The sequence below is a fragment of the Peribacillus frigoritolerans genome (assembly GCF_030676415.1).
GTDB lineage: Bacteria > Bacillota > Bacilli > Bacillales > DSM-1321 > Peribacillus > Peribacillus frigoritolerans_A.
Window position 1 is genome coordinate 1 of the sequence record NZ_JAUUTW010000032.1, and the last position, 57,671, is coordinate 57,671.

Annotated in this window: 54 protein-coding genes and 4 pseudogenes; 18 read left to right on the top strand and 40 right to left on the bottom strand. The window is 37.0% G+C overall.

Annotated elements, in window-relative coordinates; translation table 11 throughout:
- Nucleotides 1–272: 272 nt before the first annotated feature.
- Nucleotides 273–479: a hypothetical protein gene (locus Q8G36_RS22890; RefSeq protein WP_305162102.1), complete on the bottom strand. Its 207-nt coding sequence runs from the start codon at nucleotides 477–479 to the stop codon at nucleotides 273–275.
- 203 nt (nucleotides 480–682) lie between these two features.
- Between Q8G36_RS22890 and Q8G36_RS22895 the strand changes: the two genes are divergently transcribed.
- Nucleotides 683–1,189 (top strand): DinB family protein, encoded by a 507-nt coding sequence (locus tag Q8G36_RS22895; RefSeq protein WP_305162103.1) that lies wholly within the window; start codon nucleotides 683–685, stop codon nucleotides 1,187–1,189.
- Nucleotides 1,190–1,230: 41 nt separating this feature from the next.
- A complete protein-coding gene (locus Q8G36_RS22900; RefSeq protein ID WP_305162104.1) occupies nucleotides 1,231–1,395 on the top strand; it encodes a hypothetical protein in 165 nt (54 codons plus the stop codon).
- Nucleotides 1,396–1,540: 145 nt separating this feature from the next.
- On the opposite strand, the gene Q8G36_RS22905 is transcribed toward Q8G36_RS22900, so the two are convergent.
- The 5 genes from Q8G36_RS22905 to Q8G36_RS22925 form a co-directional block, all read right to left on the bottom strand.
- Nucleotides 1,541–2,269, bottom strand: a complete 729-nt coding sequence (locus Q8G36_RS22905; protein WP_305162105.1) for a GntR family transcriptional regulator — start codon at nucleotides 2,267–2,269, stop codon at nucleotides 1,541–1,543.
- A gap of 67 nt (nucleotides 2,270–2,336) precedes the next feature.
- The gene (gene frlD, locus Q8G36_RS22910; RefSeq protein ID WP_305162106.1) at nucleotides 2,337–3,119 is read right to left on the bottom strand and encodes a fructoselysine 6-kinase; all 783 of its coding nucleotides are present in this window, start codon (nucleotides 3,117–3,119) and stop codon (nucleotides 2,337–2,339) included.
- 297 nt (nucleotides 3,120–3,416) lie between these two features.
- Nucleotides 3,417–4,430 carry an SIS domain-containing protein gene (locus Q8G36_RS22915; protein WP_305162107.1) on the bottom strand — a complete coding sequence of 338 codons (1,014 nt, stop codon included), beginning with the start codon at nucleotides 4,428–4,430 and terminating at the stop codon, nucleotides 3,417–3,419.
- A 130-nt stretch (nucleotides 4,431–4,560) separates the two neighbouring features.
- Nucleotides 4,561–5,904 (bottom strand): amino acid permease, encoded by a 1,344-nt coding sequence (locus Q8G36_RS22920; RefSeq protein ID WP_305162108.1) that lies wholly within the window; start codon nucleotides 5,902–5,904, stop codon nucleotides 4,561–4,563.
- Nucleotides 5,905–5,928: 24 nt separating this feature from the next.
- Nucleotides 5,929–6,747, bottom strand: a complete 819-nt coding sequence (locus tag Q8G36_RS22925; protein ID WP_336622983.1) for a TIM barrel protein — start codon at nucleotides 6,745–6,747, stop codon at nucleotides 5,929–5,931.
- Between the two features lie 513 nt (nucleotides 6,748–7,260).
- Between Q8G36_RS22925 and Q8G36_RS22930 the strand changes: the two genes are divergently transcribed.
- From Q8G36_RS22930 to Q8G36_RS22945, 4 genes are all read left to right on the top strand, one after another.
- Nucleotides 7,261–8,766 carry a DHA2 family efflux MFS transporter permease subunit gene (locus tag Q8G36_RS22930; protein ID WP_305162109.1) on the top strand — a complete coding sequence of 502 codons (1,506 nt, stop codon included), beginning with the start codon at nucleotides 7,261–7,263 and terminating at the stop codon, nucleotides 8,764–8,766.
- A gap of 306 nt (nucleotides 8,767–9,072) precedes the next feature.
- Complete coding sequence (locus Q8G36_RS22935; RefSeq protein ID WP_305162110.1) at nucleotides 9,073–9,648, top strand: YitT family protein; 576 nt, start codon at nucleotides 9,073–9,075, stop codon at nucleotides 9,646–9,648.
- A gap of 133 nt (nucleotides 9,649–9,781) precedes the next feature.
- Complete coding sequence (locus tag Q8G36_RS22940) at nucleotides 9,782–9,934, top strand: hypothetical protein (RefSeq protein WP_305162111.1); 153 nt, start codon at nucleotides 9,782–9,784, stop codon at nucleotides 9,932–9,934.
- A gap of 183 nt (nucleotides 9,935–10,117) precedes the next feature.
- Nucleotides 10,118–10,525: a DoxX family protein gene (locus Q8G36_RS22945; RefSeq protein WP_305162112.1), complete on the top strand. Its 408-nt coding sequence runs from the start codon at nucleotides 10,118–10,120 to the stop codon at nucleotides 10,523–10,525.
- Between the two features lie 278 nt (nucleotides 10,526–10,803).
- Here the strand turns inward: Q8G36_RS22945 and Q8G36_RS22950 are convergent, their stop codons facing one another.
- The 4 genes from Q8G36_RS22950 to Q8G36_RS22965 all read right to left on the bottom strand — a co-directional run bounded on the left by Q8G36_RS22950 (nucleotide 10,804) and on the right by Q8G36_RS22965 (nucleotide 15,801).
- On the bottom strand, nucleotides 10,804–11,439 hold the full coding sequence (locus Q8G36_RS22950; RefSeq protein ID WP_305162113.1) for a class D sortase: 636 nt from the start codon (nucleotides 11,437–11,439) through the stop codon (nucleotides 10,804–10,806).
- Between the two features lies 1 nt (nucleotide 11,440).
- On the bottom strand, nucleotides 11,441–12,850 hold the full coding sequence (locus Q8G36_RS22955; protein WP_305162114.1) for a processed acidic surface protein: 1,410 nt from the start codon (nucleotides 12,848–12,850) through the stop codon (nucleotides 11,441–11,443).
- 1,110 nt (nucleotides 12,851–13,960) lie between these two features.
- Nucleotides 13,961–14,677 carry a GNAT family N-acetyltransferase gene (locus Q8G36_RS22960; RefSeq protein WP_241637996.1) on the bottom strand — a complete coding sequence of 239 codons (717 nt, stop codon included), beginning with the start codon at nucleotides 14,675–14,677 and terminating at the stop codon, nucleotides 13,961–13,963.
- A gap of 14 nt (nucleotides 14,678–14,691) precedes the next feature.
- Nucleotides 14,692–15,801 (bottom strand): mandelate racemase/muconate lactonizing enzyme family protein, encoded by a 1,110-nt coding sequence (locus tag Q8G36_RS22965; protein WP_305162115.1) that lies wholly within the window; start codon nucleotides 15,799–15,801, stop codon nucleotides 14,692–14,694.
- A 104-nt stretch (nucleotides 15,802–15,905) separates the two neighbouring features.
- On the opposite strand from Q8G36_RS22965, the gene Q8G36_RS22970 reads away from it, so the two are divergent.
- A complete protein-coding gene (locus tag Q8G36_RS22970; RefSeq protein ID WP_305162116.1) occupies nucleotides 15,906–17,165 on the top strand; it encodes a transcriptional regulator in 1,260 nt (419 codons plus the stop codon).
- Nucleotides 17,166–17,264: 99 nt separating this feature from the next.
- On the opposite strand, the gene nhaC is transcribed toward Q8G36_RS22970, so the two are convergent.
- Together nhaC and Q8G36_RS22980 are read right to left on the bottom strand one after the other, a co-directional pair.
- A complete protein-coding gene (gene nhaC, locus Q8G36_RS22975; protein ID WP_305162117.1) occupies nucleotides 17,265–18,683 on the bottom strand; it encodes a Na+/H+ antiporter NhaC in 1,419 nt (472 codons plus the stop codon).
- 700 nt (nucleotides 18,684–19,383) lie between these two features.
- Entirely contained in the window at nucleotides 19,384–20,448 is a 1,065-nt protein-coding gene (locus Q8G36_RS22980) for a sulfite oxidase (RefSeq protein WP_305162118.1), read from the bottom strand.
- Between the two features lie 388 nt (nucleotides 20,449–20,836).
- Here Q8G36_RS22980 and Q8G36_RS22985 point away from each other — a divergent pair, with 388 nt between their 5' ends.
- A complete protein-coding gene (locus Q8G36_RS22985) occupies nucleotides 20,837–21,388 on the top strand; it encodes a hypothetical protein (RefSeq protein WP_305162119.1) in 552 nt (183 codons plus the stop codon).
- A 1,310-nt stretch (nucleotides 21,389–22,698) separates the two neighbouring features.
- On the opposite strand, the gene Q8G36_RS22995 is transcribed toward Q8G36_RS22985, so the two are convergent.
- Together Q8G36_RS22995 and Q8G36_RS23000 are read right to left on the bottom strand one after the other, a co-directional pair.
- On the bottom strand, nucleotides 22,699–23,076 hold the full coding sequence (locus Q8G36_RS22995; protein ID WP_305162121.1) for an enoyl-CoA hydratase: 378 nt from the start codon (nucleotides 23,074–23,076) through the stop codon (nucleotides 22,699–22,701).
- 232 nt (nucleotides 23,077–23,308) lie between these two features.
- A pseudogene (locus Q8G36_RS23000) lies at nucleotides 23,309–23,911 on the bottom strand (helix-turn-helix domain-containing protein); the annotation flags it as partial.
- Between the two features lie 398 nt (nucleotides 23,912–24,309).
- Here Q8G36_RS23000 and Q8G36_RS23005 point away from each other — a divergent pair.
- Nucleotides 24,310–24,762, top strand: a complete 453-nt coding sequence (locus Q8G36_RS23005; RefSeq protein ID WP_305162122.1) for a hypothetical protein — start codon at nucleotides 24,310–24,312, stop codon at nucleotides 24,760–24,762.
- Nucleotides 24,763–25,182: 420 nt separating this feature from the next.
- On the opposite strand, the gene Q8G36_RS23010 is transcribed toward Q8G36_RS23005, so the two are convergent.
- From Q8G36_RS23010 to Q8G36_RS23025, 4 genes and pseudogenes are all read right to left on the bottom strand, one after another.
- Nucleotides 25,183–25,359: a hypothetical protein gene (locus Q8G36_RS23010; RefSeq protein ID WP_305162123.1), complete on the bottom strand. Its 177-nt coding sequence runs from the start codon at nucleotides 25,357–25,359 to the stop codon at nucleotides 25,183–25,185.
- A 378-nt stretch (nucleotides 25,360–25,737) separates the two neighbouring features.
- A complete protein-coding gene (locus tag Q8G36_RS23015) occupies nucleotides 25,738–26,052 on the bottom strand; it encodes an MTH1187 family thiamine-binding protein (protein WP_305162124.1) in 315 nt (104 codons plus the stop codon).
- 423 nt (nucleotides 26,053–26,475) lie between these two features.
- Nucleotides 26,476–27,642, bottom strand: a pseudogene (locus Q8G36_RS23020) (MFS transporter).
- 361 nt (nucleotides 27,643–28,003) lie between these two features.
- Nucleotides 28,004–29,380 carry a PLP-dependent aminotransferase family protein gene (locus tag Q8G36_RS23025; protein WP_305162125.1) on the bottom strand — a complete coding sequence of 459 codons (1,377 nt, stop codon included), beginning with the start codon at nucleotides 29,378–29,380 and terminating at the stop codon, nucleotides 28,004–28,006.
- 161 nt (nucleotides 29,381–29,541) lie between these two features.
- Between Q8G36_RS23025 and Q8G36_RS23030 the strand changes: the two genes are divergently transcribed.
- Nucleotides 29,542–30,444, top strand: a complete 903-nt coding sequence (locus tag Q8G36_RS23030; protein ID WP_305162126.1) for a DMT family transporter — start codon at nucleotides 29,542–29,544, stop codon at nucleotides 30,442–30,444.
- Between the two features lie 230 nt (nucleotides 30,445–30,674).
- Nucleotides 30,675–31,213: pseudogene (locus tag Q8G36_RS23035) on the top strand (FMN-binding negative transcriptional regulator).
- A gap of 51 nt (nucleotides 31,214–31,264) precedes the next feature.
- On the opposite strand, the gene Q8G36_RS23040 reads toward Q8G36_RS23035, so the two are convergent.
- The 3 genes from Q8G36_RS23040 to Q8G36_RS23050 all read right to left on the bottom strand — a co-directional run bounded on the left by Q8G36_RS23040 (nucleotide 31,265) and on the right by Q8G36_RS23050 (nucleotide 33,207).
- The gene (locus tag Q8G36_RS23040) at nucleotides 31,265–31,591 is read right to left on the bottom strand and encodes a YetF domain-containing protein (protein ID WP_305162127.1); all 327 of its coding nucleotides are present in this window, start codon (nucleotides 31,589–31,591) and stop codon (nucleotides 31,265–31,267) included.
- A 273-nt stretch (nucleotides 31,592–31,864) separates the two neighbouring features.
- Nucleotides 31,865–32,806: a magnesium/cobalt transporter CorA gene (gene corA / locus Q8G36_RS23045; protein WP_305162128.1), complete on the bottom strand. Its 942-nt coding sequence runs from the start codon at nucleotides 32,804–32,806 to the stop codon at nucleotides 31,865–31,867.
- 23 nt (nucleotides 32,807–32,829) lie between these two features.
- Nucleotides 32,830–33,207: a YolD-like family protein gene (locus tag Q8G36_RS23050; RefSeq protein ID WP_305162129.1), complete on the bottom strand. Its 378-nt coding sequence runs from the start codon at nucleotides 33,205–33,207 to the stop codon at nucleotides 32,830–32,832.
- Nucleotides 33,208–33,941: 734 nt separating this feature from the next.
- On the opposite strand from Q8G36_RS23050, the gene Q8G36_RS23055 reads away from it, so the two are divergent.
- From Q8G36_RS23055 to Q8G36_RS23065, 3 genes and pseudogenes are all read left to right on the top strand, one after another.
- Complete coding sequence (locus Q8G36_RS23055) at nucleotides 33,942–34,328, top strand: transcriptional repressor (RefSeq protein WP_305162130.1); 387 nt, start codon at nucleotides 33,942–33,944, stop codon at nucleotides 34,326–34,328.
- Nucleotides 34,329–35,138: 810 nt separating this feature from the next.
- Nucleotides 35,139–35,705: pseudogene (locus tag Q8G36_RS23060) on the top strand (cupin domain-containing protein); the annotation flags it as partial.
- Between the two features lie 18 nt (nucleotides 35,706–35,723).
- Complete coding sequence (locus tag Q8G36_RS23065) at nucleotides 35,724–36,053, top strand: DUF5661 family protein (protein ID WP_305162150.1); 330 nt, start codon at nucleotides 35,724–35,726, stop codon at nucleotides 36,051–36,053.
- A gap of 635 nt (nucleotides 36,054–36,688) precedes the next feature.
- On the opposite strand, the gene Q8G36_RS23070 is transcribed toward Q8G36_RS23065, so the two are convergent.
- The 5 genes from Q8G36_RS23070 to Q8G36_RS23090 form a co-directional block, all read right to left on the bottom strand.
- Entirely contained in the window at nucleotides 36,689–37,531 is an 843-nt protein-coding gene (locus Q8G36_RS23070) for a carbonic anhydrase (protein ID WP_305162131.1), read from the bottom strand.
- Between the two features lie 492 nt (nucleotides 37,532–38,023).
- Nucleotides 38,024–38,491: a hypothetical protein gene (locus Q8G36_RS23075; RefSeq protein WP_305162132.1), complete on the bottom strand. Its 468-nt coding sequence runs from the start codon at nucleotides 38,489–38,491 to the stop codon at nucleotides 38,024–38,026.
- A 243-nt stretch (nucleotides 38,492–38,734) separates the two neighbouring features.
- A complete protein-coding gene (locus tag Q8G36_RS23080; RefSeq protein ID WP_305162133.1) occupies nucleotides 38,735–38,911 on the bottom strand; it encodes a hypothetical protein in 177 nt (58 codons plus the stop codon).
- 1,049 nt (nucleotides 38,912–39,960) lie between these two features.
- Nucleotides 39,961–40,110 (bottom strand): hypothetical protein, encoded by a 150-nt coding sequence (locus Q8G36_RS23085; RefSeq protein ID WP_305162134.1) that lies wholly within the window; start codon nucleotides 40,108–40,110, stop codon nucleotides 39,961–39,963.
- Nucleotides 40,111–40,199: 89 nt separating this feature from the next.
- On the bottom strand, nucleotides 40,200–40,460 hold the full coding sequence (locus Q8G36_RS23090; RefSeq protein WP_305162135.1) for a hypothetical protein: 261 nt from the start codon (nucleotides 40,458–40,460) through the stop codon (nucleotides 40,200–40,202).
- A gap of 14 nt (nucleotides 40,461–40,474) precedes the next feature.
- On the opposite strand from Q8G36_RS23090, the gene Q8G36_RS29060 reads away from it, so the two are divergent.
- From Q8G36_RS29060 to Q8G36_RS29070, 3 genes are all read left to right on the top strand, one after another.
- Nucleotides 40,475–40,588 (top strand): Arm DNA-binding domain-containing protein, encoded by a 114-nt coding sequence (locus Q8G36_RS29060; protein WP_336622986.1) that lies wholly within the window; start codon nucleotides 40,475–40,477, stop codon nucleotides 40,586–40,588.
- Complete coding sequence (locus Q8G36_RS29065) at nucleotides 40,557–41,159, top strand: tyrosine-type recombinase/integrase (RefSeq protein ID WP_336622984.1); 603 nt, start codon at nucleotides 40,557–40,559, stop codon at nucleotides 41,157–41,159. Before Q8G36_RS29060 ends, Q8G36_RS29065 begins: the two co-directional genes overlap by 32 nt.
- A gap of 254 nt (nucleotides 41,160–41,413) precedes the next feature.
- Entirely contained in the window at nucleotides 41,414–41,548 is a 135-nt protein-coding gene (locus Q8G36_RS29070; protein WP_336622985.1) for a hypothetical protein, read from the top strand.
- Between the two features lie 117 nt (nucleotides 41,549–41,665).
- Here Q8G36_RS29070 and glnA read toward each other — a convergent pair whose 3' ends face one another.
- From glnA to hflX, 4 genes are all read right to left on the bottom strand, one after another.
- On the bottom strand, nucleotides 41,666–43,000 hold the full coding sequence (glnA, locus tag Q8G36_RS23100; RefSeq protein ID WP_305162136.1) for a type I glutamate--ammonia ligase: 1,335 nt from the start codon (nucleotides 42,998–43,000) through the stop codon (nucleotides 41,666–41,668).
- Nucleotides 43,001–43,039: 39 nt separating this feature from the next.
- Nucleotides 43,040–43,444, bottom strand: coding sequence for a MerR family transcriptional regulator (locus tag Q8G36_RS23105; protein WP_305162137.1), 405 nt, complete (start codon nucleotides 43,442–43,444; stop codon nucleotides 43,040–43,042).
- A gap of 196 nt (nucleotides 43,445–43,640) precedes the next feature.
- Nucleotides 43,641–44,909, bottom strand: coding sequence for an aminotransferase class I/II-fold pyridoxal phosphate-dependent enzyme (locus tag Q8G36_RS23110; RefSeq protein WP_305162138.1), 1,269 nt, complete (start codon nucleotides 44,907–44,909; stop codon nucleotides 43,641–43,643).
- A gap of 12 nt (nucleotides 44,910–44,921) precedes the next feature.
- Nucleotides 44,922–46,175 (bottom strand): GTPase HflX, encoded by a 1,254-nt coding sequence (hflX, locus tag Q8G36_RS23115; RefSeq protein WP_305162139.1) that lies wholly within the window; start codon nucleotides 46,173–46,175, stop codon nucleotides 44,922–44,924.
- Nucleotides 46,176–46,343: 168 nt separating this feature from the next.
- Here hflX and Q8G36_RS23120 point away from each other — a divergent pair, with 168 nt between their 5' ends.
- Nucleotides 46,344–46,952, top strand: a complete 609-nt coding sequence (locus tag Q8G36_RS23120) for a trimeric intracellular cation channel family protein (RefSeq protein ID WP_305162140.1) — start codon at nucleotides 46,344–46,346, stop codon at nucleotides 46,950–46,952.
- Nucleotides 46,953–46,989: 37 nt separating this feature from the next.
- Here the strand turns inward: Q8G36_RS23120 and spoVK are convergent, their stop codons facing one another.
- From spoVK to Q8G36_RS23170, 10 genes are all read right to left on the bottom strand, one after another.
- Nucleotides 46,990–47,946: a stage V sporulation protein K gene (spoVK, locus tag Q8G36_RS23125; protein ID WP_305162141.1), complete on the bottom strand. Its 957-nt coding sequence runs from the start codon at nucleotides 47,944–47,946 to the stop codon at nucleotides 46,990–46,992.
- 392 nt (nucleotides 47,947–48,338) lie between these two features.
- On the bottom strand, nucleotides 48,339–48,572 hold the full coding sequence (gene hfq, locus Q8G36_RS23130; protein ID WP_034313436.1) for an RNA chaperone Hfq: 234 nt from the start codon (nucleotides 48,570–48,572) through the stop codon (nucleotides 48,339–48,341).
- Between the two features lie 3 nt (nucleotides 48,573–48,575).
- Nucleotides 48,576–49,496, bottom strand: coding sequence for a tRNA (adenosine(37)-N6)-dimethylallyltransferase MiaA (gene miaA / locus Q8G36_RS23135; RefSeq protein WP_370694104.1), 921 nt, complete (start codon nucleotides 49,494–49,496; stop codon nucleotides 48,576–48,578).
- Nucleotides 49,497–49,809: 313 nt separating this feature from the next.
- Nucleotides 49,810–51,132, bottom strand: a complete 1,323-nt coding sequence (locus Q8G36_RS23140; protein ID WP_305162142.1) for a sensor histidine kinase — start codon at nucleotides 51,130–51,132, stop codon at nucleotides 49,810–49,812.
- Between the two features lie 560 nt (nucleotides 51,133–51,692).
- The gene (locus Q8G36_RS23145; protein WP_305162143.1) at nucleotides 51,693–53,630 is read right to left on the bottom strand and encodes an FtsX-like permease family protein; all 1,938 of its coding nucleotides are present in this window, start codon (nucleotides 53,628–53,630) and stop codon (nucleotides 51,693–51,695) included.
- Complete coding sequence (locus Q8G36_RS23150; RefSeq protein ID WP_305162144.1) at nucleotides 53,608–54,384, bottom strand: ABC transporter ATP-binding protein; 777 nt, start codon at nucleotides 54,382–54,384, stop codon at nucleotides 53,608–53,610. Before Q8G36_RS23150 ends, Q8G36_RS23145 begins: the two co-directional genes overlap by 23 nt.
- Before the next feature lie 97 nt (nucleotides 54,385–54,481).
- On the bottom strand, nucleotides 54,482–55,543 hold the full coding sequence (locus tag Q8G36_RS23155; protein WP_305162145.1) for a sensor histidine kinase: 1,062 nt from the start codon (nucleotides 55,541–55,543) through the stop codon (nucleotides 54,482–54,484).
- Nucleotides 55,540–56,247: a response regulator transcription factor gene (locus Q8G36_RS23160; RefSeq protein WP_305162146.1), complete on the bottom strand. Its 708-nt coding sequence runs from the start codon at nucleotides 56,245–56,247 to the stop codon at nucleotides 55,540–55,542. The genes Q8G36_RS23155 and Q8G36_RS23160 overlap by 4 nt, the downstream gene beginning before the upstream one ends.
- Nucleotides 56,248–56,344: 97 nt before the next feature.
- Nucleotides 56,345–56,800: an SMI1/KNR4 family protein gene (locus Q8G36_RS23165; protein WP_305162147.1), complete on the bottom strand. Its 456-nt coding sequence runs from the start codon at nucleotides 56,798–56,800 to the stop codon at nucleotides 56,345–56,347.
- A gap of 490 nt (nucleotides 56,801–57,290) precedes the next feature.
- A complete protein-coding gene (locus tag Q8G36_RS23170) occupies nucleotides 57,291–57,497 on the bottom strand; it encodes a hypothetical protein (protein ID WP_305162148.1) in 207 nt (68 codons plus the stop codon).
- Nucleotides 57,498–57,671 lie beyond the last annotated feature (174 nt).

A 57,671-nucleotide genomic window follows, 5' to 3' on the forward strand; every position in this document is an offset into this window, starting at 1 on the left:
TATTTTAAAACAAAAAAGACTGTAGGCAAAAGGAGTTCTATCTAAATTTTTAAACATAGTTGATTGGAACGGAAGGTGCGAGACTTCTGCGGGAATAGCGAGTCCAAGGGAGACCCCACAGGCGCAAATGCGCCGAGGAGGCTCCCGGACCGCCCGCGAAAAGCGAGTGCCTGAAGTGGAAATCAACGTCCAAATTGTACAAGCCATAAAAATAGACAAACTCGATTTTCATCGAGTTTGTCTACAGTCTGAGCATCCCCGAAGGGATGCACTTACATTGTTTCATAGTTTTTTATTTCAAATTCATCTACGGGCCGATTAATCGACTTACTCAATTTTTTAATAAGCTCTTGGTAATCCTTAGTATCATTTGGATCTACACCTTCTCTGACGTTTAGTATCTCGTATCGGTCATACTGTTCTGGAATAAGTTTTCCGTCTACATGGATATAAAGCCTATATTTGATCCTCAGATTCATATTACCATCTCCTTTACTATCAGTTCGATATAAGGAGCTATTTTCCTCCTCTTTTTTATACATTATCCATTCGTAATAAGACACATACCGTTAGAATCATTAGGAGGAATTGTTATATAAATAAGAGAACAACATGAATTTTTTTGTTCTAACTGCATAAATTGTTCAATACGAAAAAACTAGTGTATTTGGAGGCTTTTTAAATGAATCATCCCGAGCCAGTTTTAGAAATGTATAACTATCATGCATGGGCAAATGGTGTCATCATCGATCGGTTAAATGAACTTCCACAGCACATTTACCATAAGGAAATTCAGACTGGTTTTTCTTCGGTATCAAAAGTGCTGTCTCACATTTATCTCACAGATTATGCGTGGTTTGAGATTATCTCAGGTAAAAGTATGAATGAAGCAATGGCATCTTCTAATCAATTAAGAGAAGGGGTGGAAAAGAAAAGTATTGAGGAAATGAAAAAAATATTTATTGACCTATACGATAGAAACAAAGCACTTCTGAGTACAGAGGATATGGAAAAGGTAATTGTCGTGGATAACCCATATGCTGGGTTGCTTAAAACTTCCATTTCCGAATCGGTATTACACGTTGTCACTCACGGATCATATCATCGTGGCAATATAGCAACCATGTTGCGGCAAATGGGGCACACTTCCGTTATGCAAGATTTTGGCCTTTACCTTTATTCAAAATAGAACACCAAACTATATACCATTTCCTTAATAGGGGTGTTGCGATGGATGAACTAGTTGGCACTTGTGTTCGCTGTGCACATGATGTATATTGCACGGCTGGTTTTCTGAACGGTATTCTGTTAGATAACAAGAAAATCTTATGTTTTAATTGTAAGGATATTTTATATGCAATGACCGAAGAAGAAAGATTGGAGGAGGAAAATTGAAGGAGTAATACACCAATCAAAATAAGTTTAGTGTCTGATTGACCTCTTCTTTAAGGGAGATGCTCCGGCAATTCTTACATGAGTTATAACAGCTGGTTTTCATTGTAAAACTTCTAAATAGGTCATGCCAATAATTTGGCAGGACCTATTTTGCCCGATGAACAGTCAGATTGACCTTGTTGGTTTCACACATGAACGTGGACAGATGCACAGGTTGGTCGTCTGCATCGAAAGCAATCTTCACTATTCTAAATAAATTTGCGCCAATATCGCACTCTAAATATTTAGCATAGATTTTTGTAGCACCAATCACGTCGATAATTTTATCGTTACTGACTATTTCTGTATGGTAATCTTCCAAAAGGATTTTATAAGTCGATTCATCCCTTGCAATCTTCTTTTCTAAATCCGGAAAACGACTTAACGAATAATGAGCGGTATCGTAGAAAAGCGGACGATCATCTACATACATGAGTCGCTCAAGTTCGAGAACGGGACTTCCTTCTTCAATGAGGAGATGACCTGCAACATCTTTTGGTGCGGGTATGACCTCACTTCTTAAAATCCGGGAATTCGGTATCTTCCCAAGCTGATGACTAAACTCTGAGAATCCGCTTATGGATAACAACTCATTATGAAACTTATTAGATGCAACAAAGGTACCCCTGCGCGGAATACGTGTCAGTGTTCCTTCCTTCACCAATTCCTCTATTGCTTTTCGTATGGTAATGCGGCTAACGTTATAAGTTTCACAAAGCTCTGCTTCGGTTGGGATCTGTTCATCTGGTTTGTATTTACCGTTCTGAATATCATTCTTCAACATTTGCCTTATTTGCATATATAATGGCTGGGGGGTTGAAGGATTTAAATTCATATTAGATTCATCCTTATCCGTCAAAATTTATTATTTACTAACTATTATACATTATTTCCAGTCCCAGTCACCACGCACCGAAATATCCAATTGTTTTCGCAGCAGACTCTGTGCCCAATTCTAAACATTTGCCGATAGATTGGCCTTTCAATATCCCATAAATAAAACCGGAAATGAAGGAATCCCCCGCACCCATCGTATCCACTACATTCGCTTCAACGACACCGCATTGATAAAATTGAATGCCATCATAGGCAAGTGAACCATTTTCACCTAAAGTAGCGACCGCAATTTTAGATCCTTGATTTTTTACATCCTTTAAAAATTGGCGGATAAAAGCATCATCCTTCGTATAAGAGAAAAAAGGATAATCAACAAACTGCGGTAAAGTCTTCACAAGATGGTGATCTAGCTGATCTGAGAAATCAAAAGACGTGAGCATTCCTTTTTCTTTAAAAAAGGAATAGTACTTATCCGCATGTCCCCAAATCCCGGAATGTATAAGCTGATGTGTTTGAATGTAATGGAGTTCTTCCGTCGTTAAACAGAAATGTTCCATGACACCTTCATCGTATTCTCCAAACCTGCGGTCATTTCCTACCATTTCAACAAAAGTAACAGCTGTTTTTCCTGCTTTCTGCGAAAGATGAGAAATATCAACACCTTTTTCCTGGATCGCTTTAACCATTTTTTCACTGTATTGATCGGAACCTACCCAGCCAATATAAGCAGATTCAGCACCTAACCCTTTTAAATAGACAGCCACATTTAAAGGATTACCCCCAGGATAAACCTCCCCGTTCTTTTGATAGACATCCATACAGTTATCTCCCACTGAAACCGTTCTCATCATTTCCCCCCGCTTTCTTTGAACTTAAGAAATGATCACTACTAAGTAGTGATCCAGTTTGACGACAAAAGGAGGTTCGGAATGCTCTCACCCGAACCATGATTTTAATAGAAAACTTGATTGTACGAATGAAACCTTGAAGTAATTTGCGACACTCCTGCTGAATAACTGGCTAGCCTCCTCGCCGCTAGATACTTCCGGTGAGGAGGCTTGGCAGACAGTCGGTTTAAGAAAAAAACTGGTTCTTCTCGAATTTGTCTACAGTTTGGAGCACTACTAAGCAGTGCTCCACATATCTTAATATTCCATTTGGCGATAGTATCTTCTAAGTGTTAATGGATGATTTCTTTCACGCTCTAGGTAAACGCTGATTCGACTTAATACAGACCAGTTAATACTAACAGAAAAGTGCTTTCTGAATTCTTCGCTGATGCCTTCCATTTCAAAGCTTTTGGTATCAATAACCGTTAAATTTTTTGAGATTTTTTCTACAAATCTCTCTACACGCTCCATCAGCGGTCTTGTTTCATCTTCCCCTTTTAGTAAAATAACACTTGTATCTTCAACAACAAGTTCAAGCGTTCCATGGAAAAATTCTGCCGCGTGGATGGATTTTGCCTGGATCCATTGCATTTCCTCAAAAATGCACATGGCATATGAATAAGTGTTTCCCCATAGGTTACCAGAACCGACCATCATGTGGTAATCCGTGTCTTTATGTGTAATGGCAAATTCCTCTGCTTTTTTGTCAAAAGATTTAACGGCATCTAGAATTGCACGCGGAAGAAGAGAAACCTCCTTCGTGAATTGTTCATATTGTGGGAATTCATTGTTGTTATACATGAAACGGAAAACGACCATGTACAAAAGCATAAAGAAAGTATCAAAAGAGTGCGTTTCAGAACCTGTCGTTATACAGTAATCCGCAATTTGTGTTAACGGAGTATTTGGCTCTGCAACTAAAGCGATTGTAGTAGCCCCTTTTTCTTTGCAATACTCAGCTGCCGCAACTGTTTCTTGAGTAGTCCCAGATACAGATGTAAAAATACAGACTGAATCTTTGCTGAAATGCTTATGATTCATCACCATGAATTCAGCAGCAATTTCTGCATGGACATCAATGGTAGAATTTGATTTTAATATGTATTCATATGGATACATCATGGCTATGGTGCCACCAGCGCCGATAAGGAAAATATTGCTGTAGCCCCTATTTGTGATTCCATCTACGATTCCTTCGATCTGTCCTCTAAAAGCAAGGCCCTCTTTTTCTACAAGATTAAGAAATAACCCTTCATCAAACTTTAGCATCAACATCTTCCTCCCTTTGTTTATTTGTTATGTCTTGTATTATAATCAAACATCATAATTTGCACAATTGTTTTTATTTGAAATTATAAGCGCGTTTGTAAAAAGAGGCCTAACTTCCCTTATCGTTCTGCTAAGCCACGATGTCGCTGTCGTTATTTTTCTTTGATCCATATTTCCTTTCCCAGTAATAGTAAACCGGCAGACCTGTTGCGATGACGATCAATGCTGCAATCACTCCTTGGATAGGCGCCCAAGTAAATGTTCCCCAAGCCAGCCATGATGCTCCAAGAATAGCTAAAACCGTCGTTAATCTCCACATTGGCATACGATAGATTGGGTTATAATCATCCCTTTTACGACATTTATAAACAGCGGCAAAGTCCATAATGTTAATCACCAATTGTATCAGTGTGAAATAGCCAAGTAACACTGTTAAATTACTAAAGCACACAAGAATACATGCATACGTAACCTGAACGATGATGGAGAAACTTGGAGTTTCATATTTAGGATGGACTTTCGCAAAGCGTTGAAAGAATAGTCCGTCCTTTGCCATTGCATACTCAAGGCGGGGCTGAAACATTATGCAAGAACTCAGCGAACCCAAGATAACAATAATCGCCGTAATGGCCACAAATGATGATGCAATATCCGATAATCCCGGAATATATTTTACAGCTTCGGAAACAGCCGCATTGGAGTTGATTAATTCTTCAAATGGCATCAAGCCGATGACACAAATGGCTAGCAGCGTATATAAAGCTAACACGATGAATACCGAACTAATAAGAGCTCGGGGAAGTATTTTCCCTGGATTTTTGAACTCCCCAGCCATGAAACAAATCGCAGCCATTCCCGTATATGCCCATGTGGTTGCAGATACACCGCCTATTAAACTTGACTTTTGGGCACCAGGTCCTGGAGTATAAGCAAAGTTTTCAGGGTTCATATACATGATTCCCAGCACAATGACGATCAGGAAAGGAATGATCTTGATAGCCGTGATAATGACTTGGAAAAGACCTCCTTCTTTCACACTTCGATAATGAATCGATGTGATGAGCAGGATGATCGCAATACCCAATAATTTCCCGGCAACTCCCGAGAAAAATGGGAAAAAGGTTGCTAAATAAGAAACAATCGCTAAAGCCATTATCGATATGGATGGAGGATCCAACGCCCAGAAAGTGGCCCATCCATATAAAAATGCCAAAGGCCTCCACCCAGCTTTATTTAAATAAACGTAACCGCTTCCATTTTGGGGGTATGCTGTCGATAACTCCGCCAGCACCATTACTTGCGGTATGGCAATCACTCCGCCTATTATCCAGGCTAGAATGGAAATAGAAGGAGTACCCGCAGCCCTTGCAACATCACCAGATGAGACAAAAATACCCGATCCTATAGTAGTTCCAACAGCAATAGCTAGAGCAGACCAAAAACCCAGTTTTCGTGTAAGTGTGCCATTACTCATAAAGAGTTCCTCCAAATTAGATGATTAAATTCCCAATTCCCTTACTTTTTCAATAGATTTCATGATTGCATCACTTGGATTTTGATAATAATTTGAACCCATTATCTCTAGAGTACAACTTCCTTTGTAACGATGGCTTTTAAGGCTTGTTAAGTATTCTCGCCAATTTAAAACACCATCATCTAGTGCCAAATGCGCATCTGATTGACCATCTCCATCCATTAGGTGAAAATGGCTTAATTCGGAAAGAAAGGAAAAGTACTCATCAGGTGTTTCATCTGCCAGCTGCATGGAAACTGTATCTATCATTCCTTTTAGTGAAGGAGATTGGATTTCCCCTAACATTTTCTTTAGCCCCTTAGAGTCAATTACCAGATTGGATTCATATTTTGTCAATGGCTCTAAAGCAAGAATCAAACCTTCCATCTCAGCTACTTTGGTTAATTGGAAGATTGAGTCACTTGCATACTTCCACGATTCCTCTTGTGAGACAGAAAAGTCCCCTATTCCAGAAGTGATAAGCATCATGTTTGTGTCCAACTCCAGCGCGGCGTAAAGATTTTCCATAAAATATTCCATGCTTTTTTTTCGCCAATGAGCATCCGAGGATGCAATGTTATAAGGATAAATACATTGTTCTGGAGTATAGCAGATGATCTTCATATTTCTAGATTTAATTTCCCTTCTCAAACTCCTTATATTTCCTAGTATGTTGCGATAAACATACAAATGCGGCTCCCCACCCCATAATTCAATACTTTTAATCTCAAGGTTGTCCATGCAATCCAAAAAATAATGAAAAGGGAAATGCCTAAAAGTGATATTCATCCCTGCAATATTCAATTCTTTCACCCCCTCATAACGACTTTTTATTTGTTATGTTTTGTATTATAATTAAACAATACATAGATTGCAATAAGTATTTTGAATATTTAAAAAAGATGATTCTCAAAATTCGGAAAGGCGTGATTTTATTGTCTATCACACCTTTTTATCAATTAGCTATTTTTTAGTGAATACGAATGATAGAATGTTAAAGTATTTATACTTAGTGGAACAATTGTAAGCATTATATTGGTGATTATTGTTTGAAAAATGATATACCTGTAGAATGGAAGTTAACCTGGGGGATTTCCAAGATAATATATCCTGAAATAAAGTCAAGTGAGTGGTTAATAAAGAATAAACACCTCAAAATTCCGTAAATTGAGGTGGATCTCCTTAAGATGGTGTATTTTATTGAAAAATATAGGCTGGTTTACCCTAATACTTCGTGAGACGAATTAGTTTCTATAACTTTAAAAATTGCAGGCAGTACAATTTGTACTACCCTAGCGGAAAGGACGTGCCATAATAATGAATCACGACAAAACAGCAACCACTAAAATTCGTACAGGCCCCATGTTTGCAGTGATGCTGGCTGGTGCTCTAGTCGCTTTCTTAAATCAGACTTTAATCAATATCGCATTGCCTCAATTAATGACTCATTTTGACATATCAGCTGCAACAGCTAATTGGCTTACTACAATCTTCTTATTGGTCAATGGGATTGTCATCCCGATTACCGCTTTCCTAATGGAACGATTCAATACAAGACAATTATATCTTGCTTCGATGGGACTCTTTGCCTTAGGAACTTTTTTATGTGGAATTGCCCCCAGCTTCTCCGTCTTATTGATCGGACGTGTGGTTCAAGCTGCAGGTGCGGGGATTTTGTTCCCGTTGATTACAAATGTAATTTTCACTATATTTCCGCCTAACAGACGCGGTTTCGCAATGGGCATATTTGGTATCGCGATGAATTTTGCCCCAGCTGTAGGACCGACATTATCAGGATGGATTATCCAAAACTATTCATGGCGGGTTCTGTTTTTTATCATTTTCCCATTCGCCCTGCTTGACTTCATCTTTGCCATTTTCATCATTAAAAAAGTAGGGAAAACCAGCCGGCCTAAACTCGATAAACTGGGTGTAATTCTATCCACTATCGGATTCGGCGGAGTTCTATATGGATTTGCTACAGGCGGCACCAAGGGCTGGGGCAGTCCTGAAGTACTGACGATGTTCCTAGTTGGAGGAATCAGTTTAGCTTTATTTGTCTGGAGGCAATTCACTGTATCTCATCCTATTTTGGAATTTAGAATTTTTCGGTATCGGATGTTCACTTTAACGACAATCATCAACGTCATCGCTACTATGGGTATGTTCTCTGGAATGATCATCATGCCAATCTATATGCAGAATATCCGTGGGTTTACGCCGATGGAATCCGGTCTGATGCTATTGCCTGGCGGGATTTTAATGGGGATCATGTCTCCTATCACAGGTAAGCTGTTTGATCGATTTGGTGCAAGATGGCTTGCGGTGAGCGGACTTGCCATCACTATCATTACAACCTATCTTTTAGCGCGGCTTGAAACAGATACGTCCTATTCTTATGTGGTGTGGGTCTATACGATTAGAATGTTCGGAATGTCGATACTGATGATGCCTATCTTCACAGCTGGATTAAATGAATTGGCACTTAGCCTAAATAAATATGGAACAGCAATGGTCAATACATTGAGAATGGTAGCAGGTGCTGTTGGCATGGCATTCTTTGTTTCCATCATGACAAACCAGGGAACGAAACATGTTCAGGAAATCTTATCCCAAAGGAACATTTCACCAGATAATACATCACAAATGGCGATGGCCATTAAACAAGGCAGCGTAATGGGTGTGGATGATGCATTCATGATCGCAACAGGTTTGACCATAGTTGCATTCATACTGGCCTTTTATATACGGCAAACATCACCGCAAGAAGATACCATTACAAATCGCCTATCAAAAAAAGGAAGCTTGAATAAGCAAAGCTAAATTCAACCTATTTTCCAAGGTAAAAAAATTCTTATAAAACTGATATGCCCCATGAAGACATATAAATGCCTGAAAAAGAGACACTTTTTATGAGTGTCTCTTTTTTTGCCCTAATTACTTCATGGCTTCCAGGAGGCCTTTATTTTAATCCTGCTGCACTCGCATGTAGCTAAAATTCAGAATATCAACTGAAGAACAAAGCCAACAATACACAAATAGCAATCCGTAATTTCCAATCAGTTAAGTATATATTTAGATTCCTCTCATATATTTTAAGATAATGATTTGGACAAGGGGAATGCTTTTATGAAAAAGTTTATTACTCTGCTTTTTTCAAGTTTTTGCATTGGAATTGGTCTTAACCTGTTTATTATTCCCATTCATCTAATAAATGGCGGGATATTTGGAATAAGTTTGTTAATCAAATATGTTTGGGGTATCCAGGTTGGACATACCATGATCATGATCAACATTCCCATATACCTTCTATCTCTTCTATACGATAAGTCTTATTTCTTTAATGCCATCCTTGGGTTAGCATTTACTTCAACCATTATTGATTGGCTATCACCACTAAACGGTTTGGTTCATCTACCGATCATAACGAGTGCCATTATCGGCGGAATGACGATTGGAATTGGTGTTGGTTTTATGCTGAGACAACATATTAGCCCCGGTGGAGTGGATTTACTAGCACTATTAATCTCAAAATCCACAGCAATTAATCCTGGAATTGTTATTTTTATGATTGATTCACTCATAGTAATTGCGGGAATTATTATATTGAAAGACTTAAAGTTAATGTATTCCATCATCACGATTTCCTGTGTCGGGATATGCGTCATATTAATCAATTCTTTTAAGTCAATAAACTTTTTATAGTCATACATACAAGTGCTGCAATAGGGTCAAATACAGCGTTCGCAATGTCACACTATTCATTGAAGGAATTTGTGACACCCTCCTACCGATAACTGGCTTGCCGAGACCCCGGAGACGCTTGCGGCGAGGAGGCTTGGCAGACAGTCGCACGTTTACTCGTGAATTTTGCTGTATTACTCGTGAGTTTGGGCTATTTACTCGTGAATTCGCGCCGTTTACTCGTGAGTTTGGGCTATTTACTCGTGAATTCAGCATATTTACTCGTGAATTCGTGCTGCACCCATGATTTCGGGAATATTTTTTAAGAAAAAACTGCAGGCAACCTCTCTTTTCTTCAGTGAGCCTACAGTCAAGCGATTCTTAAAGAAACGCGCCACGACTGTTGAAGTTCAATATTTTTTAGAATGCATTAATAAAAGGAAAGTGGAATATGATTAAAATGTCAATCTAAGGGAGGGAATGAGAATAAATGAAAAAAATAAAAATTATATATTGGATTTTCACAGGGCTTTTGGTGGCACTAATGGTTTTGGGTTCTATTCCGGATATAATGTCTGTTCCCGATGCAGTCGCCTTATTTAATCATTTAGGTTATCCTACCTACCTCCTACCCTTTATTGGAATTGCCAAATTATTAGGTGTCGTGGCAATACTTATTCCAGGTTTTCCGAGAATTAAGGAATGGGCTTATGCCGGTTTTGTATTTGATTTGACGGGTGCTATGTATTCAAGCATATCAGTGGGCGACCCTGCCAGTGGATGGCTGCTTTTCATTATCGGATATATTTTGATAGCCGGCTCTTATATTTATCATCATAAAATATTAAACTCCGCTACATCGAGCACTTCGAGCAATAAGGATAGCTTAACAATATAAATAAATTAGCAATGAAAAAACACCGATGATGAACTGCACCCCAATTGTTAGACACATCCAACAATTGGAGGTGCAGTTTCTTTATGGCCAAATTTACAGCTACAAGCCGTACAGAGATATCTTGAAGGTACAGAGGGCAGAAAAGCATAGCTAAATCTATTGGTTAAAAAGAGGAAGGAGTGATATATGCTTTCATCTTCGTTTTCCTTTCTAAATAGAAATTAAAAGAGTCCCAATAGGGTTTCCTTATTGGGACTCTTGTTTTAGAAATTAGATGATTAACTTACTGTTTTTGAAGTCAAATAAGCGACAAGTATATAGCGTTCAGGTGCTGATCCGATATAATCAAAGGGATAACAGGTACTGACGGTTAGCGTTGCCCGTGGCTTTGGTACGATGACGGTTCGATCATCCTCATCCACAATTCGAACTTTGCTGACTTTGTATGTGAACTCTCCTGCCGATGTTCTTACAATCAACAAATCTCCTTCGCCAACTTGCCCGAGTTTACGGAATACCGTATCTCTATGACCGGAAAGAACGGAATTGTCATTTTCACCTGGTAGCACACTTCCTGCAAAGTGACCAACGCCTTTTTCCAATTCATCCTCGTTTGTGCCATGGAAAATAGGGAGTTTTGTTTTTAGTTTGGGTATATACAGTTCCCCAATTTCTTCACCCGTTTTAGGGCGGACAGGATATAGCTCTTTCTTTGTTGTTTTATTACTTGTTGGTTTATTACTTGGCGGTTTCTGTACTGTTTCATTTACTTGGCTACTTGGAGCATGAGTCTTATAAAGAAAGTAGCCTTTTGCAAACTTATACATATTGGATGTTGAAAACCAAACCCCAAATAAAATGATGGCAATTGTAAAAGAAAGCAGTAGCAACCGCCTTTTCTTTACTTGTTTCATATTAAGCTTTCCTTATTTTTCGATACATCAAGCTTCCGAACAAGACAATGAATAGTCCTAAAAGGGCACTAGGCAAATAATCGGAAGCGGTATTTGGCAGTTTTGCCCCTTTTACGGTTTGATGTTCCGATTCAGGTTGAGTACTGATCTTTTGTTTTACTGGTTTAGCAACTGGTGCCTTTTCAATGGTCTTTTTAACCTCTTTAGCAGATTCCTTTATTTGTCCGCCTGCATTAGTAAGAGTGTCAGAATCGACCATATCACCTGTTATTAAAAGATCAGCCAAGAACTTCCCGTCAGTAGTATATATCGCTATTTTCAGGTTAGCCCCCTTCAATTCTTCCAATTTCATTAAATCCAAAAGGGATACAGGTGATTCCGAGCCACTTTTCACTAGGGAATACGATACATTAAGCTTAAAGATGGAAAGTAATTCTTCATAGATTGATGCCATTTCAGCTATCTGTTCAGCTGTAAGCTCAGTCGCTACATCAAATTCCTCGAAAGCCATCATGCGGTTTCCCAATTCTTCAAGTTGCTTGACTGTTTCCGGATTGGAAAGATGGTCTTCCAAAGACATCAAGTGGTCTTCAAGCCGCTGTAATTCCTCTTCCGTTAAACCGAGTTCTTCCTCGAAAATAGGAAGAAGATCTTCGGCAACTTCACCATCCATCCCCCCACCAGTATGGGTCCAAACAGTTTCTTCAAGATTATCTATGTATATATAATCGTTAATATCTTCACCATTTTCTTCCAGCATTTGAAGCAAGGCTTGTTTATCCAATCCATAATTCTCATTGAAATAATCTAAGTTGCTTAGATCTGCCTTAATGACGTCACCTAAGAATTCGCTAAGCTCTTCGACAGATTCAAATTCTTCCGTGCTAAGATCATACAGTTCCAATGACGCTTCGATATCTTCTTTTGTTACTTCGAAGCCTCTTTCCTTGCTAACATTGGCTAAATAATTGACCAATTCTTTGTCAAAGTTTGGATCGCGTTCAAAATCGCCCTCTTCTGCATAGAAATAAACAGCTTCATCGAGGTCCCAGATAAAGATATAATCGTCTAGTTCTTCGCCATTTTCGTGTAATAGATTAATTAGGCTCTCATTGGTTAGATTATAATCTTCATAGATAGCATCTAAATTACTTAAATCTGCCTTAATGACTTCGCCTAAGGCTTCTTTAAGATCACCAATAGATTCAAAGTTTTTAATACTTTCATCGTAGTAAGAAAGAGATGTTTCAATATCATCCCTCGTCACTTCAAAACCCCTGACAAGGCTTACCTCTTTTAAATACTTTGTAAGTTCTTGCTCAAAATTTTTGCTTGGTGCTGCCGATGCTAATTGCGGAAATAAGCTAATTAACAACGTAAATGAAACTAAAATGGTCCACAGTTTTTTCATACTTTTCTCCTATTCATAACGTTTCATATGTTTCTAGAAAATTATAATGTAATAACAATAATTTAACAATGAGGTTATTTTTTCCAATAGGGCGAAATGGCTATTTTACTTACTTTGCTAACAAACTTTTTAACCGCATATACTCATCTGTTTACGGTAATAAAGACGTATTTCTTCCTATTAATATTTCGATTACAAAATGAAGGGATTAAAACACCCGCACGCTACATGTTCATAATATAAGTCTGTGATGTCTTTTGTAAATATTGTACCTTCACCCTAATGGCTACATTCATTCTAAATATAAAAAAACGCAAATCCTTACGCTTCAAAGGTTTGCGTTTTGATTAATTTCATTCATCCAGATAGCGTTAATCTATTGAAATGTTTAATTCTCTTATATATGATTTTAAGTATCTTAGGGGTAATCAGAGCATTGTAAGACATAATTGGTGAAGAAGCACCGACAGCTAAAGGAAGACCTAGAAAGATATATCGAGTTAATAGTGAATTGGAGACTAAAACGGAATGGACCGATTAAAAGTGGAGGGCACTAAATCCTAAGCGTGGAATTCTCTTTCTCACCTTTCAAATTAGATTAGGAGCAGAATGCTCCTTTTTTTGTTCAAAGGGTAATTCGGAAGGTTTTGTGTGTTGTATTTTTTACAGCTTTTTTTACGAAATCTTGGAGAAAAACCTAACATTAACAAAACGCCATTTAAGGCGTTTCAGACGTAGACAAACTCGATAAAATCGAATTTGTCTACAGTTTTTTAACGGTTTGTACAATTTGAACGTAGCCCCTCCAAGTGTCAGATGGTGTCCTTCACTTCTATGAAATTTCTTTTGGAAAGTAATCCTTCAGATTAACATCTATGGTGCCCTACTGGGTTTGGTATGTAAAAACAACTTAGTTGCAACACTTAATCTAAATTCGATTTTCTTTTTAAGTTGATTTTATTATCCATTGTTAATTGGAATTGCATTACTGTCCTTTGTTTAGGATATTGAAAATAAAGTCATGTTCGCAACATTTGTCCAAAACAAGAAAAAGAGCAATGTTGTTTCTTTACAGACTCATGGATAATCACTAGACCTATTGGCTGTTTCTTATTTACGCGTATGCTTACTACCATAATAGACTAACTGTTTTCCTTCCTGTTCTTCCATTTTAAATCCACGCCAACCTTTTGCGATAATTTCTTGCTGGGATGCTGTATCGTTCATCTCAATGATCTGGATTTCCTGCCAAGGAGATGCGTCCGCTACAGACAAGTCCTTGACAAATATATAACGCAATTGCCCGCCGTATTTCTCTTTTAATGCCGCAATTTCCATTCCTTGGGCAAACTTATCCTTTAAACTTGGGACGTTAAAAGGCGCAACTGTACAGCATACATATCGGTAAGGCGACTCCTGCTTGTTCAACTCCTTCATGATCAACGTTGCAAGTTTCTGTTGCAGTTTGTTTCCCCTGTATGCAGGCAGTACGTTTGAAATTTCCTGATAAATAACTTCCGACAGCTCGTTTTCTATCAATCCGAAATCTCTCCCTAGATGTTCCTCATCAATAGGAGGAGCCAGCAACGCCCGGAAAGCAATGAGTTCCTCACAAACGAATGCTCCAATCATGAGCCCATTTCCTTCTAGAATATATTGAAACTCTTCCTTAGTAAGCGGTTGAAGTACACCTTTATCGGTCAAATGGTGAACGACCTGTTCTTGAACTTGCAAAATATCGGTTAAATCCTCCGACACTAACTTTCTGACCTCATAACGTTTATGATTTTTATCCTTTTTGATGGTCCCCTCATAAATCAATTCCAAAGTTGCTCCCCCTTTTATTGGATGACATCCTGAAAAACTGTTAAATCAGCTAACGTTTCTTCATTTATCGCTACACCTAATCCTGGTTTTTCGGTCAATCTAATATATGGTACATCATAAGAAAGATCCCCTACATCCCTGGAGAATTTCAATGGACCAGTGAGTTCTACGCTTGTGATCACTTTTTTGGAAAATGCGACTTGGAAGCCTGCTGCAGAACCAATAGATGATTCTACCATTGAGCCAATCTGACATTCTAACCCAGCAAGCTCTGCTTGGTGTGCTAGCTTTATTGCCGGATATATACCACCGCATTTCATCAGTTTAATATTCACTTTATCGGCTGCTCGTTTCTGGATAATTTCACGCATTTCCCGTGTGCCCTTTAATCCCTCATCAATCATCAGCGGAATCGTAGACTTCGATTTAATTTCAACCATCCCATCGATGTCATCGGCAGCAATCGGTTGTTCAAGCCAATCAAGCTGGCATTCACGCAATTGATCAATCGCTACAAGAGTTACCGCACTGTTCCGCCATCCTTGATTAACATCTGCACGTATCGCGATATTATCACCTACACGGGCACGGACAGCTTGAATGCGTTCCACATCCTCACTGACATTGGTACCAACCTTCATTTTAAATGACTGATAGCCCTTCTCGACCATAGCTGCCGCTTCTTCCGCCATTTTTTCAGGAGCGGCTATACTTAAGACATGGGTAATTGGGAACTCATCATGATAACGTCCCCCGATTAACTGGTAGACTGGCTGCCCCAGCTTCTTACCCATGATATCAAAGCAAGCAATGTCAATGGCCGCCTTAGCTGTAGGGGCTCCATAAATCGCTTTGTCCATCAAATCATGAAGACTTTCGATTTCAAATGGATTCTTGCCTAACAGTATGGGTCCCAACGTATTTTTCAACACCTGGTAGGTCCCTTCCAAGGTCTCACCTGTCACATGTTCGTCTGCCACACCTTCCCCGTACCCAATAAACCCTTCATCCGTCTCTATTTTGACAAGGATTGATGGCATAAATTCGTAAGTATGGTAACTAACCACAAATGGCTCTTTAAGAGGCAGATGGATTGCATAAAGATGGATCGCTGTAATTTTCATTTTAAAACTCCCTTTCGATTCACAAGATTGTACGAGTTTGATATAGTTGTCGTTAATAAACCGTTATTTAAGAATACATTAGCTGTTTCACTTGGAGGTTAACAATGAATACAAGAATTGCAGTCATTGGTTCCACTGAATTTATCGAAAGAATTGAATCCATCACATCCGAGATTGCTGAAATTGATTTCGACGCCTATGTATATCAGAAACCTACCGAGGCCGGCATGCTTATAAAGACACTTAAGCCGTGTGATGCTGTGTTGTTCTCAGGAGCGTTGCCGTACTACTTTTCAAAAAAATATCATGAGCACCTTCCGATTCCTGCTTTTTATTTAGCACAAGATGAAATGTCGGTCGCTTCTTCCTTACTATCCGTGCTTTATCATAAAAAAATCTCTCCTCATCGAATTTCCGTCGATGTTAGCAACGCCTCGATCGTAACGAACGTATTAACTGACCTCGAAATCGAGACGGATTCAAGCTATATAATAGATTACCAGGAGATGCTGAATGACTCATTTGATAGTTCACGGATCACTTCTTACCATCATGAACTTTGGAAGGATGGTTTCATTGATCTTGCACTAACAAGCATACATTCTGTATTTGATCAACTGCAACTTATTGGAGTACCTGCCATGCGCATGGTTGATCCCCGAAGCTCAATCTTAAAAGCACTGCAGGATATTAAAGCCCATACAGATCTATTTAAAAGCAGATCTTCACAGATTGCCGTTTGCTATGTCATATCGGAAGAAGCGAACGCTCATGAACTGGTAGATGATTTGGCACATGAAATACAAGCCTCCGTCCAGCTTCTAGAAGACTGCCATTTCATCCTGTACAGCACTCGTGGTGATATCGAATCGTTGATAAAGAAAAACGGCCTGAATCATTTTTTTGCCAAATTCAAGAAGAAGAGTAAGATTGGTTTCGGATATGGTTCAACCATTATGGATGCAGATCGACATGCAAAGATCGCCCTCGGTTTTGCTGAAAAACATAATGAGTACAAATGCGGATACATTCTCACGGAAGACAAAGAGTTGCTTGGACCGTTTCCACAGCAAACCAAACAGCAACGTTTGAAAAACGATCATCCCGAACTTCTTCAGGTTGCCAAACAGACAAAATTGAGCCCTGCAAACATATCTAAAATCATCCAGTTCAGTCATTCCCGCCAATCCGTCCAATTCACAGCTGCTGAACTAGAGGATTATTTACAGGTGACCCGTCGTACCACAGAAAGAATTTTAAAAAAGCTATCCGATCATGGGCATGTTATCATCGTCGGCGAAGAAATGACCTATTCGAAGGGACGCCCCAGAGCCGTTTATGAACTTAATTTGCCAGTATACTAGATTTAAAGTAAAGAAAGGTTCTCTTGGAAGGAACCTTTCTTCGCTAGGGGTCTTTTGCTTTATTGCAGGTCATATTTAAAATTTGGCAAGTTTTTTATTTTATATAGGTAAAGTTGCTTCATCTTTCTTGATATTCTCAATTTCAGCTTCTGTCAATTTCGTAATGGTAAAGCCAGTCATCGCATAAATGATAGAAATAACTGGGATGATAAAATTCAGAATCGCATATGGTGCATAATCGAATGCATGCACACCAAGTGTTGCCAGAATAAACACTCCGCAAGTATTCCAAGGAACAAATACTGAAGTCAGTGTTCCGCCATCCTCAAGTGCACGGGATAGGTTCTTCGAGTGAAGTCCTTTATCACGATAAGCTTTTACATACATACGTGAAGGAATGACGATGGAAATATATTGTTCTGAGCATGTAACATTCGTCGCAAAGCATGATAAAACTGTTGACGCAACGACGCTTCTTGATGTTTTTGCAAATTTTAATATTTGCTTTACTATCGCTTGAAGCATGCCTGTGTTTTCAAGGATTCCACCAAATGTCATCGCAACAATCGTCATGGACACGGTGTACATCATTGAATCCAATCCACCGCCGTTAAACAGCTTGTCGACCATTTTATTGCCCGTATCAATCACGAAGCCACTTTGCAATGCTGCTATTGCATCAGCCATGTTGCCTCCTTGAATGAAAATTTGTGATAAGAAGCCGAGCAACACCCCTATAATCAACGCTGGAATGGCTGGAACCTTTTTAGCAACTAGAATAATGACGATTAACGGTATGATTAATAGGAACGGAGAAATGACAAAGCTATCCTGTAAAACACGCATCGTTTGTTCAATATTCTCAGCATTCATATCTCCTTTACCAAAATCCTTTCCAAGAATGGCGTATATAACCAAGGCAATGATAAAGCCTGGAATCGTCGTGTAAAGCATATGGCGAATATGCACGAATAAATCTGTCCCTGTCAGTCCGGATGCAAGATTGGTCGTGTCTGAAAGCGGTGACATTTTGTCACCAAAATATGAGCCTGAAATAATGGCCCCCGCAATCATTGGCGCTGGTATTCCCATACTTAGACCAATCCCCATTCCAGCAACACCGATTGTCCCCATAGTTGACCAAGAACTGCCGATTGCCAATGATACCACTGCACAAATAACGGAGATGCTAACAAGAAAAAATGAAGGAGTGAGGATTTTAAGACCATAATATATCATGGTGGCAACAATTCCTCCGCCCATCCAAGCCCCGATTGTCATCCCTACCAGAATAATGATGACGACTGCTGGCAGAGCGAGACGTATTCCCTTGTACATAGACTCTTCAATTTCATTCCACTTATATCCAGAACGCCAAGCAACAATAGCAGCAGCTGATGTTCCTACAATAAGTGGAATATGCGGACCCTGTTCCAGCCAGACAACCGTAATTGCCATCATTACAATCATGACGATGAGCGGTATCATTGCAACACCGAATGACATTTCTTTTTTCATAAAGCATCCCCTTTGTTATTAATTTTCATGACTCTATTATTTTGATGACTATTTAAAAACGAATAATATGTCGCTAAATAGCCGTTAATAGAATTATCATAATATTTCTACGAATAACCGTCAATTAATATTTTGAAAGTTAGCTATCTTTAACAAACCATTAGAAATCTCCTACAGTTATGAAAAAAACTACAGTGACAACTGTAAGTTCAAGACTTTAAACACAAAAAATTAGTCTTCGTTAGGCTTTTATTTAACCTGATTCACACTTGCCTAAAAGAAAAAACACCAAATGGCAACCACCCATCTCAACTAACCATCTAAATAGGATGTCATTCCCTTATTCAGTACTTTTTTGGCCATGCCAAATAACCCTCCAAAACTCTTTTGGAAGGATTTTTCTCTGTATCACAAAACCGTTATTTGGCGAAATCCCGGAACGACTTTTCTCATTTTTTAAAAGCGTATATATCCCCTGAAGGAGATTCTTAATACTGGCAAAGAGCAACTCTTTGGCAGACGTTCCTTGTAATATTTCTTTTCATGGATTAAATTAATCGATTCAAAGATAATCAGGGCCGATTTTTTTCTACTATCCCGGGAATGGATTGGATCACTTATATTTCTTCTACGCTTACAACTAAAAGGATAACTAAAAAGTTTCTTCACCCGTTTTCTTTTCCTTAAAATAAATTGATGATTATTCTACCTTAACTTTAATTTTATCAGTGGCATTATACCCATAACCTTTTTTATTCCAAAAAGGTAAATTAGGTTGAATTTGACCAAATGAATCTGTTGCTCTGGATTTAATCGTATACTCACCTTTTTCTAAAATAGTCCATTCAAATGACCAACTAACCCATCCATACCCCATATTCTTACTAGGTAATATATCAGCTTTTCTCCATGTATAGCCACCATCAATACTAATTTCCACCTTTGTAATTACTCCTTTTCCTGTCCATGCAATCCCTCTTATTAAATGCTTACCAGTATTTACAAATTCCATATCCAGCGGTTTTTGGATAGTCGAATTGATATTTATTGTAGTGACTGGATATGCATCCAGATCATTGTCTTTATTTGGATAATACACGTAATCAATTGTTTGAAAAGGCCCATTGAATTTAGAATTAATAACACTTATCTGCTTTATCCACTTAACAGATGCCATTGCATACCACTGCGGAACTATTAACCTCAGTGGATAACCATGTTTAAAAGGAATTGGCCGATTATTATACTCATATGCAATAATGGTATCCGGATGCAGTGCTTTCTCGATAGGCAAACTCCTAGTGTAGGTGTAAACCTCATCTAGATCGGTCCTATTTCCATAATCATAACCCTCCACGACAACTTCTTTAGCCCCTTCACCCAGTCCAGATAGTTCAAGTAAGGTCCTTAATGGCACGCCTTTCCACCTACCTTGGCTAATGGCTCCCTTTCCCCATTGTTCTCCAAATATTTTAGGTTCGAATAGATTACGCTTGTCTCCCGAGCATTCAAGGACAACTTCCACCGTTTTTGATGGGTATTGAAGAATGTCTTGCATGGACAGAAGTAAAGGAGCGGATACTAACCCATTTATAGGGAGCCAATAGTTTGAATAAGAAAGAGTCGGATATGCAAAGTGGTTCCTTCTATAAAATAATTGGTTTTCCATGCTATCATTATTGATGAATTGAATCGGTGTCTCCTGATTTTCCGGCAGCAAACTACGTGTCAATAAATAGGGTTTCACTTTATGTGGATTTGTCATAATTCCCTCCTAATTAAAATGAACCATTATAGATGTATACGTTCGTTACAGCCTAATTAGGTTATTGAATTAATACCCCTAAAGAGTTTATTTTTTAGATTCATTTTAGATGCTTTCTTATCAGCAGGAATCCCACGCATTTTTTGGAATTTATCATGAGCCGACTCAATAGCTTTTCCAAAGTCCGAATCAAAGAGAACCAGGGTAAATCAATTACGCCCACCACCAGGCCAGCTTTATGTAGGTTATTTAACAAAAGCCAGCTATCAAGAAAGTTATTGTAAAGATATTTTATTTGAAATAATTATAATTGGACTAACTGGTATATTCGGTAAAGAACAATAGCGATGAGAGATTGCCTATCATATTTTAAGAAGGAGTGTTTCAAATGGATAGTACTATACAATCGTCTTTTGAAAATTTACTTTCTCAAGATAAGGACTTACAATACGAAGCCTACAATCATATCCTTGCTTCTACCAAAGAAGAGGTGGACTGGGCTTATGATGTATGGGACCAATTGAAGAAGGATTTAACGCATTCTGATAACCACCGAAGATCAAGGGCTGCACAATTTCTTTGCAGTTTGGCGAAAAGTGATCCGGAGAAAAGAATGCTAGAAGATTTCCCCTTGGTTTGGGAAGTGACAAAAGATAAAAAATTCGTCACCGCAAGACATTGCCTGCAATCTATATGGAAAATAGGTCTAGCTGGCACTGAACAAAAAGAAATGGTAATAAGAAGTCTTGTTGATCGGTATTTAAATTGCGTTCATGAAAAAAACTACACCTTAATTCGTTTTGATATTATTCAAGGACTTAGGAATTTGTTTAATGAAATAAAAGATGAGGAAATAAAGCAAATCGCACTGGATTTAGTTGAAAAAGAAGAGGAGGCAAAATATCAAAAGAAGTATGCTACTGTGTGGAAAAATACGTAGAGAACACCAACGTTGTATCATTTTTATTATGCTGAACAACCGGGTTCTTTTATTGAATAAAAAGGAGAATACATATTAGAAGCTTATAATATGTATTCTCCTTTTACTTTTTGTTAAACAACGCACCATTATGTGAAATGCATTAGTCTTTAGGATAGTAATCCAATTGCATTTTTCAGAACTTTCGGAGCCTTTTTAATTCCTTCTGTTCCAATAAAACTGCTCGCACTCGCTATTAATATGCTTGAAGATATGAATTTGACCACATAAAAAATTCCTGATCCAATTATTAGATCTAGGATTAAAAACCTTTTAATTGTTGAGCCTTTTATTATATAAATAACAATTTGGTCGTTTTTTTTCCTGCTCAGCATTGTCACACCCTTATCTTTTTCTAAATGTTATGACAAAGAGGGGTTGGCTTATTCTTCTGCATCATGTCTTTCGTATTTAATAATACTGCTTTTTGTTAGTATCGGACATGACAAGCTTCTAAAAAACATATCTTTTTTGCTGCAATTTTGTCATCTCCCAAATATGACGGGCACCAATCACAATTGTCAAAAGACCGGTATCTGCCAATATGGAAGCCTTTAAAATTTCACCTTGTCTAAAAATCCTTTACGAACGAATGAATGGGTTTTCCAGATGTAACCCTCTTCTTCTTGGTCCGGAATTACGCTCCATTGACCATTCAGGCCTTTCGCTATAATTCTACTGAATAAATATGAGAAACCTAGCTTACAACCAGGACATCCCATACTATTTATGAATTCCTTCGTTCCTTTAGCTTCTCGATCACAAGACATGCAATGGTAATCAGCATCCTTCAACCTTGGAATATGAATACACTGCTATGCTCACCTGGTGCTATTATCAAACTTTTTGATACCCAATATATCCAGCACCTTTAGCTATATTCTTCATACTTGGAGCTCCGAAGTTATCATTGTTGTTGAACCTACGAAATGACTAATAAAGCTAAACCATTTAATTCTATTCATATTTGCAAAGAAGCTAATAAGGACCGGGAGCTTCTCCTTAATAAGTGCATATTTGCAACAGGAAATTAGCTGAATAATCTAAAAAATACAACTATATCACCATGTGGATTTACCCTTATGTTTTACTTTTATATGTAGCGAATTTGTATAAACCTTATTCGCACACCGACAATGACAATAGCCCCCATATATCCCCAGTGTAGTTATACGTATCAGTACCCCATGCTGCTGTGATGTAGGTGTTTCTATAAAAAGCAGTTCAAAAACAATAATTCCAATAACAAATAAACCAGTGAAGTATATAGTTTATAATATAACTCCTGCAAAACTTCCTCTTAATACTTGTTTCTCATTCTGATTAGCGCAAAGGAATGATGCCAAAATAGCTTTTCTACCATTATCTTTCTTTTCAAACTTCTCGATCGTTACTTCACATATTATTTTATCTCCCGTAAAAACTGGTTTTAAAAACTCAAAATTCATAGTACGTGCCAGTACATTGTTTTCTCCACCAACTTTTGTTGGTAAAGTAGCGGTCAACAACCCTTGAATAACAACTCTCCCCTGTTCATCAGGAGTAGTATGGTGATTCCCCTCATCCCAGGATATTTTTGTGAACAATTCAACATCTTCTTTTGTGAAAGTCCGTTCAAATGTAATAATATCCCCTACTTTTAAAGACAACTTTATTCCCCCTTACATTTTTATCTTAATCCATTCATGTTGACTATTTCATTGCCTGTTAATATGAGTTTTCTTGCCTATCATACAAATACCAACAAGGTTTAATTCAGTTTTATTCCCCGTGAATTTTGCACGATTGTCCTCATTAGTGTGAAGTTTTTTCGGTATGGCTAGCCCTCTTAACGTCTTTTGTACCGCCGTTTTATTCATTATTAATGCAGAAACATTTAGTTTAGTTGTACCATGTTAAGAGATCCTGTCTGAGTATACCCCTCTTCAATTTTAAATGTGACATATATTCAAATGCTGTTATTCCATATACGCTTTTAAAGTGTTTATTTAAATGGGCTAAATCAACAAAACCACATTCTGCTACTGCTGAATAAACATCTCCAATTTTTCATTAACTGCTTTGCACGTTCTATCTTGCAGTTAAGAAAGTATTGGTATGGTGAAGTTCCAGTATGAGCCTTGAAAATTTAGATAAATTAAGCTCTTTACATATCTCGTCAAGTTTAAGTACATTGCCTAAATTGGTATGAAACCTATCCTTTGCTTTTCTAATTGGCGCGTTATCTTTCTTACAGTCTCTAGAAAGATTAGTATAAATAAGGCTATCTATGAGGGATAAGAATAATTCACTGCACAAAGCCTCATCTTTTTCGTTTAATATTGCATTAGAGAGACTTAATATTCTTTGTTCAAGTCTATAATCATACACAATAGGGGTTGAAAAACGTACTATATCCTTTTTCTCAATGACCTCTAAAGGCAATTATGGCTCAATATATAGCATAACATAATAAATGCGTGCCTCATTATTTGCCATTCCGTTTTTTGGCTTAATGATTCCACTGTTTTTACGTAACAGCTTATGGACCATACTTTTAACTATCATTGGCTCTATTTAAATTGTCTTATTTACCCCTTATCATTCACTTGAGGAAACTGATATTATCGATGTGATGATTAATGCTATAGTCGAAATTGTCATGAACATTATGTTTATCATTACTTTAAGAAGATATATTATTAAAAAGCACTCATTAGGTGCTTTTAACTTTTTCTCACATCCTCTTAATAGCTACATTCACAGCTTTTCAGACATCACGATTCATTTCTATTAATTAAAAGAGTATCAAAAATAAAAATTTTTGCCTCTTATCAGGTTCTTAGTACTAATCTCTCTTTCTCCTAATAAACTTTATAAACTAACTGTTTAGGAGGGGTGCAATGTTTAATCAAAATCTGGATAGTAATCGTCCACTTATTTATAAAAAAAATGAGGTCACTTACCAAAAGTACCATCTATATAAGAAACCATATGAGCGGGAAGTATTCGTCATAAAAGATTATGGTGATGACCGCGGTGATCCCCATAAAAGTATTGCGTTATTCGAAGCAGTTAAAGATCATTTTGACCGTTTTAAAATTGCAAAAATTGTTAAAGAAATTAATAAAGATAATATTTTGCTCGATAGCGATCTCATCCTTATAGACAAAAAAGGAAATGAGCTACACCTATCTGGTTGTAGTTGCGGGTTTGCTGGAACTGGTTCACATGGGACAGTCGAAGTTTTGAATAAGGCTGGATTCGAGATAGATAGAAGGTTTGTGTTTTGTTCAAAAGGATTCACTCTTTTTCATCCAAATGAAGAAAAAGAACTTTATGGTGAACGTTTATAAGGTATCTATATCTTGCTTGTAGCCTCATATGTAATTATCACTACCTATTCTCATACTCTGCAGTTCTGCAAGGTAAATCATAAAGATGTCTATTGCTCACGGGTCAAAGGTACTCGACAATAAAGTGTAGTTGGTATATGGATGATGCTCATTTGTTCCTATCATTATACAATAAATAAAATAAGCCTTGGTAACTGGAAAGTCAGTAATACCAAGGCTTTAAGGCTATTAATACATTGAGATTACTCCAAAAACTTTGTTAATTTTCCTCTGACCAGTTTATAGTGAATTTTAGATGTTTATTTCCTGCAAATACAATATTAATATTATATCCTGGATAAAAAATCAAGTGATTATTCTCATTAAATTCTAAAGCAAGATGGTTAACATCATCATCTTTACTATATTAAAGTTGTCTTGTTAACCTATTTCCCAAGATAAGAAATAAGCTGCCTGATTTATTCGCCTTTTTTCAAGAGCTACTGCCAAAGCAAAGTATATATAAGGATAATTTAATATTATAAACTCTAATATACCCATTTTTCCAAAAAACAACATATCTGGAGCGTGCCCATCTAAATAATATCCTTTCCCCACCATATACAATCCAACAAGAAGATATGATATTCATTCAACACGTCATAAGAAAAGTCCATGCGGCTCAAAGATTCGCTGCATGGACTGGTTTGTTTCTATAATTGCTCCCTATAAAATAACGAGAAAGTTTGCACGTAAATACGGAATCAAAACAAAATCCATAAAAGTTTGGTGCTATCGGAGATATTCCCCCATCGCCCCACTCGGCATCAATTCCATCCGGTCGAATTCCATGTCTCTAATGAATTCCCATGATTCCCCAGTCAAAAATTCAGCTCTCTCATAATGGACTATCTATTCTATGAAGTATTATCTTAATCTAATGCTTAGTTCTCCTGTTCTTTTATACATGCGAGACCGTATCACTTACAAAACCTGTTATTCCTCAAGCATGCCTTCCACTCGCTTTACTTTGTCTTCCATCCTGCGTTCTTTATCACGACGGTCATCGATTCGGATATTCGTACAAACTCTAGCAAGACCTTTTTCAAAAGGTACTTCGTGCATCGCTTGGATCACTTCAAACAATTTAGGCAGGTCGCCTTCAATGATTGTATTCATTGGAGTCAGTTGAAAACGAATTTCTCCCTTATTTTCATATTGCTTTAATACTCTTTGAATATCTGCTACATAGCTGCTGACACTTGGAGTTTGTGTACCAACAGGAATAACCGTTACATCAACTATTGCCATTCTTATTCACCAATCCTTTTTATGTATTTCAATCAAGAAGCTACTGACATCTCCCCTATATAGACGGATGTTTTTACTATTATAACTCAAACTTCGCACCTATGAAATTAGATATAGGCTTTGGAGCTAGTTACCTCTTTAAACCAAAGTTTGAGATTCGTAAATCAAGGCACTTCCACTGGTAAGAAAATTACTGTAAATCGGTGAAATAAAAAATGAATCGTTGATTTTTGACACTTGTCCTGCTAACTAGGTCATTAGCCGCTTTTTTAAACATCCCGTATATGCGTACGAGTTGAACTAGATGTATTCCAGTTTTAGTCGTATTGGTATAAAGATCTGTTTTTTTGAATAGCCTTCGTAAAAGCCAAATTATAATCCAGCAAACAAATCCACCTCTATTAACATAGAGGTGGATTTGTTTTAGATCAATTTCTTTTCATTTATATAATCCTTATAGACTAAAACAGCAACACCAATAAAACTTAGACTAACAAACCTGAAGATCATCTCTAAACTGAGCCATTCAGCTAAAATACCTAAAACAAATGCGCTAACTCCAACACCAACGTCAAAACTGGAAAAAAAGGTTGCGTTGGCTGCTCCTCTTTTTTCTTCACTTACCTTTTGAACAGTCCATGTATGTAAACATGGCATAACCGTTCCATAACCTGCCCCAAATAAAACCGCCGCAATGATAAGTTGAAGATCATTTGTCGCATAAGACAGTATAACAAGTGAAAAAAATCCTAACATAGCTGACATGATGATAATAGACCAAGGTCCTTTTTTATCATACCATTTTCCGGTAAACGGACGTAGTAAAGTTGCGACAGTTGCATTGATAAGGAAGAATAGAAAAATATGATCTACTCCCTTTTGTTTTCCAAAAAGAACTAAAAATGTAATAATCGCACCAAAACCAAGTGTTGTAATAACCGTCAGTAACGCTGGGAACCATACGTCTTTTTCAAAAATCATATCCAAAAATCGAAATGGTTTCTTCTTACACTTTACAATAGTAGGTGAATCTAGAAATTGAAGCGCAATTACTGCCAATAGGCTCAGTACTACTGATGACCATATTAAAATATCGAAGGAAAAAGAGTCATAGATAAGGATACCTATACTTGTGCAATGATAGCCCCGACCGTTGTGGATATAGAAAAATACCCCATTCCTTCTCCTAAGCGTGTCTTAGGAATTAAATCCACTACTATTGTACTATTAGCTGTGGTTGATACCCCCCACGCTGCACCATGGAAAAGTCGTAACAGTCGTAACAATAGAAGAAGCCATATAATATTAAGAAACGGATACAGTATTGTAATAATCATTAAAGCTGCACTTGCATAAATGGCTAGACTTTTCCTTTGGTTATCAATTAAATAGTAACCTGCAAAAGGTCTGATTAGAACAGCACCTATCGTAAATAATGATGTTACTAGACCAACTTGAATATGAAGATGCATTCATGCTTAACAAATAGGCAGGCAAAATAGGAAGCAACATTTCAAACCCAATAAAAACTAAAAAGTTGCTTAAAAATAAAAAAAGAAATGAATTATTAAAGATTCTTTGATTTTTCATATAATTATTCCTCGCTTCCAAATTATTTTTCTAAGTTAGAAGCGTTTGGAACACTGAAACGTTTTTCAATTGTCTAAGGTTTTTTAGTCAATAGACTCACCCTCTCTAAACCCCTTAAAAATTTATCAAATAATCATTTCAGAACCTACCCTTATAAACAAGTTAAACGAAGTGTATCTGACCATTCTAATGACATCGTGATACATGCTTATCTCAGTAAGAGAGTTAAAGAGTTAAAAAAGGAAAATAAGGAATTAAGGGACAAGTTAAAATTATTTATGGAAATACATATAATTATTCTAAAGAACGATTGTGGTTAAATTTCATTGAAGTACGTTGGACGGGAAAAACCCGACACATTCTAAATGAGTAAAAAGTTATTTGGAGTAATATGATTTTTTCTACTGTCAATTAAAGCAATACAGTGAGCCAATCGTTCTACCCCTAGTTTAATTTGACTCTCGTTCACTTGAGAGATGCATAATCGAACGAGATTTTCCTTTTTATATTCTGCTAAAAACATTCTAGAGGCATCATCAACATATATATGCTGCTCGGTTAGCATATGAACCACCTGTTTTGCTTTCACATTCTCGGGCAAACTGATGGATAGATAGAATCCGGAAGTCGGTTTAGAAAAAGAAGTATTAGCCGGCAGCAATAATTCACATGCTTCTTGAAGGATTTGCATTTTATTACGATATACCTCTTTAACTTTTTTGAGATGGCTATTGAACATACCGCTTTTTAAGTAGATTTCCAGCGCGCCCTGAGAAAGTGCTGAACTATTAAAATCCGAACTAAATTTATATCGTAAAAAATTGTTAATCATTAATGCAGGAAGAACGACAGCACCAATCCTTAACCCTGGGAGAAAAATTTTCGAAAGGCTTTTAATATAGATCACTCGCCCAGAAGGATCAAAAGAAAATAAAGGATCTGATTTTGGATTTGGATCAAGGTCTCCTAATATATCATCCTCCACTATATATACATCGTATTTTTCAGCTAACTCAACGATTTTTTTCTTTTCGCTATTCGTGTAACAATGTCCAAGTGGATTGTGAAATCTCGGGATAATATAGAAAAATTTTATATCATTATTTCGAAAAATGTATTCCAGACGATCAAGATCAATCCCTTCCATTGATAACTCAATTCCAAAAGTAGTGGCTTGATGCAGATTGATCGACTCAATGAATCCGAAATAAGTAGGCTGTTCAATTAGAATATTGTTTTTTCCATTTGGAAATGGCATGGAAACTAATAAATTAAGGGCTTGCTGCGAGCCAGATACAACGGCTATTCTTTCAGGTTGAGTGAAAACCTGTAAATTTTGCAAATATTTCACCAACTGCACTCGTAGTGAGTAAAGCCCTTGTTGATCAGAGTATGTAAAAAGCTCTTCTTTATAATGGTCAATTGCTTGATTCATACAATGTTGAAATTCCACATAAGGCATAACATTTTTATCTGGACCGGCAGACAAAAAATCAATCACTTCATTTTCTTCCGCCGCTTTTTGATATTCATTCACAACATAGTAGCCGCTTTTAGGAACAGAGTAAATTAAATGCTCTTTTTCAAGTTCTACGTATGCTTTAATTACCGTATTTTTGCTACATGAAAAATACTCAGATAACTGACGAACAGAAGGAAGTTTACTGCCTGCAATTAGCGAACCACCTTCTAGCCGAAGCTTAATGTCTTCCATTATCTTTATATATTTTGAGTTCATAAACTGATCCCCCTTCAACTGTACCAGGACAGATAGGTAAAAAAATGGTTTATTTTTATTGTATGTACTCATAGTATGTTAATTATATCAAAACTGTTTTTAAGATAAGTAAAAAAATGGTGCAGATGTGGTACAAAGTATAAAGATTGGGGTTGGAAAAGATGCAGGGAGAAACAAGAGAAAAATTCGGATTATTTTTGGGATTAGTGGGTGTCATTTGTTTTAGCTTAACACTCCCTTCTACAAGTATTGCCGTAGAATATTTCGGGACTACAATCGTTGGTTTAGGAAGAACAGTTGTAGCCGCTATTTTAGTAGCCGTGGTATTGATTATTCGAAAAGAAAAACTGCCTTCTCTTCGGCAATTCAAACGTCTACTTATTGTTGCTTTTGGTGCAGTTTTAGGATTTCCTCTCCTCACTTCTTGGGCAATGGAATCCTTGCCTGTTTCTCATGGAGCTGTGGAATTAGCCCTGTTACCGTTAGCAACAGCCGGATTTGCTCTATTTAGGGCAGGTGAAATCCCATCTCTCAAATTCTGGATTTCAAGTATAATCAGCTCTTTAGCGGTAATTATGTATGCACTTCATCTTGGATTCGGCCAATTGCAATTTGCTGATTTAGCTTTACTGGCAGCAGTGATCATACTGGGGCTTAGTTACGCAGATGGGGGGGAATTAGCGAAAGAATTAGGTAGCTGGCAAGTGATTGCATGGGCAATTATGATCGGTGCTCCATTTTTCATTATTCCAGTCGGGCTAAACCTTACAACTGAAATGCTTCATGCCCCTTTACAAGCATGGATTAGTTTTATTTATCTCGCAGTTGTTAGTCAATTTCTAGCATATGTTGCTTGGTATAGCGGAATGGCTCTTGGCGGGATAGCAAGAGTTAGTCAGATTCAATATTTACAACCATTTTTGATGATTCTATTTGCAACAGTATTTCTAGATGAATCCATCACAATGTTCACACTAGTAATAGCAGTGATTGTTGTCTTTTCAGTTATATTAGGCAAAAATGCTCCCGTATCAAAAAACGGAGCTGTATCAGGGAAAAACTAACTGCATGTTCAATTGAGATTTCTGTTTAATTAAATAAGAAAATGAAATGAATCCTATGGCATATAACTTATAGAACGACCCAATTGGATTAGATGAAGAAGTTGCCATGAATATAGACTTATCTTATAGAGAAATTATTAATTTAATGCTAAGAAAAGTTTCTGAGAGGAGAAAAAATGTAGATCCCTGCACATTTTAACATTACAGACGAAACACCTGCCTTGGATATAATGAAGGAACATAGTTTTGCGACTCTTTTTTCTCAACATGATGGAATGCCCTACGCGACTCATTTACCGTTAATATTGAACGAGGATAACTCATGCTTATATGGACATTTCGCCCGTCCTAATCCTCAGTGAAAAGACATCAAAAATCAAACCGTTTTGCTGTTTTTCATGGCCCGCATTGTTATAACTCTCCCTCTTGGTATGAGACGAATAAAGCAGTACCAACATGGATTTATATGACCGTTCATGTTTACGGAGAAGTCGAACTGCAAGAGGATGAACATGAGTTAATGAACTCCCTACATGATATAGTATCGAAGGACGAATCTCCTGACAGTTCATACAGTTTGTAAGATGTAGATGCTGAGTTTCTCGCTGGTATGAACAAAGGAGTTCAAGGATTCAAAATAAAAATCAACAAAATAGAAAGGAAAGCAAAGATAAGTCAAAATCATCCATTGAAAAGACAAGAATTAATCGTTAATCAACTGGAACAAATATCAAATACAGATGAGCAACAGATTTCATTATTAATGTAAACAAACCTAGAAAAATAACGGTAAATGGTACTGCACTAACGGGAGTGTTGATCAAATAAGGATTAACGCTCTTTCTCTCATTGAGTGGTGTATTGAAATTGTATTTACTAATTCTATATTCACCTTAGAATCTTCTGACTTAAAATTTTCATCCTTTACTTCATCGTATACTTTTTTAAATAACGGTGGTGTTTCAGCTTTCTCAAATGCACCAGTGTTTTCAAAGAGGATTAAAATTATATATATATCTTCTTTAGTTGCAGGAACTTTTCCAGGCTTAAGAGTAGTCGAAATTTGACCATTTGGTTGCAATATTGCTAATTCTACATCCTTTATAATACCGATGTTTTTGTAGACGGAGTGAAATTTCCAACTCATCAGTTGTTAATCAAGCCTTTTTCCATTCATCTAATCATCACACCATCTTTAATCAAAACAGATGATACTCCTATAAACATATCTTTAGACTGTGACAATGGCAACTCTAGTCTCAGGTCCCCATTTTATAAGACTTTTCTTTTCCTTGTCGGAAGCATAAGTATTAATCAATATCTGCAAACATGGCTAAATCCTCTTTATTACCAATCATCAAGTAGCATATCTCCTTTGTGGATAACATAATCAGGAGATGGAGAGCTCTTCTTTTTTGAATCATTTAAACCATCCCATACGCCCTAACCAGAATAACATCCCGAATCCTACTATAGCCATAACTCCTAGTACCCCAAAATACCCTCCATGCCAAGTTAGTTCGGGCATATATTCAAAATTCATCCCATAAATGCTAGCAATAAATGTTAAGGGGATGAAAATGGAGGTCATTACGGTTAGTGTCTTCATTATATTGTTCGTCCGGTTTGCATTTATAGAAATATAATTATCACGTATATCTGCTGTCATTTCTCTATTAGATTCAATCATTTCAGAAAGCCTGAGCAAATGGTCGGAAATATCCATGAAGTAGACCCTTTCTTCTTTTGGAACTAAAACCCTCTCCGAATTTAAAATTCTATACATTAATTCTCTCATAGGAAATATAGTCCGTCTTAACTTCAGCAACTGGCTTCGGATTTCATAAACATTACCAATTAAATCTCGATTTCCTTTTTTCAATTCAATTTCATTCAATTCGTCCTCAATTTGATACATACTAGGGAAATACCCATCAACAATTTTATCCATGATTAAGTAAAAAATGTACATTAACCCTTTACTTATTGACTGTTTGTCATCCATTACCCTTTGACGAACTAATCCTATTTCGTTTGAAGGCAATAAGTGAAAAGTTACAATAAAATTATGTCCGACAAATATATCCACTTCTTCAGGTGCAAGGGATGATTGGTTTAAAGTGTGCAGAACAAAAAAATCATACCCATCATAATAGTCGAGTTTTGGCCGCTGTAAGGAATGTAAACAATCTTCAATAGCTAATGGATGAAAGTTAAAATGAGTTTTTAACAGCGATGTTTCTTCTTCAGTAGGTGCATCAAAATCCACCCAATACCATTTAATATTCGAATCAGTCAAATGTTCTAATGGTATATCTTCTATTAATTTCAAATCGGATGTTACTGCAAAAGTACGAATCATTTGTACACTTCCTTGAGGAATTATTATAATTTAATGTTCTTCTTTAAAGGGGTTACTTGATCCTCAACGATCACACCAGTAATCTCATCAAACTGAATATACTCTAAGGAACTATCTTTCTTCTGAATACGTAACTCTTTTGTGACTGGATGTATGTATACACAATACCCAGACAAATCATGTGGATTTCCCTCGTTATGCAATCTAAATCTTATCGGTAAATGATATTCCAATGCATAATGAATGTTGTTATCTAACTCTTCAACCTGGTATTCATCTAGTACAGGTTTTTTATTTAGAAAATTATCTCCCTCACCCAATCTTTCATTTAAAGCTTTATGCTCAGGTAACATCAATGTTGCTTGCCATTTCATGATTCCCCTATCACAAATTATGCCCATCAGAAAGATCCCTCCTTTCCATTCACCATATACGAACAAACGTTCTTGTAAAAGGCAGAAAAAAATTCCTTCTCCAATTTAGGGGAAAGGGAAGCATAGAGTCTACTTTGAGTGACAACTATAATTTTTATTGTCTCCCAATCAAATACATTATATTCCCATATAAGCAAAAAACTCGAAAAGAAAAACATGGAGAAGTTTGAAGAATACACCAAGGGAATAATAGATTAAATTTTTTTGCTAACTTTGGTGGGCAAATGGTGGGCAAATATCTATTTCATTTATTTTACTAAGATTTGCCCACCAAATAAAAAACCCCTGACACCAGAGGTGCCAAGGGGTTGAGATATTAATACATCGACATATATTGTTCGCGTTCCCATGTGTGAATTGTGTACGGAACATGTACTAACCGTTAATTTAATGTCATTCTTTCTTAAAAACACCTATTTATAAGGGTTCACTTGTATTTATCTATCAAAATAAATCATAATAACTCAAGCATTATCGGGCATTTATCGGGTGATTTTCGGGCAGTATTTTAGTGTACTATTCATCTTTTTAATAAACAAAATAAAAGAGCACAGCGTGTTTAAGTCGTGTTGGTAGCACTTCTTAAACCGTCCGCCTACTCACGATAGGCAAACACTTGCTGTACCTTATCCACATTTTACAATCTGTGCTGGGTTGGTGAACGTTGCTTTTTTGTTTCCAAAAAGGAGACAGCATTTAGTATGAAGAAACGTATAGACGTAATAGCCAATGAAGAATCATATAACAACCTTTCCACTTTCACAGATATTGAAGAATTAAATATAACGGTACGAGTCTATAGAGACACTATTCGTATGTCTATTAAGCGTACAGATGTACAAGCCAGACTAATCGCATTATTAGAAGTTCTAAAACGTCACATCTACAAGCAAATCGGTGTGAGCTATATGTGTAAGAATACAATTGCAGATAAGCTTGAAGTCTCTTATAAAACTGTTCAACGTGTAATGAAGAAACTTGAAGACCTCGGCATGATACGTCAAAGTACCCATGAAGAGAAAAAAAGATATGATGCAAACAGCCAATGCCATCATTATTCAACCTGTGAAAGAAGAAATGTCCGGTAAGCCCCCTGTGAAAGAGTCCAAGAAGTGTCCGGCCATTAAAACAACTACTTCTTTCTTAAAACAAAATATTAAAAACAATAAACGTAAAGCCGTTGCTCAATTCCTTCATGTAGATAATTCTCAAGAAAACTCTTTAAAAAAGCAAATTTCGTAGCCCATTGGGTTCCTGATGTATTCAGTAACCTAGTAGATTCATTCTACGAAAAGGCTGAAACTATACAGGAATTCTGGAAGGTTATTAAACAATGTAATAGAGTGGTTGATTATTCTACTAACAAACGAGCATTCACAGGTAAACAGGAAATAGAAATCGGAATCAAGGTATTTAAGGAATTTGTTATGAAGGTTAAGGGTGGAATTAACATGCATAAAGGACCCTTTGCTTATTTCAATGGGATTGTGAACAAGCTTATGAATAATATTTACTTTGATGCAGATTTTATGGACAACCTTAATTAATCTCAGAAAAGGTTTTTACCCGCCCAGAATATTTTATTCCTTTAGCCCTTAAAGTATAAGGTTCATTACACAAAAGAGTATGTTCCATAAGAGAATTTTTTATTCCTCCTTTAGTTGATCCGATCAATTCTCTTCCAAATTTTATCTATTAAAGGTTTTTGCTAATTTTCTTATAGAACTAAAGGAGCAGGATAGTTGCAGAAGGGAATTTCCTTATTCGAATTGTTCCCTTAGATTGAGCAAATGTTAACGGCTAATCAATTTCTTTAATTGGGTAACTCTGAGTATTAGTACATTTCCTTAACATAGTGAATAGGATAATTTAAAAAATCTTTGAAGGCGTTGAGAAAAATGTATGATGCTCCTATTTCGTATCCCCACCAATATCAATATCCAAATCCTTATTATTTTAATGTTCCAATAAATAACAATGTAATACAGCCCCAATACTGGACTACACAAGATGTTGCTAACCGATTTGATTTTTTTCAATCATCAATTGGAAGGAATGAAATCGGACTAAAAGATTATGGACAGAAACCATTTGTAATCAATATTAATGAAGCTACAAAACAAAACAATAACTACCGTACCGCATTATGGACAGGAAATCATTTTCAAGTTACATTGATGAGTCTTAAAGCTGGGGAAGATATCGGTTTAGAAATTCACCCTAACGTTGACCAATTTTTACGCATTGAACAAGGTCAAGGGATTGTTCAAATGGGCAAGAGAAAAGATAATTTAAACTTTGTACGAAATGTTTATGATGATTCTGCCATTATGATACCTGCTGGAACATGGCATAATGTAACCAATACAGGTAATATCCCGTTGAAAATTTATTCTATATACGCACCTCCACAACATCCATTTGGCACGGTTCATGTAACTAAAGCGGATGCTTTGGTTGCAGAACACCGTTCTGACTGCGATATGCATTATTCTCCAACAAAGTATCCAAATAGGATTCAAACAAATAATTTCAACATCGTAAAAACAAGATTTTCTAAAGAGGAAGCAGCAGCGATAGCTTTACTTTTAGGCATTGATTTTAATAAAAGCAAGTTTGATTTAGATGAGTTTTGGATGGGAGTAAATACCGAGCTTGAACATGGAAACATATCCAGCCAAACAAATGTAACTGGTGATGATCCTATTATAACGGGGAAAATTGCCCTAGCTCATCTTCGTGAGTTTCCTGATTACTACAAAAGACTAAAGGTGCTTGAGGAAGAAGCAAAAGCCTATTGGAACATGGATTAATAAAATGCCTAAATGATTAGAACAACTCATATTTTCAAGCGAGTTTGTGAAATGTTTTACTTAAACTAACGGGTGCTATAGTTCAAGAAGCGCAAGGCTCTATAGCATTTATAGTATTGTCGATTTACCACGCTTTTGTTGAACAAGAAGTAAAAGGGTGATACATATTATATATGACTAATATGTATCGCCCTATATTTTTTATGTATTTTTATGATTTAGGTCTTGATAAGCGTAATAGACCAGACCTTGTATAATTTCTAAACTTCACCTTGCATTTTATCTTCGAATCTAAACAAATGAACTTCTTGTTTTCTTCAACAATTAAATCATGACTATAGAATTGTTTCCTTGCTGCAGGAGTGACAAACTCCATTATGCCAGCTGGTTTTTTTCGGTTATTTTCTTCAATCCCTAGAAGCAAACCAAATTCATCTTTTCGCAATCCGGTTAGTACTGCATCGGTTTATTGATAATTGATTTGTTAAACCTTTTGTGATATTACAGGTCGACACTGCATATTTCCTCTTTAAGAGACTTTTTTATATCCTTAAGTATTTCTCGCATTCTCTTATTTCGGTTCAATTGCTGTTTCTTTTTCGGTGTAAAAAACAGTAAATGACATCTTTATTTATCTAGTTCCTAATCATTTCTCGTTCTTTTAAAGATTGAACAGGACGATTGTTGTCAGGGGAAATTTCCTGGAATGCTTGAATTTGTGTTTTTGACATTTCAATTGGCTGCTCAAAGATTACCCATTTTACTTCTTCCGTACATGGAGGGGTCGTTAACGAACCGATATAATGGAAAGTCGTTTGATCTTGAGGTAGTAAAGCTTGTAAATCAATCGGTTCTTTTACGGTAATTTCTTTTTCTGTTTCTTCCTTCGGTAATACATCCCAAACAGATTCCAGTTTTTCATTTTCTTTTCTTTCTTGAATCATCACTCCAAGGACGGCAAGCTTTCCATTCGCGTCTTTATGTACGAGGTGCAGTTCCATATCATAATTTTGGCCATTAAATTGATGTTCACTTGGAGTATGGAAATGAAATTGAGCGAGCTTGTACTCAATTCCTTCAACGACAATGCTGTTGCTTTCTATTGTGGCATTAGCCTGCACTGTATGACCGTTGTTTACGAGTGAAAAAGTTGTTGGCTCATATTTGATTTGAATGCCTTCTAATTTTTTATCCGCTTTTACTTGGGAGAATTCAATATTAATTGGTGATTGTTCACTTCCATTGGCACAGGCTGAGTTTGCAGAGTCTAGTTCTCCCCAGTGTTCAGGTCCCGTGTCCCCCTCATAAGACCAATTAGAAGTGTGTGTACTATGAGCCTCTTTTGCTTCACTTTCTTTCTTACCAGTGGTTTGTTCCTCTTCTTTTTGTGCAGTTGTTTCCTTAGTTTTATACGAGCAAGCTTCTAATAAACAGACTAAAGATACAACTAAAAATGGATAAGCAAGATTCTTTTTCATGCTTGATTTAACGCTCCTTTTACCAGATTTTAATAATCTATACAATAATATACTAAAAATAAAAAAATGGTAAACGTTATTTTCTAAAAAATGTTCACAGACCATGTTTTGATAAAAGTAGACCAAACCCTTACCTATCTGTATTAAGATCGGAGTTGTTTTTAAGGCAGCTTTTTCTTTATGCAACTATCGGGGCAGTTAGTTGAAGAAGGATTATAATGATATATTACTAAAATGGAGGAGATTATTGAACCAAACTAGAAAAGAGTAGACAACCAAGCATTTGTTGAAAAAGGTTTGATGAGGAAATTAAGTTATATTATTGAAAAATCGTTCTTAGTTTGCTATAAAACAAAAAAGCTAACAAGGATGTTAGCTAAAATCTGCTACTTGTTAGATTGAAAAAAGAACAGTTTAATTTATTCTTCACTCGCACTTGTTACAAGTTATCCGTTGTCTTTCTTACTATCTTTAGATTTTTTTTTGAATATCTTATGTTCTTTTTAGGTCTTGTATTTCTTTTCTTAATTCTGAAATTTCAAATTCGATATTCACAAGTATTATAGATAAAGAAGCCAGTATTATATTTTCTTGTTTAATGTCTGAAACTTCATTATCGATTTTCTCCAATTTTTGAGATAAACCTGTATTTTCTTGTTGCATTGCTGAAATTACATTATCGATTTTCTCTAATTTTTGATATAACGAAACCAGCTCTGTATTTTCTTGTTTTTCAGGAACTTTCGTTACAGGTGCCGTAGAGCTTTGTTTGTTTTTACTAATCCCCGTAACAGTATTCATAAGCGTATCATTTTTTAGAAGAGTTGTGGCCAGCTGCATAATAGAATTTAAATCCATAGAATTTTCATTTTTTAATGAATTGCTGGTAAGATTAATAGTATCCTTATCTATATTATTATTCGAATTCTTTACATTATTTTCATTAATTTGTTCATCCATAATTTAATCGCCTTTCTTTTAAATGTAAATTCTAAAATTTTCTAACAATATATGTCGTTAAGCCTAAAATGTTGTGTGTTAATATCTTCATTGAAGGGATATTTTTCCTTCCAGAACTAAACAATTATTATTCGTTTTTATAGAAAAAAAACCTGGGAGAGCATTTTTTTATGATCTCCCAGTGTTCTCCTCATCCATTAGAAACTCCTAAAAAGATAAGCGTAAGTTTTTGCGGCCATATTACTAAGGGCAATCAGCTGTAGCAATAGCGTCTCTAGCGGCTATAATTGGTGCAGGATCGAAGCCAAATAGTTGAGCAACAATGATAGCAAGAGTTAAAAGAAGGAACAAAACTAGTCTCCCTAATTCACAAAGAAGATTTTCAAGAATACCACCATCTTGTAAAATAGAAATTGCCATTTATCTTTCCCCCTTTCTAATTAAGATTTTCTATAAGGGGCCCCTTATTCTACATACTATGTAATAAAAACGGACAAGCTTAAACTTATATCACCATAATAAAAAAAAGGCTGCATTTTTTTATTAAACAAAATTAAAATGATTTACAATATTGACATTGCCCGAGGTTATGCCTTGAGAATTATTGGTGAAGCACAAGGATGTCTTTCAGGCAGCATATTCTAATTGTCCAAAGGATAGCGATTGCTGAATGAAGTAGTCGTTTTTTTACTAACGGGGCTATTGCTGCACACAATTGGATTCAGCAAATTAAAATTAACTTTGCAGCAAGTGAAGATTTTCGTATAGATCAGGTGATTTATAACGAGGATATTGATATTACGGAGTTAGTTGAGAAAGTTAGAACTTTAAGCTGATTTGCTTTTTTTCAACATAATAAATATCCAAATTGCTCTAAGGAGAATATATGAATCTTATTAAAAAGATACCTAAAGGTCTATTCAATATATTAAAATCGTACTTAATTCTATTTATTTATACTTGTTTATTATATTTTAGAAAGGTATTTAGGCTAAGTAAAAGATTCATAAAAAGAATAAAGGAAACGTGGTATATAGGGGCTGTTTTACTAATACTAATAACTTTACTGAATTATATAGGGGAATCTTTCAACATCGCTGAATATACAGCAAAATATTCCAGGGCTAGTAAATACTATTTTGACTATTTATTTAATAGATTTCTTAAGGATTGAATATGAAAGGAAAAGAGATGTCAACAGGCATTATCTTTTCAATCTTGAACTGAATCGGTTGTCACAAGAAATTAAATTTGCTCTCAGTATTTTTTTTGAAACTACGAACTATAAAGTAGATGAAGAAGAACTTTTAGATATAGTAAACAGGAAAGGTTTTTGGGAAGAAGAGCTTTATAGATTTGGACATTTCTCATTGGTTGAAAAAGATAAACCAATTAATAGAAATGATTTTTTATATAAAATCTTAAAAATATTAGCAATTAAAAATAAACATTTTTTTTCAAGTTATACATCATTTTGTTCTTATTATCGCTGATTCTGTAGCATCATTCTTAGCGTCCTTATCCCTATTCCTGCTAAAGGTGAAAAAACCAATCACAAGTCCGGTGACCGTGCACAAAAGCCCGATGACTGTAGTTAAAACCCCAATTATAATTTCCAAGGATACCCCTCCTTGATTTCTACTTATACATAATAAAAAGCCGCCCTTATGGGACGACTTGAATTTTATTTCTAAGAAAAAAAGCCTATTTAGGCTTCCAATAGCGCAACCCGTTCTTCTAATGCAGCGAGACGGCTTGTTAATGATTCAGTTAATGCTGCAAAATCGGTTAATTGCTGCTGTTGTGTCAATACTGTTTCTGATAATCTTTGTATCTCGGATGCCTGTGTGTTTTTCACTTCATTTATTTGCTGGATAGCTCGCCATGAAACAGTAGTCATTGCATACTGATCAATTCCATCACCATTTATAACTTGTTCGGGAGTCCTCCATTTTTCGCCTATAACCAAACCATATTTCCGCAATAACAAGAAAAACTAAAGAAAAATCAAAAAAAGGATTTGATAGTAAAAAAGAAGCCCAACTAGCAGCTGAAGAAATGGAAGGTGATTCGCGAATGCTACGAAATAACACCTGAATCATTAAAGACGTATTTGAATGCGTGGCTAAATGAATATAAACGTGGTACAGTAGCCAAAAATACATTTGAATTACACAAGCGTAACATTAAAAAACATATTTTTCCATATTTCAAAAATATATTACTTAAAAATGTAAAGCCCATAATGTATCAAAAATTTATTAATGAGCTAACTGAAAAGAAATATAGTAGAAGAACAATAGAGATCATACATGGTACAAAGTACAATGCATTAGAAAAGGCCTTAATATTAGGGAAAATTAAAATGAAGCCTTGCTCTGGAGTTACGATTAAAGGTGAACATAAAAACAGTGAACTAAAGTTTATCGATTCGGAATATATTTCTAGCTTTTTAAAAGCAGCCTATGAATATGGATATATTTATTGGATATTTTATAAAGTCCTTATTGAAACCGGTTTACGTAAAGGTGAAGCAGCTGCCTTACAATGGAAAGACATTGACCTAAAAGAAAAAACAATTAATATCAATAAATCGCTTGATTTTCAAGAAGCTAGGATCAAAGTAAAATCTTTGGTGATGTTAAAACTTATCATTCAAAACGTGTAATCACAATTAGTCAGTCCCTTACAAATGATTTACTTTTTCACAAGAAGTATCAAAACCAAAACAAATTGGCATTACAAGAAGATTACTACCATGACCTTAATTTAGTACTTTGCAGAAATGATGGAAACTACATGCCAAAATCAAGCCTTTTTAATTCATTTGCTCGTATCTTAAAAAAAGCAGAGCTTCCCTCTTTGCCTATTCACTCTACTCGACATACGCATGCAGTTTGACAGTTAGAGGCAGGCACAAGCATGAAATACATTCAAGAGCGTTTAGGTCATGGCAGTATGCAAATCACGGCAGATGTATACTCACATATTAGTGAAAAAATTGAACATGACACAATGGATAAATTCGAGGAGCATATAAAAAATGTCCTTGAATAATTTTTTTCGGGCATTTATCGGGCATTTATCGGGCAGTTAATAACTTCATTTGATTTTATGAATGAATGCCCGAAATAGAAAAACCCCTGACACCAGAGGTGCCAAGGGGTTGAGATATTAATACATTGACATATATTGTTCGCGTTCCCATGGGTGAACTTGTGTACGGAACATGTCCCACTCGATTTCTTTTGCTTCGATGAAGTGTTCAAGTAAATGTTCACCTAATGCTTCTTTGATGACTTCATCAGATTTTAATGTTTCCAATGCAGCATATAAAGTAGCTGGTAGATCAACGATACCTACTTCTTCACGTTCTTCTTTATTCATAACATAGATGTTGCGGTCAACTGGAGCTGGAGGAGTCAAGTCGTTCTTGATACCGTCAAGACCAGCTTTCAGCAGAACTGCAAGTGCCATGTATGGGTTTGCTGCTGGATCGACACTACGTACCTCTACGCGAGTACTTACTCCGCGTGAAGCTGGGATACGGATTAATGGGCTACGGTTTTTAGCAGACCATGCAACATAACAAGGAGCTTCGTAACCAGGAACTAGACGTTTGTATGAGTTAACAGTTGGGTTTGTTACCGCAGTGAAGCTTGGAGCATGCTTAATGATCCCTGCGATAAATTGCTCAGCTGTTTTACTTAATTCCAATTTACCTTCTTTATCAAAAAATGCGTTTTCGTTGCCTTTGAATAGAGAAACGTTACAGTGCATACCAGATCCATTAACACCGAACAATGGTTTTGGCATGAATGTCGCGTGTAAACCATGTTTACGGGCAATCGTTTTAACAACCAATTTAAATGTTTGGATGTTATCACAAGCTGAGATTGCATCTGCATATTTAAAGTCAATTTCATGTTGTCCTGGAGCTACTTCATGGTGGGATGCTTCGATTTCAAATCCCATTTCTTCAAGCTCAAGAACGATGTCACGACGGCAGTTTTCTCCTAGGTCAGTAGGTGCAAGGTCAAAGTATCCGCCTTTATCGTTCAATTCTAGAGTCGGCTCGCCTGCTGCATCCAGTTTGAATAAGAAGAATTCAGGTTCAGGTCCAAGATTGAAATCTGTGAAGCCCATTTCTCTTGCTTCTGCAAGAACACGTTTTAGGTTTGCACGTGGATCTCCATCAAAAGGTGTTCCATCCGTATTGTAAATATCACAGATCAAACGTGCGACTTTACCTTTTTCGGAAGTCCAAGGGAAGATAACCCATGTATTTAAATCAGGATATAGGTACATATCAGACTCTTCGATACGAACGAAGCCTTCAATGGAAGATCCGTCAAACATCATTTTATTATCAAGTGCTTTTTCTAATTGACTGACTGGGATTTCAACGTTTTTAATTGTCCCTAAAATGTCGGTAAATTGTAAACGAATGTACTTAACATTTTCTTCTTTCGCTAAACGAGTGATGTCTTCACGTGTGAACTTTGCCAATTTCTATTCCCCCTAATAATCATTCATAAATCATATTTTTTATTGGAAAAAACGAGACATATCCCCTTGTCTAAGAGAAGTTCGATGCTTGCTACCTTGTAAAAGCTCGGCACGCAGAAGCTTGCGAAGCTCCTCGTCACTAAGGTCATGTCTTATTTTTTCCGCTTGTTCTAAATCTTGAGTTTTAGGTAAATTCTGTTCCTTTACAGTGAAAATCTTTTTAATGCCGGCCAGATTGACTCCTTGTTCGATTAAGTCTTTAATCTCAAGCAGCCGATCGATATCGTTTAAAGAAAAAACCCGACGATTTCCTTCTGTTCTCATAGGAGTAATAAGTTGATGCTCTTCGTAATACCGAATTTGGCGTGCAGACAACTCAGTTAACTGCATGACGATTCCGATGGAAAAAAGAGGCATCGAACGCCGAATGTTGTTGCCGCTCATTCTTAGCATCCTCCTTTTGTTTATCTTAAAATAAGCATATATCATGTTATTAAACTTGTCAATATGATGTTACATTTTATGACGTGTTTTTTTCAGAAAAATCAAATGATTTGCTACTACTCAAATATTATGACTATTGTTTTTGCAGGAATCCAAATGTATTTGGATTCCCATTACGCACCTAACTTAATTTCATTTACAATTGAATCAGCTTTTTGTCCATTAGCGCATTCACGGCAGTCAATACAGCCACTTTAACATGGGCGTATGTCAATCCGCCTTGAACGTAGGCAACATATGGAGCCCTTGTCGGACCATCTGCCGTCAGTTCAATGCTGGCCCCCTGTATAAAGGTGCCTGCAGCCATGATTACATCGTCTTCATATCCTGGCATATAGGCAGGATATGGTGTCACATGTGAATTGATTGGTGATGCATATTGGATGGCCTGACAGAAGGCAACCATCTTATCCCGGTCATCAAATTGGACGGATTGAATCAAGTCAGTCCGCTTCGCATCCCATTTAGGTGATGTATTCATACCGAGTTTTTCTAAAAAGGCGGCTGTGAACATGGCTCCTTTAACCGCTTGGCCCACGATATGCGGCGCAAGGAAGAATCCTTGGTACATTTCCTGCAGACTATAAAGCGACGCACCTGCTTCAGCCCCTATTCCTGGTGATGTTAACCGATAAGAGCAAGCTTCAACCAGGTCCTTTTTACCAACAATGTATCCTCCGGTTTTCACTATCCCGCCACCAGGATTTTTAATGAGGGAACCAGCCATTAAATCCGCTCCGACATGACATGGTTCTTGTGTCTCAACGAACTCTCCATAACAATTGTCCACGAAAACGACGATTTCCGGGTTAATGTCTTTAACAAAGGAAATCATTTCCTTTATTTCATCGATCGTAAAGGAAGGACGTGTAGCATACCCTTTTGACCTTTGTATACCGATCATCTTCGTATTTGGTTGTATGGCTTGTTTGACGGCTTCGAAATCAACGGTTCCAGTTTCCGCTAACGGAACGGCTTTATAGCTGATCTGAAAATCACGTAAAGATCCGATACCCGATCCCCTGATACCGACAATTTCTTCCAAAGTATCATACGGCTTTCCAGTTATGTATAACAATTCATCCCCTGGGCGCAATATGCCGAAAAGAGCGGTCGAGATGGCGTGTGTGCCTGAAATGATTTGGGGGCGCACCAATCCAGCTTCCGCTCCAAAAACATCTGCAAATATCAATTCCAGCGTATCGCGGCCCATATCATCGTATCCATACCCTGTAGTCGGGATGAAATGGGAATCACTCACTCTATGTGCTTGATAACTTTGTAATACGCGAAATTGATTTTCTTCAATTCGTTCGTCCACTTGCTTATGTAACGGAGAAATCATTGCTTCCACTTCCTGGGCAATGTTTTTCAACACTTCTCCATTTGTTAACTGCTGATACATCAAAATTCCCCTTTATAATGAATATTTCTCCAGCTGCCCGGTTATTGGATGATCAGCTAGACAAAAACCCTTGCATTCATATCTTTCCGATTCTTCATTAAAGGAGAGAGTGCGCAATATGGTTTCATTTTTCAGCTGTGATAATAGTTTACCCTCACTCGATGGCAGGAAAACATAATACGGGACCATTTCTTCAATCACGTACTTTTCAATTTCTTCCATGATTTGATTCAGATCCGATTGTTCATAGGCACTGATCATTAATGAAGCACGACTGGCTGACCTGACAAAATCAACGTGAATCTTATCTTTCTTATTATACAACGTTAGCTGTGGAATGGAAGGGACATCTAAGTCATTTAGCAATTCCTGCACCGTTTTCTGATGATTAAAGTAATCAGTACTTGAGGAATCGACCACATGGAGCAATAGATCTGCTTCTTTCACCTCTTCCAGGGTCGAGCGGAATGCGGCAATTAAAGATGTCGGTAAATCTTGAATGAATCCAACCGTATCCGTCAGCAGCACGGTAAATCCGCTAGGAAGAATCGCCTTTCGTGTCATGGGATCCAGTGTAGCGAACAATTGGTTCTCTTCGTATGAATCCGCCTCCGTCAAACGGTTGAACAGTGTTGATTTACCTGCATTCGTGTATCCCACAAGGGCTATTTGAAAGGTCTTATTACGTTTCCTTCTATCACGATAGCGTTCACGATGCTTCACAATGCCACTTAATTGTTGCTTGATTTCATCTATTTTCCCACGGATGTGGCGGCGGTCGCTTTCCAGCTTCGTCTCCCCTGGTCCCCTGGTGCCGATTCCGCCTCCTAGCCTGGACATTGCCGTCCCCTGTCCGACTAAACGCGGCAATAAATATTGGAGCTGAGCAAGTTCAACCTGCAGCTTTCCTTCCCTGGATCGCGCCCGCTGAGCGAATATATCCAATATTAGCTGTGTCCGGTCAATGATCCTTGCATCCAATTGTTTCGAAAGGTTCCGAATCTGGCTCGGGGATAGTTCATCATTAAAGATAAATAAATCCGGCTCCAGCTCCTCTTCCAGATTCCGAAGTTCCTCCACCTTTCCTTTTCCTATATATGTAGCCGGATCGACGTTTTCCCTTTTCTGGGTGATGGTCATTAAAACTTCACCATTCGCCGTCTTCGCCAAAGAAACCAGTTCATCAAGTGAATATTCAAAACGTTCATTAGTCTCAGTTGTTTGACACCCAATCAAAACGGCCTTTTCCTTTATTGCTTCTTCCAAATCACATGCACCACCTTCTGATAGATTTCAGTTAATCATAACAAAAAAATTAAATATATAAAAATTTCCTCCATACGAAGCTTTTAACCGTTTTAAAAATTCCGATAACATGCTAAAATCAAACTTGGCTTTACCATCAAAATCGAAAAGACATAGAGGGACATTCATATGACATGGGAAGTATTAAGCTTCATAGGTACGATTGCATTCGCTATTAGCGGAACCATCATCGCCATGGAAGAAGAGTATGATATTTTAGGAGTTTATATTTTAGGAATCATAACCGCCTTTGGCGGAGGGGCAATCCGTAATCTGTTGATCGGTGTCCCCGTTTCAGCGTTATGGGATCAAAGTTTCTATTTTGTCATCGCATTAGTATCCATCACCATCGTTTTTGTTTTTCCTACAAACCTTTCAAAGCACTGGGACAGATGGGGAAACCTCAGTGATGCCATTGGCCTTTCAGCCTTTGCCATCCAAGGGGCGATGTATGCCGTGGAACTTAATCATCCAATAAGCGCCATCATTGTATCAGCTGCATTAACCGGATGCGGCGGCGGGATACTCCGAGACGTACTGGCCGGAAGAAAGCCATTGGTCTTCAGAAAAGAAATCTACGCAGTATGGGCCATCATTGCAGGCTTGGCTTTAGGCAGTGGTGTATTTTCCCAGTCATGGCAGCTTTATTCGCTCTTTGCCGTCATCACGATATTGCGAGTCCTTTCTTACACCAACAATTGGCATCTTCCTAATAAAAAATGGGTGCCTAAAACATAAATTTGAAAAGCCCGCCATCTTGGTGGGCTTTTCCATGTCATTCTTTCTCATCATCCTCGAAAATCAAATCTTGGCTGGTAAGCGTCAGTAAATCGGATTTTTCAAATGAATCCTCCAATAAAAGCCGCATTGCCTGAGCCCTAATTGACTTTTCAAGTACATTGCGGATATAACGTCCGTTAGAAAATGAAATAGGTCCCCGGAATGAACGTAATATGATTAAATGTTCTCTTAATTTCCTTTCGGCATCCCGATTCATTAGATACTCCTTTTCCTGCAGCATCCGATCGGCTATTTCCATTAACTGTTCAATCGTATAATCCGGAAAATCAACAACAAGCGGGAACCTGGAATGAAGGCCAGGATTAAGGCTGAGGAAATAATCCATTTCCCTTGAATATCCAGCCAGGATCAAAATGAATTCGTGCTGCCGATCCTCCATATGCTTGACAAGGGTATCTATGGCTTCTTTTCCAAAATCCTTTTCGCCGCCTCTTCCCAAAGAATAGGCTTCATCAATAAATAAGATTCCGCCAATGGCCTTTTTAATTAAATCCCTTGTTTTTTGGGCAGTATGACCAATGTATTCCCCGACCAAATCTGCCCTCTCCGCTTCAATTAAATGGCCTTTTGAAAGTACATTCATTTTTTGAAACAACTTACCGATTAAACGCGCAACGGTTGTTTTCCCTGTTCCTGGATTTCCTTTAAACATCATATGCAGCGCTTGCCTGCCAGCCTTCAGCCCCTTTGCCTCACGTTGTTTATTGATGTAAATCCAGGCATATATCTCTTTTATCATCCGTTTCATTTCTTCCATTCCGACCAGCGATTTCAGTTCATCTTCAATCTCTTTCAATGCCACATGCTGGTGGGGGATTTCCTGCACCAAAATTTCTTTTATCGGCAGATCCTTTTGTAGCGCTTTTCTGTTTTCCGCATTAAACACAATATTGATTTGCCCGTTATTTTTCATACGGATCGGTTGTTCCAATGCATTCACCTCTCCATCTTGGACCCTGACTCCAACACCACAATTTTCGATTTATGATGGTCATAGGCATATGCTGCATAGCCAAAACTAACCCATCGGAAAATTCGTTTATTTTTTTTCGTGATTAAGCCCCATTCCCTTCCTGAAAAGCGACTTATTCTGACAGGATTTTTTTCCTTGGAGGATTTGTTGCGACAAACTCCATTCCCGTTCACCAATTTATTAGGGGTAATGTCATTTCCTGCGGTTTCCCGGAAAATAATCCGTCCCTTAATATATATTCAAATCAGGTACGTAAAATTATCGATTCTTTGAAAAAAGAACGGAGAAATGCATGAAAAAAAAAACAGGTCGCTATAAGCTAAACCTGTTTTTTACATTCATATATATGATTATTCCTTCACTTCGTAATCAATTTGAACATTACGTTGTGGAGCAAATGTGGAGATCGCATGTTTATAGACTAATTGCTGTTTGCCCTCTGATTCAAATAAAACGGTAAAATTATCGAACCCTTTCACTTGTCCTCTAATCTGGAACCCGTTTAATAAAAATACCGTTACATACGTACCATCTTTACGTAATTGATTAAGAAACTGATCTTGAATATTTACTGATTGTTTCATGTATTAGTCCTCCTCTTTTCTCTCTAAATTTATGTATTCGCCTTCACTGAAAAGCTTTCCTGCTATAAATCCAGATATTTCATGTATTTTTTTTGGAAAGCCCTCGAGATCGGTCATATCAAACCAAATTACATCCATTTTATTCCGAAACCAGGTCAATTGCCTTTTTGCATATCGACGGGAGTTTTGCTTTAATGTTTCAACTGCTTCATCCAATGAAGCCCTACCATCAAAAAAATCATAGATTTCTTTATAGCCTATAGCCTGGATTGATTGGCAATCCCTCAAACCTTTTTCATAAAATGACTCCACCTCTTGAATCAGCCCTTCTTTTACCATGCCATCAACACGTTGATCGATGCGTTGATATAACTTTTCACGTTCCATTGTCAATCCAATGATGCACGTATCATATTTTAATTCTGTAGGCTGTTCATTCAGCTGCTCACTCATCGTTTTTCCAGTACAATGAAAAATCTCAAGTGCCCTGATCACCCTTCTTACATTATTAGGATGAATCCGATTCGCGCTTTCCGGGTCAACGCTGCGTAATTGTTCAAAAACAGGATCAATTCCTGACTCCCTTACCTGTTTTTCGAGTCCCTCCCTATAAACAGGGTCGGATGGTGCCTCCGAAAATTGATAATCATAAATGACCGATTGTATGTATAATCCTGTTCCACCAACGATAATGGGAAGTTTACCTCTGCTTTGGATATCCTCGATACAAGCATTAGCCCGCTCCTGGAACTCTGCCGCACTAAATGGTTCATCAGGATCTTTAATATCAAGTAAATAATGAGGAATTCCTTCTGTTTCTTCCCTCTTGATTTTTGCAGTCCCAATATCCATCCCCTTATAAACCTGCATGGAGTCTCCGCTAATAATTTCACCATTAAATAACTTTGCCATCTCAATGCTCATCTTTGTCTTCCCAACAGCAGTCGGTCCAATGATAACGAGAAGTTTTCCTTTTTGTTGTTTCACAATCTCACTGCCTTAAATGATTTTTTCCCTATCTTATCATAATCTCGATGAAAGCAGCTAAACATCTACCCATTATGTCCAATTCAGGTATTTTTATTCAACTTTTTTTACCCGTAATAATCGTCATCAATCCCCTTCTCCTGGTAGAAGGGGAAATAATCACGATAATAGAATCGTAAAAAGGGTATGATTCCTTCTGCATTTGAGGAATCATACCTTCTTATCAATTGTGTTTCCTTTGGAATTCAATTTAGCCCATTTTTCCATTTACGGGTACGATCATCGTAACGGTCGTTTCTTTTTCAGAGGATTGTACATGAATCTCTCCATCATATCTGTTCACTAAGTCTTTAACGATGAATAATCCTTGTCCGCGAACTTTGCCCTTTTGTGCCTTTTTGGTTGAAAAACCGCTGGCGAATATATTGTCCAAATCTAATTCTGAAATCATGGGTCCGGTGTTCGTGACCATAAACGTATACTTTTCATCATCAGCTTTGCAGGCAATATTCATTCGGCGTTCTTGCTCTGGCAATTCAATTGTTGCCTCAATAGCATTGTCGATAACATTTGATAATAATTTTATCAAATCGATTGTTTTGACCCGATTGAAGGATACGGGTGAAACATCAATCTCAATATCGATGTTATAATTCTGGGCCGAGAGCCTTTTGGTCTCTAACAGGACAGATAAGCCCGGATGAATCACATGCAATTTCATTGATTCAATCGAATGCACTTCTTTTGAAAGACCGGTTAAATATTCGAGTGCTTTTGCGTTCTCCTCCAATTTAAGCAGTCCATGTACCACCTGAATATGATTGGAAAAATCATGCCTTAATGAGCGGACTGAAGCAATGAGCGATTGAAATTCAGATTGATACGTATCTTCCGTATCCCCCACTTCACGTGTCAGTTCCTTTTGATACCATTTTTGAATGACAAAAAAGGTAACCAGCAGCATGATAACAAATCCACCATTATAAGCAAGAATGGCAATGCTGCTTTTCAATACCTTGCCGTTAATGGCATTTATATCTTCTGCGCTCACATCAATGCCCAAAAAACCAATAATGGTGCCATCTTGATTTTTCATTGGCACTCCCACAGTCAAATACTCACCATATTCCGGATCTTCTAGAATCCCGGTAATAAAGTTATTGCCTTCATACGCCTGTTTGACCTGCTCCGGCGGAACAGTACATGCACCACCGATAGGAAAATCCCCTTTATGTTCTTTAGAAAACCCAGTAATCATGCACTTAGCTACTCTCGGATTATCAATTAAAATGGTATAAACATATAATGCTCCTATTTTTTCACGGGCATCCTCTAAGTAAGCTTTTATATCCATATAATCCCGGCTCTTTACTTGGTTATTGAGAAATCGCTGATAGGCCTCTATATCCATCGAGTCGGCAATAGATCTAGCAGCTACCAAGTTTTGATTAGCAACGGATTTTTGCACAGAATTTTTAATGCTTAAGTATGTTGAAAACATATTTAGAAGAATGAAAACAATCATTAAAAGAATGGTCAAATAAAGAAATGCCCTTAACTTTTTATTTTTCATTGGGTTAAACTTACCTCATCTCTAGCAGCTAAAAGTTAACGAATATATTCTGAGTTTACTATATAAATTGACAAAGAAATAGAGAAAAGTCTAATATCCTCTATAATCCCAGGCATATAATACTATAATTAATCAAGTAATTAACAGATTTCCCACTAATTTTCGGCCATATAACTTTTTATATTTTAATCTATACTACTTCAACTATCATTTTTTTCCAATAAACCATTTCTTTTCATACAATTAATTATATCAGTATAATTCCATTCAGGAAAATGGAGAAAAATAGATAATACAGAGTTCGGTATGTTCGCTTCAAAAAAATAATTTTACCCTTTATATGAAAATATTACAAGAATCTGGAGGTTTTATCTGTAAAATCACACCATAATTCATATTTTTTATATTAATTTGTGCAAAATAGTGGGTCACCCCTCTTGCAATAGTCCATATTAACTAATTCCTCAATACTGAAAACGCCATTTCAATGAGAAGATCTCCTGGATTAAAAAAATGGAATCAGAGCCTGATCCCCTGATTCCATTTACATATTATAAGTTTTATTTAAACGAATTGATGACTGCCCGCTCATACATCTTTTTAGTTACTTGATAATAAAGCAGTTGAAAAAGAAAATACGTTGCGATGACCATAGCCGAATAGACAAACAAATTGGATTCCAATAAATTGCTTAATGCCACGTAGGCGACTATGGCATGAATCATCCCTATCAGAAAAGGAGCGAAAAAGAGGATGCGTATTTCCGCACTTAAAATTTGCCGTATTTCTTTTTTTGTCAGTCCCAATCGATGAAGGGCATGAATTTGGATTTTTTTATCTTCTAAATTTGTAAAAACTCGCAGATACATCATACTCCCTTGGACGATAAAGAATAATAAACTGACAAACAAGCCGATAAAAAGAATCAACATGCTTCCCTGTTTCATCTCTTGATAAACCGGAGCTCTTGTTTGCAATTGATTATGGTCAGGATTATTAGACATTTTTTCTATTTTACTAGATATTTCCACTGATTGTTCCCAATCTTTAACTTCATACCCTCGTACTCTTACCATGTCTTTTAAAGGCACATCAGCAGTGATTTCATGGTACAGCTGATCATCGATCACCATCAGCGTCGTTGCTGCCTTTACGGGTGCGACTATGGATTGGTTGCGCTGACCGGCCATTGTTACCTGTATGATTTGTTTTCCATAGTGAAGCTCCTTTTGTTCTCCCTTTTGGACGAATTGATAGTCCAGTCCCCCATAAGGAAAAATGTATAACGCTTCTTTTCCAGATAGCTTTACCGGATCAATTTTTCGCAATGCAGCCGCATTGTTATAATCACTTTCCGAGACTAATAATGACCTATTTTCATTGGATTCTCCCGTTCTCATATGGGGTAACATGTGGGTAATGGGCACACCTGTCATATTTACTTCGTAAAGGATTTTGAATCCATCTTCCTTTAATGCTTTCTCTACTGCGGATGGTTCAATAACGGAATAAATAGAAGCGTCATTTTCCACCCAGCCAATTGATTGCGGAATGTTATTCATCCCTTGCTTTTTTAAATCTGCACTGAACATGAAAAGTGTTCCTGCAGCTGTCAAAATCACGGCTGTAATGATCGAGGTCAAAAAGAATAACCTTGAATAGTCCTTAATATTAAATATCAGGTTTGTTTGAGTAATTAAATTCGTTCCACCATATAAGCTTTTCTTCTTCCGGTAAAGCCTGCTGCAAAGAGCGACAATGCTTTGGCTGAATAAAAAATAGGTGCCGATCAGTACGAAGAATAAAATGGGCATTACTCGAGAAGAATTGTTCAACGACATCGTTCCTGTCAAATAATATGAAATGCTTAAGCAAACTGCTGATAATGCAATTAACCACTTTGAAACGAAAGGCGTCTTTTTTGGTTTTTGTTTATCTTTTAGTAAATCGACTACCTCTGCATTACCAATGTGGAACAATGAAAGGAGCGATAATAGCTGAAATAGCAAAATGAAACCGACAATCGTATAAACAAAGGCCTCAGGGACAAAGACAAACGATATTGGTTGCTCTACAGCCAGTAACCATGAAACTGCCATTAAGAATAACTTTGAGAACAAAAAGCCCAAGCCTACCCCAATCAGGATAGATATGAGGGAAACCAACGTTTGCTCCAGGTAAATCAGTTTTCTAAGTTGGGATTTGGACATTCCAAGCAGTGTCAGCAGCCCAAACTCTTTTTTTCGCGGCTGTATAAATGCTGCATTCGAATAAGCGATAAAGAAAACTGAAAATATGATGATCACTATTTCAGCTGCAATGAGTCCCCTACTAATTAGCTGTCCCCCTGGGATATTCGCATGGACTACATCAGGATGAAAGATAAATGATGCGTAAATAAAAAAGATTGAGACGGAAAGGACAATACTGAAAAAATAAGCTAGATAGCGTTGTGCATTTCCTTGAATATTTCTCTTAGCGAGAAGTCGGATGTTCATGATAGACTCCTCCCAAAACGCTTAACGTATCTAAAATCCTTTGATGGAAGCTCTGTCTTTCCCCTCCGCTGTGAACCTCCGAAAAGAACTTTCCATCCTTTATGAATAGAATCCGGTCACAGAAGCTGGCGGCAGTCGGGTCATGAGTCACCATGAGGATGGTTGCTCCCTTTTTCTCCTGAAGTGTCTTGAGGGTATCCATTACCTGCTTGGCAGATTTGGAATCCAGATTACCAGTAGGTTCATCCGCTAAAATAATGGAAGGTTCATGAATCATCGCTCTTGCACAAGCCGTTCGTTGCTGCTGACCTCCGGAAATTTCAAAAGTCCGCTTTTCTAAAATCCCTTCTATACCAAGAAGGTTCGCCAACTGCTTTACCCTATTTTCCATTTCCTGCAGTTTATAATGATCTAACGCTAAAGGAAGGAGGATATTTTCGCGAACGGTAAGTGTATCAAGAAGGTTGAAGTCTTGAAAAACAAATCCAATTTCCCTCCTGCGAAACAATGCCAGATCCTGATTGTTTAATTCATTAGGATTTTGATCATTTAGAATGACTTTACCTGTGGTGGGCTTATCAATCGTGGCCATTAAGTTGAGCAGAGTGGTTTTCCCGCTGCCTGATGGACCCATCACTCCGACAAATTCCCCTTTCTGTACATTCATGGTGAAATTATGTAACGCTTTATGAAATAAATTCCCCTGTTTTTGAAAATAAGTTTTGGATAGTTGTTCCGCTTTTAAAATCGACATCCTGAATACCTCCCTTTCTTACCGTAAGTATAATGAATAAAGCGGGAGGCTCCCATCGAAGTTTATTACATAATCGATTAACACCCTTACAATTCTGTCACCTTTCATGTAAGGTATTTGTCTTAAAAAGAAATTCCACAGTAGTCCCTTCGGATACAGTCGATTGAATCGTTACGCCATGCCCAAGTCTGTTAACGATTTCCTTCACTAGATATAGTCCCATTCCGCTTGACTCTTGTTGGACTCGCCCGTTCTCTCCAGTAAAAAATGGATCAAACACTCTCTTTAGATCATGTGGAACAATTCCAATTCCCTGATCTGTTATCCTAAGGAAAATCTCCGACTCTTTTTTAACAATGTTGAACGTTATGCTGTCATGCTTTTCCTGCCTTGAATACTTCAGTGCATTAAAGACCACCTGACTAATGACGAAGTGGAGCCACTTACGATCCGAATGCACATATACATTCTCAAGCTCCGTTTCAAGCCTGGGATATATGAACCGATTAATGAACTGTTTCTTTTCCTCGTTAATCACTTGCTTGACTAGATTAATTAAGTCAACCCGCTCCGATTTTACATCCTCCGAAAAACGCTGCAGCCTTGCTCCATGTAATATAATTTCCAGCCCTCTGCGAAATCGATCATTTTCTTCTTCTATCTCTTTAAGATAATCCTTCATCGGCTCATTCGAAAATGTCCTTTTGCCTTCTTGAACCAGTAAGGAAATGACTGAAACAGGTGTTTTCATTTGATGAACCCATTGATGAATCAACAGCTCATATTGCTCCTTCTGTTTGATTTGTTCTTGTAATTGTCCAATTGTTACCTTGTTCATTTGTTGAAAAAGCTCCATCCACAACTTTTGTTCATTTGACAGGGGGTCCCTAAAAGCTTCAACATATTCAAACGACAAGCTCGGTTCTTGCTTCATCCTTGCTAATTGATTAAGAAAACGGTAGTGCCTTAAATAATCGCCCGCTAAAAATAGAAGCATCATAAACAACGCAAGAATAATTAAATAGATGATATTTGAAGTCGATATATGATTCCCCGCTTCCAGAACAGCTAATGCATAAGCAATAATAAGCAGGCTCACCATTAGAACGGTATAAAATATAAAATAAAGACGGTCTTTTATAAAGGATTTTAGCTTCACTCTTCTTCACCTTGCACTACTTTTAGTCGATATCCTTTTCCCCTGCTGGTTGTTATGGCATGCTTGGCGCCAATATCCTCAAGTTTTCTCCGTACCCTTGTGACATTGACGGTCAATGTATTGTCATCAACAAATGAATCATCATTCCATAATGCTTCAAGTAAGTCTTCGCGCGAGACAATGGTGTCATACTGTCGGAGTAAACAACTCAATAATTTCAACTCATTTTGAGTTAACGTTACCTGATTGTCTTGATATTCGATCATCGCTTTTTCCGTATAAAGCGTTAATCCATCTATTTCCTTTATTTGTTGGTGGAATGAAGATATTTCAGCATATTCACCATAAACCCTACGTAGGACACTCTTTATTTTCGCTAGTACCACTTCCAAATGAAACGGTTTTGTTAAATAATCATCTCCCCCATATTCAATGGCCATGACTTGGTTCATTTCATCTGTCCTTGCAGAGATAAATATGATGGGAACCTTTGAAACCGTCCTTATTAGCCGGCACCAATGGAAACCATCATAATAGGGCAGATTAATATCCAATAAAACCAAATCTGGCTTTATCTCTTGGAACTCCGCAAAGACTTGGTCCAGTTGTTTCACTTCAAAAACCTCATACCCATACCTTTTTAAATAATTGACCAAGATTCCAGCTATTTTGAAATCGTCTTCAATCAATAATATTTTATACATCTTTTTCTCCTCATTAACATGACAATCCATTCTGACTTTTGAAATGACAATAAAAAACCTTGAATGGCATGAGCCAATCAAGGGGTTTCAAATAAAATTAGATTTCCTCCGGGATTTTCAATCCCTCAATGAAGGATTTAAAACTCGATGCAACTTTATAAATATTTTCATCCTGGCTTGACGGATCCGAATACCAACCCTTATCCCAGAAGTAAACTCCCTTTTCCTCTTCGTTATTTATCAGCAAGATTTTACCTGCACATGTAGCATTACCTATTATAATGCAATCCTTATGTAAGTCCTCTCTGTTTTCTTCATACCATTTCTGCAAATCCAGTTCTTTATCTTGAAGCTCTAATCCATAAAGTACATTTAAGCAAACGAGTGTGTCTAATCCATCTACATAAAACTTACAGTTTTGAACCGCAGTTGTGCCGCCATTATGCTTAAGTAGAAATTGTTTATAATCTGCAGGGATTTCAAAACCCACAAATTCCTGAAAATTATTCACTGCTTCTTGTGTCGCTTTGCCATATCCAGTAATATTAACCATTGTATCGACTCCATTTCATTTTATTGTAGTAAAATCAATTGATAATCTTATTCTATAAGGCTATTTCACTTGCTAATCTCTGCTTATAATATGGCCAGGTCCTACACTCCATTTATGGAGATCCTTTATAAATAAATTATTCTTTATTACTTAGAAAAAATACTTTTTTTAAATATTTTAACATAATTTTACTATCTCTTTCAGTATTTTCTGATATTTTTTTGACAATTTCGTTACTTTTCATTAAGAAAATAGCTTTTTTAATAGATTTTGTCGGAAAAATCAATAAATCGTATATTCGTAGATAAATCAGGAGTTTTCGATGATATATTTTCTTTTCCGAAGATATATTCCCGATTTCACAGATATATTCCCGATTTCGAAGATAAATGAAACTTAGCATTAAATATTATTCAATAAAAAAGGCGCCCAACCATCATTTTCGAGGTTGTGCGCCTTTTCCTTATTTATGAAATAATCCCATTGCATCTCAGACAATTTTATAGTCATCATAAGTAATTAATAACCTGCTCATGGAAACTGTCTCAGCACGAAGCTTATTCTTATCACGACAATAAGCAATGATGGAACTATTGGGAATTTTAGCTGTGCAATTCCATTTACTATATTTTTCATTATACCTATAGGATATTTCGATATTCTCACCACGGATCTTTAACATCCTGCGTTCTACCAAGGGCACCATCTCCAATTCCGATAATATTATTTACCCTAATTCAGATAATATATTCTTGGATCCCATTCAAACATGGCATATTCAAAGGTTATCGACATTATAGCAAAACAATCATTCATGCAAAACAAAAGATGTCTGCATATTCACAGAGGAATCGCTGCCGGTGCTCCGTTA

What these genes read in the sequence shown, in the direction of transcription:
- Q8G36_RS22935 (WP_305162110.1), top strand. Translation starts at nt 9,073, where the DNA reads ATGAAAAAGTTTATTACTCTGCTTTTTTCAAGTTTTTGCATTGGAATT.
- Q8G36_RS22900 (WP_305162104.1), top strand. Translation starts at nt 1,231, where the DNA reads ATGGATGAACTAGTTGGCACTTGTGTTCGCTGTGCACATGATGTATAT.
- Q8G36_RS23080 (WP_305162133.1), bottom strand. Translation starts at nt 38,911, where the DNA reads ATGGCAATTTCTATTTTACAAGATGGTGGTATTCTTGAAAATCTTCTT.
- Q8G36_RS23120 (WP_305162140.1), top strand. Translation starts at nt 46,344, where the DNA reads ATGACATGGGAAGTATTAAGCTTCATAGGTACGATTGCATTCGCTATT.
- Q8G36_RS23150 (WP_305162144.1), bottom strand. Translation starts at nt 54,384, where the DNA reads ATGTCGATTTTAAAAGCGGAACAACTATCCAAAACTTATTTTCAAAAA.
- Q8G36_RS22955 (WP_305162114.1), bottom strand. Translation starts at nt 12,850, where the DNA reads ATGAAAAAACTGTGGACCATTTTAGTTTCATTTACGTTGTTAATTAGC.
- hfq (WP_034313436.1), bottom strand. Translation starts at nt 48,572, where the DNA reads ATGAAACAATCAGTAAATATTCAAGATCAGTTTCTTAATCAATTACGT.
- nhaC (WP_305162117.1), bottom strand. Translation starts at nt 18,683, where the DNA reads ATGAAAAAAGAAATGTCATTCGGTGTTGCAATGATACCGCTCATCGTC.
- Q8G36_RS23165 (WP_305162147.1), bottom strand. Translation starts at nt 56,800, where the DNA reads ATGGTTAATATTACTGGATATGGCAAAGCGACACAAGAAGCAGTGAAT.
- Q8G36_RS22980 (WP_305162118.1), bottom strand. Translation starts at nt 20,448, where the DNA reads ATGACAAATCCACATAAAGTGAAACCCTATTTATTGACACGTAGTTTG.
- corA (WP_305162128.1), bottom strand. Translation starts at nt 32,806, where the DNA reads ATGATTCGTACTTTTGCAGTAACATCCGATTTGAAATTAATAGAAGAT.
- Q8G36_RS23110 (WP_305162138.1), bottom strand. Translation starts at nt 44,909, where the DNA reads ATGTATCAGCAGTTAACAAATGGAGAAGTGTTGAAAAACATTGCCCAG.
- Q8G36_RS22920 (WP_305162108.1), bottom strand. Translation starts at nt 5,904, where the DNA reads ATGAGTAATGGCACACTTACACGAAAACTGGGTTTTTGGTCTGCTCTA.
- Q8G36_RS23050 (WP_305162129.1), bottom strand. Translation starts at nt 33,207, where the DNA reads ATGGGCATAATTTGTGATAGGGGAATCATGAAATGGCAAGCAACATTG.
- Q8G36_RS22895 (WP_305162103.1), top strand. Translation starts at nt 683, where the DNA reads ATGAATCATCCCGAGCCAGTTTTAGAAATGTATAACTATCATGCATGG.
- Q8G36_RS22950 (WP_305162113.1), bottom strand. Translation starts at nt 11,439, where the DNA reads ATGAAACAAGTAAAGAAAAGGCGGTTGCTACTGCTTTCTTTTACAATT.
- Q8G36_RS22970 (WP_305162116.1), top strand. Translation starts at nt 15,906, where the DNA reads ATGAATACAAGAATTGCAGTCATTGGTTCCACTGAATTTATCGAAAGA.
- Q8G36_RS22965 (WP_305162115.1), bottom strand. Translation starts at nt 15,801, where the DNA reads ATGAAAATTACAGCGATCCATCTTTATGCAATCCATCTGCCTCTTAAA.
- Q8G36_RS23105 (WP_305162137.1), bottom strand. Translation starts at nt 43,444, where the DNA reads ATGAGCGGCAACAACATTCGGCGTTCGATGCCTCTTTTTTCCATCGGA.
- Q8G36_RS22905 (WP_305162105.1), bottom strand. Translation starts at nt 2,269, where the DNA reads ATGAATTTAAATCCTTCAACCCCCCAGCCATTATATATGCAAATAAGG.
- Q8G36_RS23145 (WP_305162143.1), bottom strand. Translation starts at nt 53,630, where the DNA reads ATGAACATCCGACTTCTCGCTAAGAGAAATATTCAAGGAAATGCACAA.
- Q8G36_RS22915 (WP_305162107.1), bottom strand. Translation starts at nt 4,430, where the DNA reads ATGCTAAAGTTTGATGAAGGGTTATTTCTTAATCTTGTAGAAAAAGAG.
- Q8G36_RS23075 (WP_305162132.1), bottom strand. Translation starts at nt 38,491, where the DNA reads ATGGATGAACAAATTAATGAAAATAATGTAAAGAATTCGAATAATAAT.
- Q8G36_RS23040 (WP_305162127.1), bottom strand. Translation starts at nt 31,591, where the DNA reads ATGAGTTGGAAATTTCACTCCGTCTACAAAAACATCGGTATTATAAAG.
- Q8G36_RS22985 (WP_305162119.1), top strand. Translation starts at nt 20,837, where the DNA reads ATGGATAGTACTATACAATCGTCTTTTGAAAATTTACTTTCTCAAGAT.
- Q8G36_RS23140 (WP_305162142.1), bottom strand. Translation starts at nt 51,132, where the DNA reads ATGAAAAATAAAAAGTTAAGGGCATTTCTTTATTTGACCATTCTTTTA.
- Q8G36_RS23025 (WP_305162125.1), bottom strand. Translation starts at nt 29,380, where the DNA reads ATGAACTCAAAATATATAAAGATAATGGAAGACATTAAGCTTCGGCTA.
- frlD (WP_305162106.1), bottom strand. Translation starts at nt 3,119, where the DNA reads ATGAGAACGGTTTCAGTGGGAGATAACTGTATGGATGTCTATCAAAAG.
- Q8G36_RS23065 (WP_305162150.1), top strand. Translation starts at nt 35,724, where the DNA reads ATGCATTATTCTCCAACAAAGTATCCAAATAGGATTCAAACAAATAAT.
- Q8G36_RS23005 (WP_305162122.1), top strand. Translation starts at nt 24,310, where the DNA reads ATGTTTAATCAAAATCTGGATAGTAATCGTCCACTTATTTATAAAAAA.
- miaA (WP_370694104.1), bottom strand. Translation starts at nt 49,496, where the DNA reads ATGAGCATTGAGATGGCAAAGTTATTTAATGGTGAAATTATTAGCGGA.
- Q8G36_RS22930 (WP_305162109.1), top strand. Translation starts at nt 7,261, where the DNA reads ATGAATCACGACAAAACAGCAACCACTAAAATTCGTACAGGCCCCATG.
- Q8G36_RS22890 (WP_305162102.1), bottom strand. Translation starts at nt 479, where the DNA reads ATGAATCTGAGGATCAAATATAGGCTTTATATCCATGTAGACGGAAAA.
- Q8G36_RS23030 (WP_305162126.1), top strand. Translation starts at nt 29,542, where the DNA reads ATGCAGGGAGAAACAAGAGAAAAATTCGGATTATTTTTGGGATTAGTG.
- Q8G36_RS23160 (WP_305162146.1), bottom strand. Translation starts at nt 56,247, where the DNA reads ATGTATAAAATATTATTGATTGAAGACGATTTCAAAATAGCTGGAATC.
- Q8G36_RS23015 (WP_305162124.1), bottom strand. Translation starts at nt 26,052, where the DNA reads ATGGCAATAGTTGATGTAACGGTTATTCCTGTTGGTACACAAACTCCA.
- Q8G36_RS23070 (WP_305162131.1), bottom strand. Translation starts at nt 37,531, where the DNA reads ATGAAAAAGAATCTTGCTTATCCATTTTTAGTTGTATCTTTAGTCTGT.
- Q8G36_RS22945 (WP_305162112.1), top strand. Translation starts at nt 10,118, where the DNA reads ATGAAAAAAATAAAAATTATATATTGGATTTTCACAGGGCTTTTGGTG.
- Q8G36_RS29070 (WP_336622985.1), top strand. Translation starts at nt 41,414, where the DNA reads ATGAAATACATTCAAGAGCGTTTAGGTCATGGCAGTATGCAAATCACG.
- Q8G36_RS23055 (WP_305162130.1), top strand. Translation starts at nt 33,942, where the DNA reads ATGAAGAAACGTATAGACGTAATAGCCAATGAAGAATCATATAACAAC.